The 57,671-nt window shown below is 66.5% G+C and carries 44 protein-coding genes and 1 tRNA gene (2 of these 45 only partly in view); 24 read left to right on the forward strand and 21 right to left on the reverse strand.

Features of this window, described 5'->3' with window-relative positions:
* From ASF65_RS01395 to ASF65_RS01435, 9 genes are all read left to right on the forward strand, one after another.
* Positions 1-22 (forward strand) — tRNA-Leu (locus tag ASF65_RS01395) (it extends 62 nt beyond the left edge of the window).
* A gap of 239 nt (positions 23-261) precedes the next feature.
* A complete protein-coding gene (locus ASF65_RS01400; protein WP_082505096.1) occupies positions 262-1,380 on the forward strand; it encodes an acyltransferase in 1,119 nt (372 codons plus the stop codon).
* Between the two features lie 331 nt (positions 1,381-1,711).
* Positions 1,712-3,070, forward strand: coding sequence for a trigger factor (gene tig / locus ASF65_RS01405; protein WP_055884985.1), 1,359 nt, complete (start codon positions 1,712-1,714; stop codon positions 3,068-3,070).
* Between the two features lie 191 nt (positions 3,071-3,261).
* On the forward strand, positions 3,262-5,682 hold the full coding sequence (locus ASF65_RS01410; protein ID WP_162239439.1) for a mechanosensitive ion channel domain-containing protein: 2,421 nt from the start codon (positions 3,262-3,264) through the stop codon (positions 5,680-5,682).
* A gap of 303 nt (positions 5,683-5,985) precedes the next feature.
* The gene (locus tag ASF65_RS01415) at positions 5,986-6,618 is read left to right on the forward strand and encodes an ATP-dependent Clp protease proteolytic subunit (RefSeq protein WP_055884034.1); all 633 of its coding nucleotides are present in this window, start codon (positions 5,986-5,988) and stop codon (positions 6,616-6,618) included.
* 231 nt (positions 6,619-6,849) lie between these two features.
* Positions 6,850-8,118, forward strand: a complete 1,269-nt coding sequence (clpX, locus tag ASF65_RS01420) for an ATP-dependent Clp protease ATP-binding subunit ClpX (protein ID WP_055884037.1) — start codon at positions 6,850-6,852, stop codon at positions 8,116-8,118.
* A 247-nt stretch (positions 8,119-8,365) separates the two neighbouring features.
* Positions 8,366-10,789, forward strand: a complete 2,424-nt coding sequence (gene lon, locus ASF65_RS01425) for an endopeptidase La (protein WP_055884039.1) — start codon at positions 8,366-8,368, stop codon at positions 10,787-10,789.
* 170 nt (positions 10,790-10,959) lie between these two features.
* Positions 10,960-11,280, forward strand: a complete 321-nt coding sequence (locus tag ASF65_RS01430) for an HU family DNA-binding protein (protein ID WP_055884041.1) — start codon at positions 10,960-10,962, stop codon at positions 11,278-11,280.
* 138 nt (positions 11,281-11,418) lie between these two features.
* Positions 11,419-12,564 carry an amidohydrolase gene (locus tag ASF65_RS01435; protein WP_055884044.1) on the forward strand — a complete coding sequence of 382 codons (1,146 nt, stop codon included), beginning with the start codon at positions 11,419-11,421 and terminating at the stop codon, positions 12,562-12,564.
* A gap of 23 nt (positions 12,565-12,587) precedes the next feature.
* Here ASF65_RS01435 and ASF65_RS01440 read toward each other — a convergent pair whose 3' ends face one another.
* Positions 12,588-13,628 carry an HWE histidine kinase domain-containing protein gene (locus tag ASF65_RS01440; protein WP_055884048.1) on the reverse strand — a complete coding sequence of 347 codons (1,041 nt, stop codon included), beginning with the start codon at positions 13,626-13,628 and terminating at the stop codon, positions 12,588-12,590.
* Between the two features lie 59 nt (positions 13,629-13,687).
* On the opposite strand from ASF65_RS01440, the gene ASF65_RS01445 reads away from it, so the two are divergent.
* On the forward strand, positions 13,688-14,071 hold the full coding sequence (locus ASF65_RS01445) for a BLUF domain-containing protein (protein ID WP_082505097.1): 384 nt from the start codon (positions 13,688-13,690) through the stop codon (positions 14,069-14,071).
* Positions 14,072-14,124: 53 nt separating this feature from the next.
* Here ASF65_RS01445 and ASF65_RS01450 read toward each other — a convergent pair whose 3' ends face one another.
* From ASF65_RS01450 to ASF65_RS01465, 4 genes are all read right to left on the reverse strand, one after another.
* Positions 14,125-14,871: a superoxide dismutase gene (locus ASF65_RS01450; protein ID WP_055884054.1), complete on the reverse strand. Its 747-nt coding sequence runs from the start codon at positions 14,869-14,871 to the stop codon at positions 14,125-14,127.
* A 95-nt stretch (positions 14,872-14,966) separates the two neighbouring features.
* Positions 14,967-15,476, reverse strand: a complete 510-nt coding sequence (locus ASF65_RS01455) for a copper chaperone PCu(A)C (RefSeq protein WP_055884057.1) — start codon at positions 15,474-15,476, stop codon at positions 14,967-14,969.
* A 76-nt stretch (positions 15,477-15,552) separates the two neighbouring features.
* Positions 15,553-16,917, reverse strand: a complete 1,365-nt coding sequence (locus ASF65_RS01460; protein WP_055884060.1) for a PepSY domain-containing protein — start codon at positions 16,915-16,917, stop codon at positions 15,553-15,555.
* 140 nt (positions 16,918-17,057) lie between these two features.
* Positions 17,058-17,411 (reverse strand): DUF2946 family protein, encoded by a 354-nt coding sequence (locus tag ASF65_RS01465; protein ID WP_055884063.1) that lies wholly within the window; start codon positions 17,409-17,411, stop codon positions 17,058-17,060.
* 304 nt (positions 17,412-17,715) lie between these two features.
* Here ASF65_RS01465 and zwf point away from each other — a divergent pair, with 304 nt between their 5' ends.
* Together zwf and ASF65_RS01475 are read left to right on the forward strand one after the other, a co-directional pair.
* The gene (gene zwf / locus ASF65_RS01470; protein ID WP_156369119.1) at positions 17,716-19,233 is read left to right on the forward strand and encodes a glucose-6-phosphate dehydrogenase; all 1,518 of its coding nucleotides are present in this window, start codon (positions 17,716-17,718) and stop codon (positions 19,231-19,233) included.
* Entirely contained in the window at positions 19,233-21,899 is a 2,667-nt protein-coding gene (locus ASF65_RS01475) for a hypothetical protein (protein WP_055884066.1), read from the forward strand. Before zwf ends, ASF65_RS01475 begins: the two co-directional genes overlap by 1 nt.
* A 166-nt stretch (positions 21,900-22,065) precedes the next feature.
* On the opposite strand, the gene ASF65_RS01480 is transcribed toward ASF65_RS01475, so the two are convergent.
* Positions 22,066-23,217, reverse strand: a complete 1,152-nt coding sequence (locus ASF65_RS01480) for a Xaa-Pro peptidase family protein (protein ID WP_055884069.1) — start codon at positions 23,215-23,217, stop codon at positions 22,066-22,068.
* A gap of 178 nt (positions 23,218-23,395) precedes the next feature.
* Between ASF65_RS01480 and ASF65_RS01485 the strand changes: the two genes are divergently transcribed.
* Positions 23,396-24,289: an EamA family transporter gene (locus tag ASF65_RS01485; RefSeq protein ID WP_055884071.1), complete on the forward strand. Its 894-nt coding sequence runs from the start codon at positions 23,396-23,398 to the stop codon at positions 24,287-24,289.
* A 229-nt stretch (positions 24,290-24,518) separates the two neighbouring features.
* A complete protein-coding gene (locus tag ASF65_RS01490) occupies positions 24,519-26,900 on the forward strand; it encodes an EAL domain-containing protein (protein WP_055884072.1) in 2,382 nt (793 codons plus the stop codon).
* 107 nt (positions 26,901-27,007) lie between these two features.
* Here the strand turns inward: ASF65_RS01490 and iolB are convergent, their stop codons facing one another.
* From iolB to ASF65_RS01510, 4 genes are all read right to left on the reverse strand, one after another.
* Entirely contained in the window at positions 27,008-27,820 is an 813-nt protein-coding gene (iolB, locus tag ASF65_RS01495) for a 5-deoxy-glucuronate isomerase (RefSeq protein ID WP_055884075.1), read from the reverse strand.
* A 14-nt stretch (positions 27,821-27,834) separates the two neighbouring features.
* On the reverse strand, positions 27,835-28,719 hold the full coding sequence (gene iolE / locus ASF65_RS01500) for a myo-inosose-2 dehydratase (RefSeq protein ID WP_055884079.1): 885 nt from the start codon (positions 28,717-28,719) through the stop codon (positions 27,835-27,837).
* 34 nt (positions 28,720-28,753) lie between these two features.
* Complete coding sequence (iolC, locus tag ASF65_RS01505) at positions 28,754-30,661, reverse strand: 5-dehydro-2-deoxygluconokinase (protein ID WP_055884081.1); 1,908 nt, start codon at positions 30,659-30,661, stop codon at positions 28,754-28,756.
* Between the two features lie 117 nt (positions 30,662-30,778).
* Positions 30,779-31,681 (reverse strand): MurR/RpiR family transcriptional regulator, encoded by a 903-nt coding sequence (locus tag ASF65_RS01510; RefSeq protein ID WP_055884084.1) that lies wholly within the window; start codon positions 31,679-31,681, stop codon positions 30,779-30,781.
* Positions 31,682-32,000: 319 nt separating this feature from the next.
* On the opposite strand from ASF65_RS01510, the gene iolD reads away from it, so the two are divergent.
* The gene (iolD, locus tag ASF65_RS01515; RefSeq protein ID WP_055884087.1) at positions 32,001-33,854 is read left to right on the forward strand and encodes a 3D-(3,5/4)-trihydroxycyclohexane-1,2-dione acylhydrolase (decyclizing); all 1,854 of its coding nucleotides are present in this window, start codon (positions 32,001-32,003) and stop codon (positions 33,852-33,854) included.
* Between the two features lie 57 nt (positions 33,855-33,911).
* Here iolD and ASF65_RS01520 read toward each other — a convergent pair whose 3' ends face one another.
* Positions 33,912-35,159 carry an MFS transporter gene (locus ASF65_RS01520; protein WP_055884091.1) on the reverse strand — a complete coding sequence of 416 codons (1,248 nt, stop codon included), beginning with the start codon at positions 35,157-35,159 and terminating at the stop codon, positions 33,912-33,914.
* 274 nt (positions 35,160-35,433) lie between these two features.
* Here ASF65_RS01520 and ASF65_RS01525 point away from each other — a divergent pair, with 274 nt between their 5' ends.
* Entirely contained in the window at positions 35,434-37,053 is a 1,620-nt protein-coding gene (locus ASF65_RS01525) for a GMC family oxidoreductase N-terminal domain-containing protein (protein ID WP_055884094.1), read from the forward strand.
* Between the two features lie 27 nt (positions 37,054-37,080).
* On the opposite strand, the gene ASF65_RS01530 is transcribed toward ASF65_RS01525, so the two are convergent.
* From ASF65_RS01530 to ASF65_RS01555, 6 genes are all read right to left on the reverse strand, one after another.
* A complete protein-coding gene (locus tag ASF65_RS01530; protein ID WP_055884988.1) occupies positions 37,081-38,025 on the reverse strand; it encodes a sugar kinase in 945 nt (314 codons plus the stop codon).
* Between the two features lie 40 nt (positions 38,026-38,065).
* A complete protein-coding gene (locus ASF65_RS01535; protein ID WP_055884098.1) occupies positions 38,066-39,091 on the reverse strand; it encodes an ABC transporter permease in 1,026 nt (341 codons plus the stop codon).
* Positions 39,088-40,659, reverse strand: coding sequence for a sugar ABC transporter ATP-binding protein (locus ASF65_RS01540; protein WP_055884101.1), 1,572 nt, complete (start codon positions 40,657-40,659; stop codon positions 39,088-39,090). The genes ASF65_RS01535 and ASF65_RS01540 overlap by 4 nt, the downstream gene beginning before the upstream one ends.
* A 76-nt stretch (positions 40,660-40,735) precedes the next feature.
* A complete protein-coding gene (locus ASF65_RS01545) occupies positions 40,736-41,734 on the reverse strand; it encodes a substrate-binding domain-containing protein (protein ID WP_055884104.1) in 999 nt (332 codons plus the stop codon).
* A 79-nt stretch (positions 41,735-41,813) separates the two neighbouring features.
* Entirely contained in the window at positions 41,814-42,797 is a 984-nt protein-coding gene (locus ASF65_RS01550) for an ABC transporter permease (RefSeq protein WP_055884108.1), read from the reverse strand.
* 358 nt (positions 42,798-43,155) lie between these two features.
* The gene (locus tag ASF65_RS01555; protein WP_055884110.1) at positions 43,156-44,778 is read right to left on the reverse strand and encodes an ABC-F family ATP-binding cassette domain-containing protein; all 1,623 of its coding nucleotides are present in this window, start codon (positions 44,776-44,778) and stop codon (positions 43,156-43,158) included.
* A gap of 282 nt (positions 44,779-45,060) precedes the next feature.
* Here ASF65_RS01555 and ASF65_RS01560 point away from each other — a divergent pair, with 282 nt between their 5' ends.
* Positions 45,061-46,263 carry a M20 family metallopeptidase gene (locus ASF65_RS01560; RefSeq protein ID WP_055884991.1) on the forward strand — a complete coding sequence of 401 codons (1,203 nt, stop codon included), beginning with the start codon at positions 45,061-45,063 and terminating at the stop codon, positions 46,261-46,263.
* Positions 46,264-46,356: 93 nt separating this feature from the next.
* Here the strand turns inward: ASF65_RS01560 and ASF65_RS01565 are convergent, their stop codons facing one another.
* The 4 genes from ASF65_RS01565 to ASF65_RS01580 form a co-directional block, all read right to left on the reverse strand.
* Positions 46,357-47,607, reverse strand: coding sequence for an MFS transporter (locus tag ASF65_RS01565; RefSeq protein WP_082505100.1), 1,251 nt, complete (start codon positions 47,605-47,607; stop codon positions 46,357-46,359).
* Between the two features lie 154 nt (positions 47,608-47,761).
* Positions 47,762-49,141 (reverse strand): aspartate aminotransferase family protein, encoded by a 1,380-nt coding sequence (locus ASF65_RS01570; RefSeq protein WP_055884116.1) that lies wholly within the window; start codon positions 49,139-49,141, stop codon positions 47,762-47,764.
* A 28-nt stretch (positions 49,142-49,169) separates the two neighbouring features.
* Positions 49,170-50,663: an NAD-dependent succinate-semialdehyde dehydrogenase gene (locus ASF65_RS01575; protein ID WP_055884119.1), complete on the reverse strand. Its 1,494-nt coding sequence runs from the start codon at positions 50,661-50,663 to the stop codon at positions 49,170-49,172.
* Positions 50,664-50,754: 91 nt separating this feature from the next.
* Complete coding sequence (locus ASF65_RS01580; RefSeq protein ID WP_055884122.1) at positions 50,755-51,273, reverse strand: Lrp/AsnC family transcriptional regulator; 519 nt, start codon at positions 51,271-51,273, stop codon at positions 50,755-50,757.
* A gap of 83 nt (positions 51,274-51,356) precedes the next feature.
* Between ASF65_RS01580 and ASF65_RS01585 the strand changes: the two genes are divergently transcribed.
* The 7 genes from ASF65_RS01585 to eutB all read left to right on the forward strand — a co-directional run.
* Complete coding sequence (locus ASF65_RS01585; protein WP_055884124.1) at positions 51,357-52,739, forward strand: PLP-dependent aminotransferase family protein; 1,383 nt, start codon at positions 51,357-51,359, stop codon at positions 52,737-52,739.
* 122 nt (positions 52,740-52,861) lie between these two features.
* Positions 52,862-53,647 carry an ectoine/hydroxyectoine ABC transporter ATP-binding protein EhuA gene (gene ehuA, locus ASF65_RS01590; protein WP_055884127.1) on the forward strand — a complete coding sequence of 262 codons (786 nt, stop codon included), beginning with the start codon at positions 52,862-52,864 and terminating at the stop codon, positions 53,645-53,647.
* A 26-nt stretch (positions 53,648-53,673) separates the two neighbouring features.
* A complete protein-coding gene (ehuB, locus tag ASF65_RS01595; RefSeq protein ID WP_055884129.1) occupies positions 53,674-54,519 on the forward strand; it encodes an ectoine/hydroxyectoine ABC transporter substrate-binding protein EhuB in 846 nt (281 codons plus the stop codon).
* Between the two features lie 62 nt (positions 54,520-54,581).
* Positions 54,582-55,241, forward strand: a complete 660-nt coding sequence (gene ehuC / locus ASF65_RS01600; protein ID WP_055884132.1) for an ectoine/hydroxyectoine ABC transporter permease subunit EhuC — start codon at positions 54,582-54,584, stop codon at positions 55,239-55,241.
* Entirely contained in the window at positions 55,241-55,936 is a 696-nt protein-coding gene (gene ehuD, locus ASF65_RS01605) for an ectoine/hydroxyectoine ABC transporter permease subunit EhuD (protein ID WP_055884136.1), read from the forward strand. The genes ehuC and ehuD overlap by 1 nt, the downstream gene beginning before the upstream one ends.
* Positions 55,933-56,706 (forward strand): ectoine utilization protein EutA, encoded by a 774-nt coding sequence (eutA, locus tag ASF65_RS01610; protein ID WP_055884138.1) that lies wholly within the window; start codon positions 55,933-55,935, stop codon positions 56,704-56,706. Before ehuD ends, eutA begins: the two co-directional genes overlap by 4 nt.
* 4 nt (positions 56,707-56,710) lie before the next feature.
* On the forward strand, positions 56,711-57,671 hold the 5' portion of the coding sequence (gene eutB, locus ASF65_RS01615; protein ID WP_055884141.1) for a hydroxyectoine utilization dehydratase EutB. 20 nt of this gene lie beyond the right edge of the window; 961 of the gene's 981 nt are visible here — the first part of the coding sequence; it begins with the start codon at positions 56,711-56,713; its stop codon lies off the right edge, out of view.

The raw sequence follows: 57,671 nt of genomic DNA on the forward strand, positions 1-57,671 counted from the left end.
TCGAGTCCCTCCACCCGCACCAAATCCGACCCACTTACCGTCGAGCCGTTAGACGAAATCGCTTTCAGTCTCGGTGGGTGAGGCATTGGCGGCGAAAGTTCGATGCAGACGCTTTCGCCTTCCGCGGTCCGCGAAGCGGGCTTCTCATCGGTCGGAAGTCGGCCTTCGGTCGTCCGAAGTTGGCTCGGCAACCGAGAACAGTGGACCCTCGCCGGCGAAGTGTGTCATCAGGCACCCTGAGTTGTTTCTGGGGGGCGGGAGATGGGGCAGCGTCGACATCTCGGAGCATTGACCGGGCTCCGGTTCTTCGCTGCTGCCGCGATCGTCATCCATCACATATCGGGTCGTCTGATGCCGAGCGACGCCTGGAACGAGGGTGGAAGCCTCGCCCAGGGTGTTTCGATCTTCTTCGTCCTTTCCGGGTTCATCCTGACCTATCAGTATCGGACGGTGTTGGGCTTCCGGGAAGCTGGGCAGTTCATCTATGCCCGTGCTGCCAAGGTTTTTCCTTCTCACCTCGCGGCGCTCGGGATCTGGTTCTTCGTCTTCGGCTACGAAGGCTCGATGGTGAACCTTTTGGCGAACCTCCTGCTGCTGCAGAGCTGGGTCCCGGTCGGCAGCACCTATTTCGCGTACAATAGCGTGAGTTGGAGCCTGTCGACGGAAATGGCGTTCTACGCAGCTTTCCCGGTTCTGCTCTACGGGCTCCGGTTGCAGAAGGCTGCTACCCTTGGATCGATGCTTCTGCTCGGGGCACTTTGCGTCTGGGCCGCGAACGCCACGAAGCTGCCGGGCTATGCTCCATCTTCGACGTCCGTAGACTATCTCGGGATCGTCATGGTGAACCCACTGGCTCGGCTCTTCGAGTTCACCTGTGGAATGATGGCATGCACGGTTTTCCTGTCGCGCGATCGCCGAACCACGAGGGGCCTCTGGTCCGCGACAGCCCTGGAGTTCCTCGCCGGTGCCCTCGTGCTGTTCAACCTGACGCTAGCGGGCGCCTTGCTCTTTCCGTATTTGCCCGAATGGGGGGCGGCCGGCTCGTTCTGGTTCGGCAACAGCCTTGCCCCGGCCGTCCCCGCGGCTTTGCTCATCTATATCCTGGCTCGCGGAGAAGGGGTGGTTTCGCGTGTGCTGGCGTCTCGACCTGTTCGATATCTCGGAGCCACATCGTTCGCTCTCTACCTTCTGCATCCGGTCATCGCGTATCTCGTCGAAACCAACGTTTACGGTTCATGGGCTCTTCCGGTGTTCGTCCTTGCATCGCTCGCCGCTTCGGCTTTGCTCCACGAGTGCGTGGAGTTGCCGGCGCAGCGGTTCCTTCGCGCTCGGCGCGTCCCGTCGCTCACCCCTGCCGTAGTTCCGGAGGGAAGAGCCTGAGCGTCTGAGGGCGCACACGGCGATCAGCCGGCTTTTGCCGTTTTCATGCGGCGAACCGGCATGGACGTGGCCGGCAGACGTCCACTGCGAGCCGATTTGACGAACCCGTTTTGCCATGGCTCGATGCCGCAAAGCATTTCCCATGCCCCTTGATCGACTAGGGTCGCTCAACTAAAAGGCCGGGATGGCCGGGTGGCGGGTGTTGCGTTCCGACAGCCCGCGGCGTTCAGGTCCGGATCTCCCGGCCCGCGCCTGCTCGGCGCCAACGAGATTCAATCAGGATCGGCGGCGGGTCTGAAGGGCCGCCGGTCGAGACCATGAAGGGTTGACGATGCAGGTTAGGGAAACCAAGGCCGAAGGCCTGAAGCGCGAGATCGAGATCGTCGTGCCGGCGTCCGATCTCGAAGCGCGTCTGCAGACTCGCCTCTACGAGATCAAGGATCAGGTCAAGATCAAGGGCTTCCGCCCCGGCAAGGTGCCGATGAGCCACATGCGCAAGTCGTATGGCCGCTCCGTCATGGCCGAGATCGTCAACCAGATCATCAACGAGACCCCGCGCTCGGTAATCGCGGAGCGCAACGAGCGCTCAGCGATGCAGCCCGAGATCCAGATGACCGAGGACGAGGGCGAGGCCGAGAAGGTCCTGCGCGGCGAGAGCGACTTCCGCTTCACCGTCGCCTACGAGACGCTGCCGACCTTCGACCTGAAGGAGACGGACGGCATCAAGATCGAGCGTCCGGTCGTCGAGATCGGCGACGAGGAAGTCGAGGATCAGGTCAAGCGCATCGCCGAGAGCGCCCGCACCTTCCAGCCGAAGGACGGCGCCGCCGAGAACGGCGACCGCGTCACGATGGATTTCGTCGGCAAGGTCGACGGCGAGGCGTTCCAGGGCGGTTCGGCCGAGGACTCCAACCTCGTGCTCGGCTCGGGCCAGTTCATCCCGGGCTTCGAGGACCAGCTCGTCGGCGTGAAGGCCGGTGAGGAGAAGACGGTCAACGTCAAGTTCCCGGAGGACTACGGTGCCGCCCATCTCGCGGGCAAGGACGCCGAGTTCGCGGTGACGGTGAAGGCCGTGGCGGCGCCCGACGCGATGGAACTCGACGACGAGCTCGCCAAGAAGCTGGGCCTCGAGTCGATCGCCCGCCTGCGCGAGATCGTTCGCGGCCAGATCGAAAGCCAGTTCGGTCAGGCGACCCGGCAGAAGGTGAAGCGTCAGCTCCTCGACCAGCTCGACGCCGAGTATTCGTTCGAGCTGCCCGAGAAGCTCGTCGAGGCCGAGTTCAACAACATCTGGAACCAGGTGTCGCGCGAGCTCGAGCAGAGCGGCAAGAGCTTCGAGGACGAGGACACGACCGAGGAGAAGGCGCGCGCGGAGTATCGCAAGCTCGCCGAGCGCCGCGTCCGTCTCGGTCTGGTCCTGTCGGAGATCGGCGAGAAGGCCGGCGTGACGGTGTCGGACGAGGAGCTGCAGCGCGCGGTCATCGACCAGGTGCGCCAGTACCCGGGTCAGGAGCAGCAGGTCTACGACTACTTCCGCAAGACGCCGGAAGCGATCCAGAGCCTGCGCGCCCCGATCTACGAGGAGAAGGTCGTCGACCACCTCCTCGCGACCGTGGCCGTGACGGACAAGACCGTCACCAAGGACGAGCTGATGAAGGACGACGAGGAAGAGCTGTCCTCGGCCGCCTGATCACGGCTTCATAAGTTCGTATCGAGAAGGCCGCCCTCAGGGGCGGCCTTTTTCGTTTGGGACGGTCGCAGGATTTCGCGACCTGCCATGGCTTCGTCGCATCCGGACTCTAGTTCGGGACCTCGAACCGCCCGGGCGCAGGCTTTCATCCGGCCCGGCGAAGACCCATGCCCGCCACGGACCGGAGCTCCATGATCCGACACACCGGTGCTCGAGCGCTGCTTCTCGCGTTCGGCCTTCTCGTCGCCTCGACGATTCTTCCTCAGCCGCTGCGAGCGCAGACCACGAACCTTCTTCCCAAGCTGCCGACGGCGACCAGTGGGACGGAGACATCGGCGGGAGCGCCGTCCGACGATCAGCGCAAGGACCTCGACGAGCTGATCCGCATCCTCGAGACCGAAGCGACGCGCAACAGGTTGATCGAGACGCTGAAGGCCAGCGCCTACCAGCCCTCGACCGAGACCTCCTCGACCGAGACGCCGATCCTGACCGGGGAGGGCGATCTCTCCGAATCCGTGCCGGCCCACCTTGCCTCCTACACCCGTTCCACCGTGGCGGCGCTTCAGGAGGGCACCACGGAGGTCGCCGGTCTCGTCGCCCAGGCCGGCGCGTTCCTTTCGGGAGCGCAGGCGATCAATCTGCCCCGCGTCTGGCAGGCCATCCTGCCGGTCTCGACCATCGCGATCGCGACGCTCCTGGCTCTCGCGCTGGTGTCGTTGCCGCGTCGCCGTCTGGTGCACTGGCTCGGATCGAAGGCGAAGCCCAAATCGCCGGTCCTGAGGCTGTCGCTCGCGGCCGGCGCGATGCTCGCCGACGCGCTGACGGTGATCCTGGCTGCGGCCGCAGGCCATGCGACCTCGCTCGTTCTGTCCGGCGGTCCGCCCGACATCAACGAAGCGCTGTTTCTCAATGCCTTCGCCTTGACCGAATTGATCAAGGTCGGGCTCGCGGCCTTCGTCGCTCCTCACAATCCGCCTCTTCGGTTGACCCCCTTCAGCGACGGGCAGGCGCGCTACTGGTATCGTCGGCTCGCTCTGGTGATCACGCTTCTCGGCTACACGTTCCTCTTCGTTGCGCCGGTGGTGCAGTCGATCTCGAGCATCGCGGCCGGCAATGCCGTCCGCTTCCTCGTCGTGACGGTGGCCTACCTCGTGATGCTGTGGCTCGTGCTGGCCAACCGGGAACGCGTGAAGCTGCGGCTGCAGCGAGCGTATCGCGAGGGCGCGCGCAACCCGCAGGCGCGCGTTCATCACCTTCTCGGCCACCTCTGGTGGCTGCTGGCGGCGTCCTTCGTGACAGCCCTCTTCGCTCTTTGGATCAGCAGTCCGCGCAACGGGTTTCAATTCATGCTCGGCGCCTCGCTGGTTTCGATCGCTGCGATGGCGGTCGGAGGGTTGGTCGTCACGATCCTGACGCGGTTCATCGTTCGGGGCATCCGCGTGTCGGCGGCCACCAGCGAGCGGTTCCCGCTTCTGGAGCGCCGGATCAACGGCTTCATTCCCAAGCTTCTCCTGATCCTGCGGATCATCGTCATCGCCGTCGTGATCGGGGTCATCCTTCACGCCTGGTCGATCATCGATCTCCAGTCCTTCGCGTCGAGCGATGTCGGCCGGCGATTGACGAGCGCCCTGATCGGGGCCCTCGTGATCCTGACCGTCGGTTTCGGCATCCATCTCGTCTTCTCGTCCTGGGTGGAATACCGGCTCAACCCGAACTTCGGCTCGGTGCCGACGGCTCGCGAGCGCACTCTCCTGTCGCTGTTCAAGAATGCTCTGACGATCGCGCTGGCGTTGATCGTGCTGATGCTGGTGCTCTCGCAGATCGGCATCAACATCGCGCCGCTCTTGGCAGGTGCCGGCGTCGTCGGCCTCGCGGTCGGTTTCGGCGCGCAGAAGCTTGTCCAAGACATCATCACCGGGGCGTTCATCCAGATCGAGAACGCCCTGAACGAGGGCGACGTCGTGCAGCTCGGTTCGGTATCGGGGGTCGTCGAGAAGCTGACGATCCGCTCGGTGAGCCTGCGCTCGCTCGACGGCACCTATCACCTGATTCCCTTCTCGTCGGTCGATCAGGTCGCCAACATGACGAAGGACTTCTCGAACTTCGTGGCGGACGTCTCGGTCGCCTATCGGGAGAAGGTCGGGGAGGTGAAGGCGGTGATGCTGGACGCGTTCCAGCGCGTGCGCGAAACGCCCGAGGGAACGAGCATCATCGCGGATTTCGAGATGCTCGGCGTCGAGACGCTCGGCGACAACGCGGTCGTCGTGCGCGGGCGGGTGAGAACGCTGCCGGGCAAGCAATGGGGGATCGGACGCCTCTACAAGGAGGTCATCAAGGAGATGATGGACGAGCGCGGCATCGAGATTCCCTTCCCGCAGACCACCGTCTGGTTCGGCGAGACGAAGTCGCACGAGGCGCCGCCGCTGCGCGTGGCCGGCATCGGAACGGAAGCGGCCGCAGAAGGCACGAACGCCGCGGAAGCTGGCGCGCCTGCCGCGACGAAGGCGACGGATCGCTCCAGCCTGAGAACGGTCACTCGAAATCCGGACGGCACGATCATACCGCCCGACCCCAAGGATCCCGACGAGGACGATGGCGACCCGTCGCGCTGAGGGCCCGTCCGGAAAGTCCCGGCGGAGCATCGAAGAGGCGTTTTCGTCGCCCATGAGGCGCCGAACGCAGTCGAGGCCGGCGGCATCGGCATGGACCGGGAACGGAAAAGGTGGCGGAGAGCACCGACGAGCCGAGCCGGCTTACCTTTCGGACGAGCTCCCAGAGCCTGGCTCGCGCGGGGCTGCCACCCGAAAAGGGCACCTTCTTGCGCAGGCCGCCCCACGCGCCCTATCTAGGCAAGCGGAATACCGAGCCTGATTCGACCGACACGGCGTCGGCCAGCCCCTTCACGAGAGACCACCATGAAGCATCCCGTCGAGACCATGATGAACCTTGTTCCGATGGTCGTCGAGCAGACGAACCGGGGCGAGCGGGCCTATGACATCTTCTCCCGGCTCCTGAAGGAGCGCGTGATCTTCATCACGGGCCCGATCGAGGACGGCATGGCGACGCTCGTCTGCGCGCAGCTGCTCTTCCTCGAGGCCGAGAACCCGAAGAAGGAGATCGCGCTTTACATTAACTCGCCGGGCGGCGTGGTGACGTCGGGCATGGCGATCTACGACACGATGCAGTTCATCAAGCCGGCCGTCTCGACGCTCTGCATCGGGCAGGCTGCGTCGATGGGCTCGCTTCTGCTCTGCGCCGGTCACAAGGACATGCGCTTTGCGACCCCGAACGCGAGAATTATGGTGCACCAGCCGTCGGGCGGCTTCTCCGGACAGGCGTCGGACATCGAGCGTCACGCGCTCGACATCATCAAGCTGAAGCGTCGCCTCAACGAGGTCTATGTCCAGCACACCGGCCAGGACTACGAGACCATTGAACGCACGCTCGACCGTGACCATTTCATGACGGCGGACGAGGCCAAGGATTTCGGCTTGATCGACAAGGTGCACTCGACCCGCGAGGCGGTCGAGGCGGCCATCTCGTCCTGATGCCTTGCGGACGCAACCGTCCTTGAAGTCGCCACGAGGCGGGCTTAGCCTCTCTTAAGCGTCGATCAAGGATAGCGTCGCTAGACTGTCACGGATGCGAGAGGGCCCGAGGCCGGAACCGCGTCCGCGGCGGGCGGTTGCTTTGTTCGCGGTGCAGCATAGGATGAGTCACGGGTCACTCGACCTATCTCCGGACCTCCACGTCCGAGGTACGGAACGGAAGGAAGAACGATGAGCAAAGTGAGCGGCGGCGACAGCAAGAACACGCTCTACTGCTCTTTCTGCGGAAAGAGCCAACACGAAGTCCGCAAGCTGATCGCCGGGCCGACGGTCTTCATCTGCGACGAGTGCGTCGAGCTCTGCATGGACATCATCCGGGAGGAGAACAAGTCCTCCATGGTGAAGTCCCGCGAGGGCGTTCCGACCCCGCAGGAGATCATCAAGGTCCTCGACGACTATGTCATCGGCCAGTCCTTCGCCAAGAAGGTCCTGTCGGTCGCGGTCCACAACCATTACAAGCGCCTCGCGCACGCGTCCAAGAACAACGACGTCGAGCTGGCGAAGTCCAACATCCTGCTGATCGGTCCGACCGGCTGCGGCAAGACGCTGCTCGCCCAAACGCTCGCCCGCATTCTCGACGTGCCCTTCACCATGTCGGACGCCACGACGCTGACCGAGGCCGGTTACGTCGGCGAGGACGTCGAGAACATCATTCTGAAGCTCCTGCAGTCGGCCGACTACAATGTCGAGCGCGCGCAGCGCGGCATCGTCTACATCGACGAGATCGACAAGATCAGCCGCAAGTCCGACAATCCGTCGATCACGCGCGACGTGTCGGGCGAGGGCGTGCAGCAGGCGCTTCTGAAGATCATGGAAGGCACGGTTGCGTCCGTACCTCCGCAGGGTGGACGCAAGCATCCGCAGCAGGAGTTCCTGCAGGTGGATACGGCGAACATCCTCTTCATCTGCGGCGGCGCTTTCGCCGGCCTCGATCGGATCATCTCGGACCGCGGCCGCAAGACTTCGATCGGTTTCGGCGCCAATGTCGAGAGCCCGGAGGATCGCCGCACCGGCGAGCTCTTCCGCAAGGTCGAGCCCGAGGATCTCCTGAAGTTCGGTCTGATCCCCGAGTTCGTAGGTCGTCTGCCGGTCCTGGCGACGCTCGAGGACCTCGACGAGCCGGCGCTGGTTCAGATCCTGGTCGAGCCGAAGAACGCTCTCGTCAAGCAGTACCAGCGCCTGTTCGAGATGGAGAACGTGGAGCTCTCCTTCCACGACGACGCGCTGAAGGCGATCGCCCGCAAGGCGATCGAGCGCAAGACCGGCGCCCGGGGCCTTCGCTCCATTATGGAGTCGATGCTGCTGGACACGATGTTCGATCTGCCGACGCTGGAAGGCGTGCAGGAAGTGGTGATCTCGGAAGAGGTCATCGATGGCAACGCGCGGCCGCTCTACATCTACTCGGACCGCAAGGACGAGAAAGAGACCGCGAGTGCCTGACGCACGCTCCAACCGGACCGTCTGAGCCTATCAAGCCCGCTCCGGAGCGCCGGGGCGGGCTTAACTTTTGTAAGAGGCGGTTCGCCGACCGCACCGTTCACCATTGAACCGCCTGCGGCCGGGTGCCACGGGTTGAACGGAGGGAGAACGGCGACCACATTGCAGTTGCGAGAAGGCCTTTCGATCCGGCGCCATTTGGGCCGATGCGAAAGGGCCTCCAGCGGCCTAGGCCGCAGAAAGGACAAGCATGTCAGACCCGACGTTCACAGCCGACGCGCCTGCCGAGGCCGGTCAGTATCCGGTCCTGCCGCTCCGCGACATCGTGGTGTTCCCGCATATGATCGTCCCCCTCTTCGTGGGGCGCGAGAAGTCCATCCGCGCGCTCGAGGAGGTCATGGGCGCCGACAAGCAGATTCTCTTGGCGACGCAGAAGAACGCGGGCGACGAGGATCCCGCTCCCGAGGCGATCTACGATCTGGGAACCCTCGCGAACGTCCTCCAGCTTCTCAAGCTTCCGGACGGCACTGTGAAGGTGCTGGTCGAGGGCGTATCGCGCGCGAAGATCTCGGGCTTTACCGATCGCACCGACTGGCACGAGGCGCACGCCACGATCGTTCCCGAGGTCGAGGATGACGCGGTCGAGGTCGAGGCGCTGGCTCGTTCGGTGATCTCGGAGTTCGAGAACTACGTCAAGCTGAACAAGAAGATCTCGCCCGAGGTCGTCGGTGCGGCCGGCCAGATCGACGACTACTCCAAGCTCGCCGATACGGTCGCCTCGCATCTTGCGATCAAGATCCCCGAGAAGCAGGAAATGCTCGGGATCGTCAGCGTTCAGGAGCGCCTCGAGCGCGCCCTCAGCTTCATGGAGTCCGAAATCTCGGTTCTCCAGGTGGAGAAGCGCATCCGCTCGCGCGTCAAGCGCCAGATGGAGAAGACGCAGCGCGAGTACTACCTGAACGAGCAGATGAAGGCGATCCAGAAGGAGCTCGGCGACGGCGAGGAAGGCCGCGACGAGCTTGCCGAGATCGAGGAGCGCATCAAGAAGACGAAGCTCTCCAAGGAAGGCAAGGAGAAGGCCTCGGCCGAGCTGAAGAAGCTGCGGCAGATGAGCCCGATGTCCGCCGAAGCGACCGTCGTGCGCAACTATCTCGACTGGCTGCTCGGCCTGCCGTGGGGCAAGGCCTCGAAGGTTCGCATCGACCTCAAGAAGGCCGAGGAGATCCTTGAGGAGGAGCACTACGGCCTCGATAAGGTCAAGGAGCGCATCGTCGAGTATCTGGCCGTGCAGAGCCGTCAGGCGAAACTCAAGGGTCCGATCCTGTGCCTCGTCGGCCCTCCGGGCGTCGGCAAGACCTCGCTCGCCAAGTCGATCGCGCGTGCGACCGGACGCGAGTATGTCCGCATGGCGCTCGGCGGCGTGCGCGACGAGGCCGAGATCCGCGGTCATCGCCGCACTTATATCGGCTCCATGCCCGGCAAGGTGATCCAGTCGCTGAAGAAGGCCAAGCGGAACAACCCGCTCTTCCTGCTCGACGAGATCGACAAGATGGGCCAGGACTTCCGCGGCGATCCATCGTCGGCTTTGCTTGAGGTGCTTGATCCGGAGCAGAACGCGACGTTCATGGATCACTATCTCGAGGTCGAGTACGACCTCTCGTCGACGATGTTCGTGACGACGGCCAATACGCTCAACATCCCCGGTCCGCTGATGGACCGCATGGAGTTGATCCGCATCGCCGGGTACACGGAGGACGAGAAGATCGAGATTGCCAAGCGGCACCTCTTGCCGAAGGCGATCAAGGACCACGCGCTGCAGCCGCACGAGTTCTCCGTCGGCGAGGACGCGTTGCGCGAGATCGCCCGTCGTTACACCCGCGAGGCCGGCGTGCGCTCCTACGAGCGCGAGCTGTCCAAGCTGGCACGCAAGGCGGTGACGCGGATCCTGAAGGGCGAAGTGACGTCGGTCGAGGTCACGGCCGCCAATCTCGCTGATTACCTCGGCGTGCCTCGCTATCGCTACGGCGAGGCGGAAGCTGAGGACCAGGTCGGCGTGGTAACGGGTCTTGCCTGGACCGAGGTCGGCGGCGAACTGCTGACGATCGAAGGCGTCATGATGCCCGGCAAGGGCAAGATGACGGTGACGGGCAACCTGAAGGACGTGATGAAGGAGTCGATCTCCGCCGCTGCGTCCTACGTCCGCAGCAGGGCGATCGAGTACGGCATCGAGCCGCCGCTCTTCGACAAGCGGGACATCCACGTCCACGTGCCGGAGGGTGCGACGCCGAAGGACGGTCCGTCCGCCGGCATTGCGATGGCCACCGCCATCATCTCGGTGATGACGGGCATCCCGGTCCGCCGCGACATCGCCATGACGGGCGAGGTTACGCTGCGCGGCAGGGTGCTGCCGATCGGCGGGTTGAAGGAAAAGCTCCTGGCCGCTCTTCGCGGAGGAATGACGAAGGTTCTGATCCCGGCCGAAAACGCCAAGGATCTCGCCGACATTCCGGACAACGTGAAGAACAATCTGGAGATCGTTCCGGTCTCGCGGATGGGCGAGGTGCTGCAGCACGCGCTGTTGCGCACGCCGCAGCCGATCGAGTGGACCGAGGAAGATGCCGCGGCTCACCTCGCCAAGCAGAAGGACGATTCGCAGGGCGCCGTCGCGCACTGAGACGTCCATTGAGGTCAAAAACGATCAGAATGCCGCCCTCCGGGCGGCATTTTTCGTTCAAGGCCCTTGTTTTGGTGGGTTTGGCACCATCTCGACCTTGAAGGCCGACCATCTTTTCCGCAGTGTATCTCACCGAGTCGGTGCGACTAATTCAACGCTGGAGACTGTGTATGAACAAGAACGAACTCGTCGCCGCGGTGGCGGACAAGTCCAAGCTTTCGAAGCAGGATGCCACCACTGCCGTCGACGCCGTCTTCGACGCGCTTCAGGATGCCATGGCGAAGGGCGACGATGTTCGTCTCGTCGGCTTCGGCACGTTCTCCGTCTCCCACCGTGCAGCCTCGAAGGGCCGCAACCCGTCGACGGGCGCCGAGGTCGATATCCCGGCGCGCAACGTCGCCAAGTTCACGCCGGGCAAGGGTCTGAAGGACGCGGTGAACGTCGAGGCCGCTCCGAAGGCGAAGGCGCCCAAGACCGCCAAGGCCAAGTAAGAAAAGATCAGCGGCGGGACGGTCCGGTACCGTCCCGCCGCCCTCGCGTCGCGGTACGTCGATACAGCGATTTTCGACGCGTGGGCATCCGCGCCGTTTCCCAACCACTGTTGATCGTCCATTCGAGCGAGTTGTCCGATGCCGGCAAGCGATCCCCATTTGACGGAGATCGTAGCGCTTCGCCATCTCCTGCACGCCCACCCCGAAGTCTCGAATGCCGAGGCCTGGACGGCTGGGGTCATTGCCGAACGTCTGCAGGCTTGCGGTCCGGATGAGATGTTCACGGGCCTCGGCGGGCATGGCGTCGCTGCCATGTGGCGTGGCCGGGCGCATGGACCGACGGTCCTTCTCCGCTCCGAACTGGACGCGCTGCCGATCGCAGAGATCGGAAATTCCCCTCACCGATCCCGTAATGCAGGTGTCGGCCATCTCTGCGGCCATGACGGCCATAGCGCGATCCTGATGTTGCTGGCTCACCGGCTGGCCGAGCGCGGGCCGGAACGAGGACGCGTCGTCCTCCTCTTCCAGCCTGCCGAAGAAACCGGGGAGGGCGCCGCGCGCGTCATCGACGACCCGCGCTTTGCAGACCTGACGCCCGACTACGCGCTCTCCCTGCACAATCTCCCGGGACTGCCCTTCGGCGAAGTCGCGCTGCGCGAGGGGCCCGTCAATTGCGCTTCGCGCGGCATGCGGATCGTGTTGACGGGCCGCACCGCCCATGCGTCGATGCCGTGGGATGGAATTTCGCCAGCGACGGCATTGGCCGAACTGATCGAAGCCCTGCCGCAGTTGAGCCAAGGCCGCGAACTCGACGAGGCGTTCCGTCTGGCGACGGTGACACACGCGCGGCTGGGGGAAGCGGCCTTCGGGATCGCGCCAGGGCATGCCGAAGTGTGGACGACGCTGCGGACCCTTCGCGACGGCAGCATGGAAGCTCTCCGACACGAGGCCGAAGCACTGGCGCATCGCACCGCTTCGAAACACGGGCTCGAGCTGGCAGTCACCTACGACGACGTGTTCCGGCACTGCGAGAACCACCCGGAGGCGGTGCGCATGCTTCAGGCGGCCTTGGATGCGGAGGGTGTCAAGCACTCGCCGGGCCTGCCGATGTTCCCGTCGGAAGACTTCGGGCGGTTCGGCGACCATGCCCGCTCGGCAATGTTCTTCCTGGGTGCCGGGGTGGATCATCCCCGCCTCCACAACCCCGACTACGACTTCCCCGATGCGCTGATCCCGATCGGTGCGGGCGTTTTCGAGCGAGCGGTGCGCGATCTACTCGGTTGAAGGGATGGCCGTCGCGGGCGCCCTTATGGAAAGGTCCAACTCGTCGCTTCGCGGCCGAGAGGCTGGAGCGGGGCACGCAGGCGGAAGGTGAAACCTTCCGGCTTGAACTCGATCGTCGCTGTGCCGGCAAATTCCGCGGCCAGCACGCGTTCCACGATGCGGGTTCCGTAACCGGTGCGCGTCGGCTGCGAGACCGGCGGCCCACCGTGCTCGTACCAGCCGAAGTCGAGATGATCGTCGTCGACCGACCAGCGGATCTCGACGGTGCCTTCCCGGTTCGACAGGCTTCCATGCTGCAGGGCGTTTTCCGCCATTTCATGTACAGCGAGCGAGAGCATGGTCGCAATGCGCGGCTTGAGGCGGACCTCGGGCCCTTCCACCGTCAGTCGGTCGCCGACGCTGGCATGCAGCGGTTCGAGGGCTCCCTTCACGACGTCGCTGAGAAGGGCACTGGCCCAAGCTTCGGCGGTCAGCACGTCGTGGCTGCGCGCCAGCGCCTGAATGCGCCCCGACACCGCCGAGGCGACGTTCGACGGAACCTTCGCATCGCGCAGCGTCTGAAGCACCACGCTCTGCACGGTCGCCAGCGTGTTTTTTACACGATGATCCAGTTCGCGGTTGAGGAGGAACCGATGCTCCTCCGCCCGCTTACGATCCGTCACGTCGAACTGCGACGCGAAAAAATACGCGAGTTCGCCGTCCTGGAAGACGGGCGAAACGAGAAGCGCGTTCCAGAACGTCGTCCCGTCCTTGCGATAGTTGAGGAGGTCGATCTCGATCGACTGCCGCGCGTCGATCGCGTCCCGAAGGCGACCGACGTCGTCCTGATTGGTCGCGGGACCCTGAAGGAAACGGCAGTTGCGACCGATGATCTCGTCGCGGTCGTAGCCCGTCAACCGGAGGAAGGCGTCGTTGCAGAAGACGATCGGATTGTCGTCTTCGCGCGGGTTCGTGATGATCATCGGCATGCGCGTCACGCGCACGGCAGAGGCGAATGGATCGGCACTGAGGCCGCTGCTGATTTCCAGCTCCCGACCGATCCGCCGGCGTTCCTGCTCGCTCATGGTCGCCTGCGCCCGCTCAACCAGTGTTGCGGGCGAGATCCGCCGCGATCTGCCCGTCCATGCGATTGCTTGCGTGGTTCAGCGGCGGATGGCAATGGTCCAAGGGCTCGGAGGCCCCAATGTTTCTGCGTTTAGTCTACGTATCCAATCTTTCCGACGACGTGTCGCACGAAAACCTCGACGCCATCGTCGAGCGGTCGCGCGCGCGCAACGAGCGGACCGGGGTGACGGGTATACTGGCGGTGGACGACCGGAGGGTCCTGCAGATCCTCGAAGGACCGCCCGATGCCGTTCAAGGGTTGTACGAGCGAATTCTCAACGACAGACGACACCATGAGGTCGTCGAGATCGATAGGCGCATCGTCGACGCCCGGCACTTCGGAAGCTGGGGCATGGTGCGCCGAAGCATGGTCGACGTGGTCATGCTGGCCATGACGCTCTGACCGCAGGAGGACGGGCGCGCGACGTCTCGCGCCCGCCCGTGTCGTGAGGTCCTTCAGCCGGCGATTGCCTTGGCGTAGTGCTCCGAGACCTTCGTCCAGTTCACCGCATCCCACCACGCGGAGAGGTAGTCGACCCGGCGGTTGTTGTAGGTGAGATAATAGGCGTGTTCCCACACGTCGTTGCCGAGTACCGGCGTGCCGCGCTTTTCCGCGACGTCCATCAGCGGATTGTCCTGGTTCGGCGTCGATGTGACGGCGAGCTTCTTGTCGCCGTCGACGATCAGCCAGGCCCAGCCGGAGCCGAACCGGCTGGTGCCGGCCGTCTGGAATGCCTTCTTGAACTCCTCCATCGATCCGAAGGATTCGTTGATCGCCGCCGTCAGTTCGGCCGACGGCTCGCCGCGCTGACCTTCCGGCGCCATGATCTGCCAGAAGAACGTGTGGTTCCAGTGGCCGCCCGCGTTGTTGCGGATCGCGGCCGGACGTTGCCCGGCGTTCGCGACAAGCTCCTCCAGCGGAACATCGGCGATCGAGGGGTCGGTCTTGGCCGCGTTGTTCAGAGCCGTGATGAACGCCTGATGGTGCTTGGAGTGGTGGAGCTCCATCGTCTTGGCATCGATGATCGGCGCCAGTGCATCGTAGGAATAGCCAAGCTCAGGCAGCTTGAACGGTTCGCTCTGCGCGGCGTCTGCGGATGCGGCGGGGGCTGCCTGCTGCGCCTGCGCCGGCTGGATGGGAGCCAGCACCGTGGCGGTCAGCGCGAGCGCGCCGAGGCACGAGGGAATGAGGAGGCGACGCATGAAGGGGCTCCGTTTCGGACGATCGGTCCAACCGGAACGACGCCCCTCCGGCGGCGTTTCAAAAACAAGTCGTGATCGGACGTCGCGGTCACGCCTTACGGCGTGTGGGCGGCGTGCTCGCCCTTGGCGCCCATCGCGTCCACCTTCATCTGCACCTCGACCGTCCCGGCCTTCTCGAAGGAGAGCTCCAGCGGGATCATCTGCCCTTCGCGAAAAGGCTCCTTCACACCGACCAGCATCAGATGCAGGCCGCCGGGCGCCAGTTTCGCCTCTTCGCCTGGTGGCAGCGCAAGGCCGCCGTCGACCTTGCGCATCGTCATCACGCCGTCCGTGATCGACATGTCGTGCACCTCGACGGCCGTGGCGACCGGCGACGTGATGGATGTCAGGCGATCGGCACCCTTGCCCTCGTTCTTGAGAACGAGGTAGCCGACGCCTGTCTTGGCGCCGGGGGGCATGGCGCGGCTCCACGGGTGGTCGATCTCGATCGAGCCCGCCTTGTATTCATGTGCCGAGGCGAGGGACGAACCGAGCGATGGCCCGGCAAGTGCGGCGGCGACCGACAGAAGCGCCAAGCGCCGGAAGATGGAAGTTGGATGGACCATGGATCGGTTCTCAATGTTGAATGGGCGGGAGGGCGGACCGGACTTTTCCCGAGCCGAAGTCCGCCGCGGATTTCGATCAGGCTGGTAGGGGGCGAGCGAGCCGACGCACGAGGAAATCGATCGCAAGCATGACGACGAGCGAGGCGCCGACGAGGGGGAAGAGGATGCCGCCGATCGCCAGACAAACCAGCAGCCCGCGTAGCACGCGTCGATCCTTCGGCATCGGCGGAACACCCATCGACCGGGACGGCCGGCGCTTCCACCACATCACGCCCGCCGAAACGGCCAAGACGACGTTGCCGACGCAGACCAGGAGAAGCACGATCTGGTTGGCAAGGCCGAACTGTTGTCCGAGATGGACACTGATCCCCCATTCCAGTGCGCGGCCGAGCGGGCCGTAATCCGCGTAGCCCATGTCGATCAGCGGTTTGCCGGTGTACTGATCGAGATGCACGACGCGCTGTTCGGCGGCATCGTCCGGGTAGACCGACCCGGTGTAGACGCCGGTAGCGGTGGTCGGAATGTTGAGCGCGAAGCCGTGGTGGAGCCCGAGCGTCTCGAACTGGCCGACAGCCGCGTCGAGGCCGATCGGCGCCTGCGGGGCGGGAGCCGACGTGGGGACGGTGGCCTGTTCCATCGACCAGCTGGTCGGCCCGCTCTGGCTGAGCTTGACCCCGGACATGGGAACGTCGGTGCGTACGCCGGACGGATAGCCGAAGTTCGAGCCGTTCGCCCACTGGTTCACCTGTCCGCCCCAGACCTGCGACCACGGCATGCCGGTCACGGCGAGGAAGACGAGAAAGCCGCCGACGGCGATCCCCGTGACGGCATGCGTGTCGCGCCAGAAGACCCGGCGGGCCGGGGTGCCCCGCACCGAGACGACGCCCCCGTTCTGCCCGCGCGGCCACCAGAGAAAGATGCCCGTGGCGACGAGGAGGATCGACCAGCCCGCCGCGATCTCGACGGCTCCGCGCGCGACGGGTCCGAAGAACTTGAGGCTATGGAGCTGGCGGATGGTCCACATGATCGTGCCGCGATCGGGCAAGGCGCCCAGAACCGAGGCATCGTAAGGATTGACGTAAACGGCGAGGCGTTCGCCAGCGTCCGTCCGCACCGTGATCTCCGCCGAGGTGCCGGCGTCGACCGGATCGGTGTACTTGACCGCGGTGCCAGGATGGGCGGCGAGGGCGGCCGCGACCATCTCAGACGGACTGGTGGGCGTCGCGCCCTCCGCGGCGTCAACCCGTTTCACGTCCGCATGGACGATCGCGTCGATCTCGTCGCGGAAAAGATAGAGGCCACCCGTGATCGAAAGGCTCACGAGAAATGGAAGGACGAACAGCCCGGCGTAGAAGTGCCAACGCCAGACGGCGCGATAGAGATCGACCGACGAGGCGGCGCGCGCGGCGCGTCCCGGGCGATCGAGAATGAGATCCGACATGGATGAAGGTCCGGCAGCGAGGAAGCGATCGCATGACCTTCGGGCCATGCGCGAGCCGTCGACATCGCCCGACCCCTGACGCATCGGGTCAGGCAGGTGGCGGGCTCGCAATGGCCGACGTCTCGAGGCGAGGGGCCGTCTCAGGCCGTCGCCGGTGGTCCTCGTGTGGTTCTCGGTGTGTCCGGCACCGAGGCGAGCACGTCCGCAAAGCTGCGGAACCGCGCGGGCTGAGCCGGCTCGAAGGCATCCGTCGGAGCGGTTGGCGTGACGGACGGCGCGACCCATCCGGCGAACATGGCGCAGCCGAGCGTGCAACAGGCCGCCGCCTTCGAGTGATCGTTCGACGAATCGCCGTCGTCGCCGTGGCCGATATCGGCGCTGGCGAGGCAGAGGACATTGCCGAACTGGTCGCGGCGCATGGAATCGGCACTGGCACCCTCGGACAGCGCGAGAAGACCGCCGTGGACGACGAAGAGCAGCGCGACGACGCGCACGACCCATCCCGTCCAGCTTCTGCGACTCCACGACACCGTTGGATCGTCCCCCCGAGGTTCTGCCCGTTTCGATAGCACGGGCCTTTCGCGTGCGATACGTGGACGAATGGTCCGAGGCGCAGGTCGCGTTCCGCCGTCGTTCCGCGATTTCGGGGCCCCGATCGGCGTGGCGACACACAGAAACTGATGCGTCCGCCGTTTACAGGCGGCTAACGGCTCCCACCTCCCTTCAGCCGGACGCGGCGATATGCGACGTGTCGCTGCGTAGCGCCCCATGCCTCGTTTGTTTCGCCGGGAACCCGCCATGACAGCCCCCACCGTTGCGCCTGCCTGCACGCTCGTTCTCTTCGGTGCCGCCGGAGATCTGGTGAAGCGGCTCCTGATTCCGTCGATCTACGACCTCATGGTCTCGGGCGTTCTCGACCCAGCCTTCCGGATCATCGGCGTCGACCGCGCGGAACTCGGCGACGAGGCGTGGCGCCGGAGCCTGAACGACGCCCTGCACCAGATGGTGGCGGACCCGGCGGCCGAGTTCAACGCGGGTTCGATCCGCGAGGACGTGTGGCAGGACCTCGGCGGGCGGCTCACCTACCAGCGCGGCGACATCACGCTGGACGAGACCTATCAAGCGTTGGCCGGCCGGATCGCGGGCAGCGCGATCTTTTACTGCGCGGTGGCCGGACGCTTCTTCGGGCCGATCGCCGACGGGCTCGGCAAGGCCGGCCTCTTGCAGGAAACCCCGACAGCCTTTCGCCGGCTGGTGGTCGAGAAGCCGTTCGGCGACGATCTCGCCTCGGCCCGCGCGCTCGACGACAAGATCCTCGGATGGGCCAAGGAGCCGCAGATCTACCGGATCGACCATTTCCTAGGCAAGGAAACGGTGCAGGCGATCCTGGCGCTGCGGTTCGCCAACCGCATCTTCGAGCCGCTCTGGTCGAACGCGCATCTCGATCACGTGCAGATCACGGCGGCCGAAGTGCTGGGCGTCGAGGGGCGCGGCAGCTTCTACGAGCGGGCAGGCGCCCTTCGCGACATGGTGCCCAACCACCTGTTTCAGATCCTCGCCATGGTGGCGATGGAGCCGCCGAAGGATCTCGGTGAACAGGCCGTGCGCGATGCCAAGGGCGAAGTTCTGGCGGCGGTCCAGCCGGTGAAGCCGGGGGATATGGTGCGCGGCCAATACGCCGCCGGCACCGTCAACGGCACACCGCGCGTCGCCTACCGTGAGGAGCCGGGCGTCGATCCGCACAGCCGCACGGAAACCTATGCCGCCATCCGGCTCGCCATCGCCACGCCGCGATGGACCGGCGTGCCCTTCTACCTGCGCACCGGCAAGCGCCTCGCGGCGCATCGCACGGAGATCGTGCTGCAGTTCAAGCCGTCCGCGCATCCGATCTTCGGCGAACCGCACGACGCGAATCGGCTGACGCTCCATATCGACGGCGACAAGGGCCTGCGCACGGACTTCCAGATCAAGGCGCCGGGTCCCGGCATGGCTCTGGCGCCGGTCGCGGAGACCTTCAGGCACGACGACTTCTTCGAGCATGTCCCGAACATCGGCTACGAGTCGCTTCTCTACGCCTGCATGATGGGCGATGCGTCTCTGTTCCAGCGGGCGGATGCCATCGAGGCGCCGTGGCGTTCGGTGGAGCCTGTGCTGGAAGCCTGGAAGACGGGCGAGCCGGACCTCTATGCGGCCGGCAGCGCCGGACCGGCGTCGGCCGATGCGCTCCTCTCGCGCGATGGCCGTGCCTGGGCCAGCCTCCAACCCGAGCCCGATGGGCGAGCGGGCCGACGGATGGCCGACGGGGCCGCCGCCTGATGAACGAACCCAAGCGCTCGCCACTGCTGGCGACCGTCGAGGGGCAGCGTCTCGATGGCCCCGACGCGGCGGCGTGGCGCGTGTGGGGACCGTATCTCGCCGAGCGCCAATGGGGCACGGTGCGGGAGGACTACAGCGCCGACGGCGATGCTTGGTCCTATCTGCCGCACGACCACGCACGGTCCCGTGCCTACCGGTGGGGCGAGGACGGGATCGCGGGCTTCTGCGATGCGGACCAGATCTGGTGCCTGTCGCTCGGGTTGTGGAATGGCGCGGATCCCATTCTCAAGGAGCGTCTGTTCGGTCTGACGAATGCGGAGGGCAATCACGGCGAGGACGTCAAGGAACTCTGGTGGCATCTCGATGCCGTCCCGAGCCACGCCTGGCAGTCCATGCTGTATCGCTATCCGCAGGCGCGGTTCCCCTACGAGGATCTCGTCGCCGAAAACGCCCGGCGGCGCGGATCGCCGGCTGCGGAGTACGAGCTGGCGGACACCGGCGTCCTTGCCGGCAATCGGTTCTTCGACGTGCAGGTGGACTACGCGAAGGCGTCTCCGAACGACGTCCTGATGCGCGTCACCGTCATCAATCGTGGGCCGGACAGCGCGGTCCTCCACGTCCTGCCGCAACTCGTCGCGCGGAACACCTGGAGTTGGAGGCCGGCCTCGACGAAACCGCAGATCGCACCGGCCGGCTGCGATGCGGTGACGGCGTCGCATCCGAAGTGGCCGGACATGCGCTTCTCGGCCCTTCAGCCGACAACGTGGCTATTCTGCGAGAACGAGACGAACGCGGCGCGGTTCGGTGGGCCGGCGGGCGGCGGCCCGTTCAAGGATGCCATCAACAACCACATCGTCGGCGCGGGGTGCGTCGCGCTGCCGGGCGAGGGCACGAAAGCGGCAGCCCATTCCGTTCACGAGATCCCCGCCGGCGGGCGGATCGTCCTGCGATACTGCTTCGCGCCGGCGGCGGCCGGCCTCGTCGGTCCGGCCGAGTTCGATACCATCCTGGCGACGCGCCGTGACGAGGCGGACGCGTTCTACGACGCGCTGCAGGCCGGCATGGCGGACCGCGACGTGAGGCTGGTCCAGCGGCGAGCGCTCGCCGGCCTCCTCTGGTCCAAGCAGGTCTATCGCTACGACGTGAAGCGCTGGCTGGATGGTGACGCAGCGCAGGCTCCCCCGCCCGCGTCACGCCTCAGGGGCCGCAACGTCGACTGGACGCATCTCGACGCGGCCGACGTCATCCTCATGCCGGACACGTGGGAGTATCCGTGGTTCGCATCCTGGGATCTGGCGTTCCATGCCATGGCCGCGGCGATCGTCGATCCTGCGCTCGCCAAGCAGCAACTCCTTCTCTTGACCCGCGACTGGTACATGCATCCGAACGGCCAGCTCCCGGCCTACGAATGGAACTTCGGTGACGCCAATCCGCCCATCCAGGCGTTCGCCGCCCTGCGGGTCTATCGCATGGACGCCGCGTTCAACGGAGCGCCGGATCGCGACTTCCTGGAGCGGCTGTTCCACAAGTTGATGGTGAACTTCACCTTCTGGGTGAACCGGAAGGACTCGCAAGGGCGCAACCTCTTTCAGGGCGGCTTCCTCGGCCTCGACAATATCGGCGTCTTCGATCGCTCCGCCCCGATCCCCGGCGGCGGCACCCTCGAGCAGGCCGATGCCACCGCCTGGATGGCGATGTACGCGCTGAACCTCATGCGCATGGCGCTGGAACTCGCGGAGGCCGATGCGGTCTACGAAGACATCGCGTCGAAGTTCTTCGAGCACTTCCTGATCATCGCCTCCGCCATGACGCATGTCGGCGCATCGGAAGCCGATAAGGCACAGCCCGGCGGACGGGGGTTGTGGGACGAGGAGGACGGCTTCTTCTACGACGCCCTGATCCTGCCGGACGGAACGGAGGCGACGCTTCGCGTGCGCTCGCTGGTGGGGCTCATCCCGCTCTGCGCGGTGGAGGTGCTCGACGCCGGGCTGGCGGAGCGGCATCCCGATTTCGCCCGGCGCCTCGACTGGATGCTCCGGCATCGCCCCGACCTCACCATGCAGGTGTCGCGCTTCGCCGAGCCGGGAAAGGACGAACGCTACCTCCTGTCGCTCCTGCGGCGCCAGCGCATGGCGCGGCTGATGAACCGGCTCTTGGACGAGGGCGAGTTCCTGTCGCCCTACGGCATTCGCTCCCTGTCGAAGGTACACGAGGCGCAACCCTTCGCGATGGAGCGCGACGGAGCGCAGTTCGAGGTTCGATACGAGCCGGGCGCTTCGGCCTCCGGCATCTTCGGCGGCAACTCGAACTGGCGGGGACCGGTCTGGATGCCGCTCAACCTCATGATCGTGGAGGCGATCCGCGAGTTCGAGCGGTTCTACGGCGACGGTTTCGTCCAGGAGTGCCCGTCCGGCTCGGGGCGAACGGCGACGCTGACGGAGGTCGCCGACGATCTCGCGGCTCGCATCTGCGCTCTCTTCGCCCGGCAGGCGGACGGGACGCGCCCGGCGCTCGGCGGCCCGGCGCCGCGAGGGGGAGCGGACGACGTCGAGCTGATCGTCCTCAACGAGTTCTTCCACGGCGACACCGGCCTCGGCCTCGGCGCCTCGCACCAGACCGGCTGGACGGCACTCGTTGCGCTGCTTCTACAGCCGGCGTCGACCTGAATCCGAGCCGATGGGCCCTCGATTTCTCGCTTACTGAACGAGGTGAGGGCGATCGCACGGAGGGCAGGGGCTCGCTCGATGACTGGAGACCGTGTCCGTGTCCAACGATCATCCGCGGCGCCCGACCGAGACGACGCCCATGGCGTCCCTGCCGAACGTCACCGCTTCAGCGTCGCGCCGACGGGCTGTCATCCGGCGCGGTGAACCATTCCGGGCCCGCGTCGGTCATGAAGACATGGTCCTCGAGCCGCACGCCGAACCGATTGGGCATCACGATCATCGGCTCGACCGAGAAGCACATGCCGGGCTCGAGCCGGGTCTCGTTGTTCCGGACGATGTAGGGCGCCTCGTGGATCTCGAGGCCGAGCCCATGGCCCGCCCGGTGCGGCAGGCCGGGAAGCCGGTAGTCCGGACCGAGGCCATGGCGGGCGAGAACGTCGCGCGCCGCGCGATCGAGGGACGAGCAGGTCGCCCCGATGCGTGCCGCCTCGAACACCGCGTCCTGGGCTTCCCGCTCGATCCGCCAGATCCGCTCGACGTCCGGTGCCGGCTCGTCGAGGACATAGGTGCGCGTGAGATCGGAATGATAGCCGTCGAGGCGGCACCCCGTATCGACGAGGATCACGTCGCCGTCGCCCAACGTTTGTTCGCCGTCGGCACCGTGCGGAAGCGCCGTCGCCGCGCCGAACGAGACAATGGCGAAGGTCGAGCCGTCGTCGGCGCCGAGGCGGCGGTGCTCCGCGTCGATGAAGGCGACGACCTCGGAGGCGGTCACGCCGGGTCGCATGTCAGCGCGGACGCGTTCATGGATGCCGAGCGTCAGGCCCATCGCATGGCGGATGATGGCGATCTCGGCCCCAGACTTTCGCATGCGGAGCTGGGAGACGAGCGGGCCCCCGTCGCGCAACCGATGCGTGCCGAACACGGCCACCAGCCGATGATACTGAAACAGCGGGATCTGCTCGTCGAGTGCGAGAACGGCGCCGGGCCGCAGCAGCGAAGCGACGAGGCGCATCGGCTCCTCTTCCTCCTGCCAGGCGACGATCTCGCCGGGGAGGCGGGGCAGGGTCTCGACGCGCGAGCACTCGAAGCCCGGCACGACGTAGCGAAGACTGTCACGCGTCACCAGCGCGCCGCAGAACCGCTCGCTGCCGTGCCAGACGAGCCCCGTGAAATAGCGCAGGCTTTCGGTCGAGCCGAGAAGGAGGGCGTCGATGCCGGCTTCGTCGAGAAGCGCGCGCAACCGCTCGAGGCGCTCCTGTCGCTCGTCGTTTCCGATGCAAGGAACCGGATGTTGCCAAGCGGCTTGGACGGCCATCGTGCGCTCCTTGAAAGAAAGTGAATTTCGCGGCTGACATGCCGCGACTGTCGGCGACTTGCAAGGTACGGATCACGCCGCTGGCGACAGCGCTTGCCACCTGGAACTCCATCAGTCAGGAAAGCATACGGACGGGACTCGGAACGATGTCTCCACGGATTTCGGGAGGCGTCTCGTCATGGCGGACCCACAACCTCGCCTTGCCGCCAGTCTTGCGCTTCTCCTGCTTCTCGCGACGCTTTGGGGCGCGTCCTACACGTTCATCAAGATCGCGGTGGAGACCATCCCGCCGGTGACGCTGATCGCGACACGCACGCTGATCGCGGGATCGGTGCTTTGGGCGGTGCTGCGTCTGCGCGGCCTTCGCCTGCCGATGGATCGGCGCAATCTCGGCCGCTTCTTCGTGCAGGCTTGCCTGAACTCCGTGGTCCCGTTCGTGCTCGTCGCGTGGGGAACGCAGTTCGTGGATGCAGGGTTGGCAACGATCCTCAACTCGCTGACACCGGTTTTCGCGTTCCTCATCAACTGGGGCATCACGCGCCACGAGGTGGTGACGGGCCGCAAGGCGTTCGGCGTCGCCGCCGGCCTCTTCGGCATCTGCCTCGTCGTCGGACCGTCGGCGCTGCAGGGCGCGAACCAGCAGCTCGTCGCGCAAGTCGCGATCATCGTCGCCGCGATGGCTTACGGCGCCGCGGTCACCTTCGGGCGGACGTTTCGCGATCTTGATCCGATGATGCCGGCGTCCGGATCGCTCCTGTTCGGCGCGGCGATCCTGATTCCGGTGAGCCTTGTCGTGGATCGGCCATGGACGCTCGCACCTTCGACGGCGTCGATCATGGCGCTGATCGCGCTCTCGCTCTTCTCCACCGCACTGGCCTTCACCCTCTACTTCTACCTGCTGAAACGCATCGGCTCGGTCGGGGTGACGGCACAAGCCTATCTGCGCGTGCCGATCGGCGTCGGGATCGGCATGATCGTCCTGCACGAGATGCCTCAGCCGACAGCCTGGTTCGGCCTCGCGCTCGTGATCGTCAGCGTGGTGGCGATGACCTTGCCGAAACGTCGGGCCTGAACGTCGGCGCTTCTCGGCTGAGCGGATACCGGACTGCCTGCGACGCTCTGCCGCCGGTCGCCTCTCGCGACATGCGTGGAAAAGCCGACTTTCGCGCCGTCGCGGTCCACGCAAGCCGCTTCAAGGTCAAGTTCCTTCAACACTTACTGCGTAGATTCTAAGCAGGGCGAGTCTTGCACACGCCCAAGTTATTTAGCTGCAACCACATGCTATACTGGCGAGCTTAGCCATGATGACGGTTTTGAATTGTATCGTTGTCGAGCACAACCTCTGGCTTGTGCTGATGGCGGCCGTCATCTGCGCGGCGGGGTCTTGGGCCATGGTCCGGCTCTTCCAGAGGGCGGCCGACTCGCGATCGACCGAACGTTATGCCTGGGTCGTGCTGACGGCCTTCATCACGGGCGCGTCGATCTGGTGCACGCACTTCGTCGCCATGCTCGGCTATGAGCCGGGCTTGGCCGTGGGCTTCGATCCGGTTCTCACCATCGTGTCGATGCTCGCCGCCATGGTGGGATCGGCCGTCGGCTTCACGATTGCCACCAGCCGGCGGCGCGGTTCGGCCGCGCTTGGCGGTGCCGTCGTCGGCCTCTCGATCGTCGTGATGCACTACACCGGGATGCTGGCCTATCGCGTCCAGGGCATCGTCGAATGGAAGTCGGGATTTCTTCTCGCGTCCGTCGTCATTTCCTGCGTGCTGGCGGCGGCCTCCCTGCAGGTCATTATGCACGGGTGGCGGGAGACCATCCGGCCCTTCGCCGGCGCGGCTCTCTTCTTCCTGTCCATCATCGGGCTTCACTTCACGGGCATGACGGCCTTTCAGGTCACCCCGATGCTGATCGACGGCTCGTTCTCCAACCCCGAGGCCCTGAAGGCTCTTGCCTTCGCGGTCACCTGCGTGGGCCTCGCGATCGTCTCGGCGGGGTTTGCGAGCGGCTTCATCGACAACAGGGCAAGGGCGACGGCGGCCGACGCGTTGGCCAACATGTCGAACGGCCTGACCATGATCTCGCCGACGGGGCACGTCACGCTGGTCAACGAGCGGGTGCGCTCGCTCTTCCGCCTCGGCGAGAACGACCTGCGGCTCGGCATGACGCTGGAAGCGTATGTGGGCGTCATCGGCGCAAGGGTCGGTTGGGATGCCGAACGCACGCGGCGCGTCGTCGAGAACCATGTGTCTTGGATCCGGGATGGAGGCGTGAAGCGGCTGGAACACCACTTCGAGGATGGGCTCGTCCTCCATGTCTGCTGCCAGCCCGTCGGGCGGGGCGGCGCGATTCTCACCTACGAGGATGTGACGGAGGCGCGAAACGGACAGAAGACGATCGCGCACATGGCGTTCCATGACGCGCTGACTGGACTGAAGAACCGTCGGATGTTCGCCCAGTCGATCGACGAGATGCTGGTATTGGGCTCCCTGACCATGCTGATGGTCGACCTCGACCGCTTCAAGGACGTCAACGATCGTCTAGGTCATGCCGCTGGTGACCTGGTGCTTCGGGAGGTCGCGACACGCATCGAAGCTCTCCTTGAGCCTGAGGAACAGGCCTTTCGCCTCGGCGGCGACGAACTGGCCGTCCTCAGCGCATCCGGCGAAGAGCGCGGCCAACGACTGGCGGCGGACCTCGTCGCCTCGCTAGCGCTGCCGATCGACGCCGGCGCCCATGTGGTTTCCATCGGCGGCAGCGTCGGCATTGCTGCCGCGCGCGACCGCGACGATGCTTCTACCGTCCAGCGCAAAGCCGACCTTGCTCTCTACGCCGCCAAGAATGCAGGCAGGGGGCGGTTCGAAGTCTATCGCGACGGCATGCTGGAAGAGGAAGCGCGACGTCGCGACTTCGAGCAGGACCTGTCGGATGCCATCGCGTCGAACCAGCTCGAACTCTGGTATCAGCCGCTGTTCAGCTTGCCGGAGCGGAGATTGAAGGGTTTCGAGGCGCTGATCCGCTGGCGGCACCCGGAGCGCGGGCTCGTCAGCCCCGCCGAGTTCATTCCCGTGGCCGAGGCCTGCGGCCTGATTTCCACGATCGGGGCCTGGGTCATCGACGAAGCCTGCCGTCAGGCCGCGCGCTGGCCGGCCGAGCTCTACATGTCGATCAACGTCTCGGCCGTGCAGCTCCGCTCCGCGGTGTTGGCGTCACAGATCGATCAGGCCCTTCGCAAGTACTCGCTGCCGGCGTCGCGCGTCGAACTCGAAATCACCGAGACGGCCATCGTTGAGAACAGTGAGCATCTCGCGGTCGTCCTGGCGGGCCTGCGAGCCATCGGCGTTCGGATCGCGATGGACGACTTCGGCACGGGCTACTCTTCGCTGGCTCATCTGCGCGAGTTCAAGGTCGATCGCATCAAGATCGACCGCAGCTTCATCGCCGCGTCAACGAACGATGCAGGATCTGCGGCCATCGTGCGCGCGGTCGTCTCGATGGCGCGCGAGCTCAGCATCGACACCACGGCCGAGGGGATCGAGGAGGAGGGGCAGCTTGCCAGCCTCCAGGCGCTGGGATGCGGGACGGCGCAGGGATTCCTGCTCGGCCGCCCTCTGATGATCGGCGCGGCGGACGAACTGGCGTGGTCGTCCGGAGGCATTGGCTCGACGACGATCGCGGTCGCCTGAGCCGCCCGAGGAACGAACCGACAGGACGATCGAAAGGGGCGCTCGTGGGCGCCCCTTTCGATTTGCCGGCGATGTTAAAGGTTACAGCGTCGTGTCGCCACCGACCGTCACGCCTTCAGCAGCCACTCGTGTTCCGGTGCGTTGTGGAACCGCCAGAGGCGCTTCGGCCCCGCCATCACGTTGAGGTAGTACAGGTCGTAGCCGTGGATCGTCGCGCAGGGGTGATAGCCCTTCGGGACGAGCGTGGTGTCGCCGTCTTCGACCGCCATTGCCTCGTCGATCTCCCGACGCCCGGACGCGTCGGCATCGGTGTAGACGCGCTGGAAGGCGAAGCCCTGCGGCGGGTTGATGCGGTGATAGTAGGTTTCCTCGAGCGAAGACTGCTGCGGAAGGTCATCCTCGTCGTGGCGATGCGGCGGGTAGCTCGACGTGTTGCCGGCCGGCGTGATGACCTCGACCACCAGCAGCCCGTCCGCCTCCGCAGTCTCCGGCAGGATGTTGGTAACGTGCCGGACGTTGGAGCCCTTGCCGCGCACTTCCTGGCCGTTGTCGTCCTCGGCGATCAGGCGAGGAGGGCGAGCACCCGCCGTGCCCGGCGCCGTACAGACGGCCAGCTCGACCTCGGTTTCCGCGGTGGCCGTCCAGTCCATTCCCGCCGGCACGTAGACCGACGACGGCTTGCCGTCGAAGGGCGACATGCGGCGGCCGACCGAGCCGAACTGCGTGTCGCCCGCACCGATTGCCGCCTTGCCCGAGACGAGGACGAGGCAGGCTTCGCGATCCGGCTCGCCGCCCGTGACCGTGTCGCCGGGCTTCAGCTTGTGAAGCGCGAAGCCGACATAGGTCCACCCGGCGCTTTCCGGCGTCACGTCGACGACCAGGCCCGTCGTGCCGCTCGGCTTCACGAGAAGTTTCGACATCGCTCTCGCCCCTTTCAGCGCTTCGATCCGGCTTCCGAGAGGAAGCGGACGAGGTTGTCGTGGCCCATCTTCACATAGGTTGCAGGATGCGCCTTCTCGGGGTCCTGTTCGGCCTCGATGACGACCCAGCCGGCGTAATCCGGCAGTGCCTTCAGGACGGACACGTAGTCGACCGATCCGTCGCCCGGCACGGTGTAGACGCCGGCGAGAACCGAGGTCAGGAAGCTCCAGTCTTCGGCGCCGGCCTGCCGCGCCACGTCCAGGCGAACGTCCTTGGCGTGGAAATGGACGATGCGATCGCGGTAGCGACGGGCCAGGTCCACCGGATCGGCACCGGCCCAGGTCGCGTGACCGGTATCGAGGAGCAAGGTGAAGGCGTCGCCCGTCCCGGCCATGAGACGGTCGATCTCTTCGCCGGTCTGGATCACCGTTCCCATGTGGTGATGGTAGGCGATCTTGAGACCTTCATCGCGCAGAAGCTCGGCGAAGCGCGTCATCCGCGGCAGCAGCGTCGCCCACTGCTCCTCGTCTAGGACAGGACGCGCGCTGAGAGGCGCGGCCTCGTTTCCATGAACCGTGCCGGTGCATTCGCACACGATGAAGATGTCCGTCCCGGCACCCTTCACCAGCGCGATGTGATCCTTTGCGGCGGCGAACTCGGCGTCCGCGTCGCGCTCGAGCAGGAAGGTCGAGTACCAGCCGCCGACGAACACCATGCCGTACTCGGCGAGCTTCGCCTTCAGTCCGTCGGGATCCTTCGGAAACTTGTGCCCGAGCTCCATGCCTTCGATACCGATGGCGCTCGCCTCGGACAGGCACTGTTCGAGGCTGATATGGCCGCCGATGTCCTGCCGGTCGTCGTTGCTCCAGCAGATCGGGTTTGCGCCGATACGGATCATTGTCGTTCTCTCCCGATGGATCGGATCGTGTGGCTCAGGCGGCAGAGGCCGGTCGTGCGGACTGCCAGGACGCGACGAGGGCCTGGAACCTCTCCGCCATGTCGGCAATCGCCGTCTCGTCGTCGATCTCGCCCTTCAGCCAGCGGCGTGCGGCGTCGCCGAAGATCGTGCGCCCAACGGCGAATCCCTTGACCATCGGCGCATCGGCCACCGCTCTGAAGGCTTCGAACAGTTCGGCCTCCGGCGCGTCGAGGCCGAGGAGCACGATCCCGCGGCAGTACGGATCGTTCTGCGCGATCGCTTCCTCGATTTGCTTCCAGGCGGCCGCGTTGCGTTGCGGCTCGAGCTTCCACCAGTCCGGCCTGATGCCGAGATCGTAAAGGCGGCGAACGACGCTCGCCACCGTATCGTCTTCGAGGGGTCCGTGCTTGCCGGCGATGATCTCCACCAGGAACTCGCGGCCGACCGTGCGGGCCGCGTCGGCGAGGCGCAGAAGCTCGCGCTCCTGGCGCCGCTTGAGTTCCGGAGCATCGTCCGGATGGTAGAAGCAAAGGCACTTCACGACCTGGTTGACCGGCCACTCCTGCAGATGGCTGCCGAGGTCCGGCATCTGGTCGAAATCGAGCGGCCGCGAGCCGGGCTCTTCCACCGGCCGACCGATCCAGAAGCCCTTGGCATTCGCCTTGTAGAGCGCCTTCTGCCCATAGGTGCCGTCGAGCAGCATGCCGAAGCCCGGCCGGCCGCCGGCCACGCGCGAGGCCGCCTCCACCGTCAGGACCTTGAAGTCGTCGATGCGCTCGCGCGGCGCGCCCGCCGCATCGGCCATCTCCTCCAGCTGCATGCGGTGGTCGCAGGCCAGCGCGACGAGCTGGTCCGGGGCGGGGCGACGCGTGGTCGCCCAGTGGATGTGGTTGAGATCTTCGTCCTTGCGCAGGCGACGCTTGATCGTGTCCTTCGCGAGGAAGGCATCGAGTTCGGCGATCGTCGGATATTCCGGCGAACAGAGGAGGCGCGAGACGGCGAACGCGCCGCAGGCATTGGCCATCGTCGCGCATTCCGCGTGGCTCTTGTCGCGCAGCCACCCCGCCAGGAGGCCGGACATGAACGCGTCGCCGGCGCCCAGCACGTTAAAGACCTCGATCGGAAAGCCGCGGCCGGCGATCCCGTCGTCGAGGCTCTCGACCGGTCCGTCGAAGATGATGCAGCCCATCGCGCCGCGCTTCAGCACGAGCGTGGCATCCGATACGGCGCGGATGGCCTGGAGCGCACCCAACGGATCGCCGACACCGCCCGCGATCATCATTTCCTCCTCCGTGCCGACCACGAGGTCGCAATCGGGAAGGATCGTCTGGAGCTTCTTTGACACCGCGTCCGAGGCAACATAGCGCTCGAACCCGGCGGCGTGTCCGCCGAGACCCCAGAGGTTCGGCCGGTAATCGACGTCGAAGACGACCTTCGCGCCGTTCGCCTTGGCCAGACGGATCGCCTTGCGTTGCGCCGCCTCGGTGTTGGGCTTGGAAAAATGCGTTCCGGTGACCACGATCGACGCCGTGGAAGCGATCAGCTCCTCGCTGACATCGCCTTCGTCGAGCGCCATGTCGGCGCAGTCCGACCGGTAGAAGATCATGGGCGAGACGCCTTCGTCCTCGACCGCGAGGAGCACCAGCGCCGTGAGCCGATCCGGGTCGACCGTCACGCCTTTCGTTTCGACGCCCTCGCGCGCCAGCTGCTCGCGGACGAAGCCGCCCATCTGCTCGGCGCCGACGCGGGTGAGAAGTGCCGACTTCAGCCCGAGCCGGGCCGTGCCGATCGCGATATTGGCCGGGCAGCCGCCCACGGACTTCGCGAAGGTCGCGATATCTTCGAGACGCGAGCCGATCTGCTGGCCGTAGAGGTCCACCGAACAACGGCCGATGGTGACGACATCGAGCGATTTGGACAAAGTCCCTCCTTGCCGAGAAGCGGCCTTATGGGAAATCGGCTGGCATCGCCGACGATTGCTCGTGCGTTACAGCCCGCCAAACTTGAAGCACGAAATCCATTTTGTGTCCATTTGGAATTATTGTTCCGTATCAGGTGCGAGGTCGCTGTCGAGGGGGCCGCTCGTAGCCCCGTTCCGCCGACGGTCCGCGACACCCAGCGCCAGCGTCATGGCGAGCGCCATGCTGGCTGACAGCGACCGAAACCCCTGGAAATCGGTTTCGACCACCTCGAACCAGATCCGCGACTCGGAGGCGAGGGGACTGAACGGCGAATCCGTGATGACCACCAACGGCACGCCGGCCTCCGCCAGGTCGTCTGTATGAGCGATCGTGGCCGGCGAGTAGGGCGTAAAGGAGATCGCCAGCGCCGCGTCGCGTGGCGTCGCGAAGGAGATCGTCTCGGCATCCGTCCCCAGGGCCGAGCCGATGAGGATGTTGCGGATGCCGAGCTTGCCGAGGGCGTAGCTGAGGTACGACGTGATGGGGAACGAGCGCCGCTGCGCGACGAGGTAGATCGTCTCCGCATCCGCCAGGAGCCGTGTCGCCTGCTCGACACGCTGGATGTCGATCCGTCCATGGAGCTGGCCGATCGACTGCGTCGCGCTCTTGCACAGGCCGTCGAGCAACGCCGCCGCCTTCGACGCGGTGCCCCCGGTTGAGCGCAGCGACATCATGCGCTCGTCGTAGTTCGAGACCTGACTGAGCAGCCGCTCGCGAAAGACCGCCTGAAGGTCCGTGAATCCGGTGAACCCGAGCGCCTGTCCGAACCGGATCAGCGCCGAGGGCTGAACGCCGGCATCTTCCGCGATCTTGGCGACGGTTCCGAGGGCGACATCGTCGGGATGGGCCAGGGCGTAGGCCGCCACCTGTTGCAGCCGGCGCGGCAGCTTGAGCGATCCGCTGGCCAGCCGGTCGCGCAGTTCGGCGAAATTTGCCGGGCTGGTCAGTGCGGTGGGTTCGGTCTCGATCGAGCGGGGCATTCAGGTGGCCTTTCCTGATCCTGAACGCGTGCGGCCGCCAGGGGAGTGTGCCACACTACGCCATGGTGGGCGCGTTGACACAACCCGGCTGCGCGGAATACGTATTCTTGAACACGCAGCCATGGCCCATAAATTCTATTTCTGACGCGTTGTTTTTGGCTACCCGTCAAGGGGGTGGCACGCGTCCGAGCGTAGCGACCGGGGTTGCAGGAAGACATCGAAAGGCCTCCTTCGGGAGCGGATCGAAGCGTCCCCGACATTGGGGGATGCCTTGGATCTCATTCTTTGATGACCGGGGCAGCGTGGGAGGACGCGAGAGATGACGGCGAAGACGATCCGACTGACGACCTCCCAAGCCCTCGTGCGCTTCATGATGGCTCAGAAGACGGTCATCGACGGCGAGGTGCTGCCGATCTTCGCCGGGTGCTGGGCGATCTTCGGCCACGGCAACGTCGCGGGCATGGGCGAGGCCCTACAGGCGGTCAAGGACGACTTCCCGACCTACCGCGCCCACAACGAGCAGGGCATGGCCCATGCGGCGATCGCCTTCGCCAAGGCGAGTTTCCGCCGCCGTTTCATGGCCTGCACGACCTCGATCGGCCCGGGTGCGCTCAATCTCGTGACGGCTGCGGGCGTCGCCCATGTCAATCGACTGCCGGTGCTTTTCCTGCCGGGCGACGTGTTCGCGAGCCGACTGCCGGACCCCGTCCTCCAGCAGATCGAGGATTTCGGCGACGGCAGCGTGTCGGCATCCGACTGCTTCCGGCCGGTCTCGCGCTATTTCGACCGCATCCAGCGTCCCGAGCAGCTGATTCCCGCGCTCCAGCGCACGATGCAGGTGTTGACCGACCCCGTCGATTGCGGCCCCGTCACGTTGTCGCTGTGTCAGGACGTCCAGGCGGAAGCCTACGACTTCCCCGAGGCGCTGTTCGCCGAGAAGGTCTGGTCGCCGCGTCGGCCCCGTCCGGACGAGGATGAGCTCGCTCATGCCGTGGCGCTGCTGCGCGCGGCGAAGAAGCCGATGATCATCGCCGGCGGCGGCGTTCTGTATTCCGAGGCGACGGACGAGCTGGCCGCCTTCGCCGAGCGGCATGGCATTCCGATCGCGGTGACGCAGGCCGGGAAGTCGGCGATCAACGAGCGGAGCGATCTGTCTCTCGGATCGGTCGGCGTCACCGGCACGAGCGCCGCCAATGCCTTCGCGGCGGATTCCGATGTCGTGCTGGCGGTCGGCACGCGGCTGCAGGATTTCACCACCGGCTCGTGGGCGCTCTTCCGCGCCGAAGACCTGAAGATCGTCGGCCTCAACGTCGCGACCTACGATGCGGTGAAGCATGGCGGCATCCCGCTGGTCGCCGATGCGAAGGTCGGCCTGTCCGAGCTCTCGCGCGAGCTGGGCGACTGGCGCGCCGCGGGACAGGAAGCGCGCGCCGCCGAAGAGCGCGCCAGGTGGTTCGATGCGGCTGGCAAGGCGCTGGCGGCGTCCAAGGCCGAACTTCCGTCGGATGCCCAGGTGATCGGCGCCGTCGCGCGGGCGCGCGGTACGGACGATACGATCGTCCTGTGCGCGGCCGGTGGTCTGCCGGGCGAACTGCACAAGCTCTGGGCGCCGACGAAGCCGGGCGGCTACCATATGGAATACGGCTTCTCGTGCATGGGATACGAGATTGCCGGCGGTCTCGGCGCGAAGATGGCGCGGCCCGACAAGGACGTCGTCGTGATGGTGGGCGACGGCTCATACATGATGATGAACTCGGAACTTGCGACCTCGGTGATGCTCGGCCAGAAGCTCACCGTCGTGCTTCTCGATAACCGCGGCTACGGTTGCATCAACCGCCTGCAGATGGCCTGCGGCGGCGCGAACTTCAACAATCTCCTGCAGGACTGCCGGCAAGAGGTTGTCCCAAATATCGATTTCGTGGCGCATGCTCGGGCGATGGGGGCCGAGGCCGAGAAGGTCGCTTCGATCGCCGATCTCGAGGCGGCTCTGGAGCGCACGAAGACGAACACGCGCACGACGGTGATCGTGGTGGACACACATCCGCTGATCACCACGGAGGCCGGGGGGCACTGGTGGGACGTCGCCGTGCCCGAAACCTCCGAGCGGTCCGAGGTGTCCGACGCCCGCGCGCGCTACGAGGAGAAGCGCGCGTTCCAGCGCGCTCTCAACTGACGAGCGCAAGGCGCCGCGCGGTGTGATCCCCACACGGGAGAGCGCGCTGCTACACCCTCAGCGATCGAGCGCCATATCGGCTCGCGGATCGAGGGCGACGGATGCCGGAGTCTGCATCCGTTCGAGCGGCACCGGCTGAAATTCCGGACGCTGGCTGGTGGGATCGGCCGAGCGAAGGAAGAGGCGCAGGAGCGTCGAGACGAGCAGCGTCAGGTGCGCGCCGCCGGTTGCGATGAAGATGCCGCCGGGACCATAGCTTTCGATCAGCCAGGCAGCCAGCAGCGGGCCGCCCATCGTTCCGAACCCGTAGAGAACCAGAAGCCCGCCCGAAATCTTCACGAAGTCGCTGGGGTCTGCGATGTCGTTGGCGTGGGCGACGGCGAGCGAGTAGGTTGGATAGATAACGCCGCCGATGACGACGGCGATCGCAAAGAGGCTGTATGCCCCGCCCGACCAGAGCGTCAGCGCCGAGAGCGCGGTGCCGACGCCGATCGCGCCCGACAGGGCCAGCACGTAGCGGCGGTCCATCCGGTCCGACAGGCGTCCGAGCGGCACCTGGAACACCGCGCCGCCGGCCATCGTGGCGACCAGCAGGGTCGAGATCTCGGCGGTCGAAAGGCCGATGTCCTGGCCCAGCACCGGCGCCATGTTCACCCAGGCGCCGGAGAGGATGCCGGAGATGAAGACGCCGGCGACTGCGGCCGGAGAGCTGCGGTAGAGGCTGCGAAGGTCGAGCCGCACCTGGGTCAGCGGCTTCGGGCTCGGCGCCCGCGACAGGGCGTTCGGGATGACCGCGAGCGCGAAGAAGATCGCACACAGCATGAAGACGGCCGGCAGGGCGGGATCGGCCAGAGGCATGGCGAACTGCCCGGCCATCATCGCGACCATCGAAACCACCATGTAGATCGAGAAGACGCGCCCGCGCGTCTCGTTGGTGACGCGCTCGTTGAGCCAGCTTTCGATGACCATGTAGGAGCCGGCGAGCGCGAAGCCTGCGACGCCGCGCACCGCGATCCACGCCACCGGCTGGATCGCCATCCCATGCAGCAGGATCGCGATCGCGAGCAGCGAGGCGAGGGCGGAGAAGGTTCGAACATGGCCGGCCGAGCGAACGATCGCCGGCATGGCGACGCAGCCCAGCGTGAAGCCGATCGCGTAGCTCGTGCCCATCAGGCCGATCTCGTAGGGGCTCCAGCCTTCCAGCGCTGCGCGCACGGGGAGGAGGATGCCCTGAAGGCCCGCTCCGACCATCAGAAAGAAGGTCGACAGAAGCAGCGATACGATCGGCAGGAGGTTGTTGCGCATCGAACTTTCCGCGTGAGGCGGCGGACCGTTGTCCGGCTTCACGCGCTCATACAAGCGGGATTTGAAGGTTTTGTGCCCGAGACGAAGGTCCGGCGAAAAACTACGCTGCGTGATCCGCCGCGTCGCCAGCCGAAGCGCAACCCGGCCGGGTTGCAGGGCTGGCTCGGCGGGGCCAAACTACCGGCTGAGCCGGGCAGCCCGACGTTGGGCCAAGCGCCATACGATCCCACGATGAACGGCTCGGAGGCGCGCCCGTGCGCCGGAGTGACCGACGATGAAGACCCCATCCGGCGACGCGCGACTGGACCTCGGCCGCTACAGCCACATCGTGGTCGGTGCGGGGTCGGCCGGCTGCGTCCTCGCCAACCGGCTGAGCGCCGATCCGACGAACACCGTGCTTCTGCTCGAAGCCGGTGGCTCCGACCGCTACCACTGGATCCATATCCCGGTCGGCTACCTCCACTGCATGGGCAACCCCCGCACCGACTGGGGCTATGCGACGGAGGAGGAGGCGGGACTGAACGGGCGCAAGCTCGCCTATCCCCGCGGCCGCGTCATGGGCGGCTGCTCGTCCATCAACGGCATGATCTACATGCGGGGCCAAGCCGCCGACTACGACGGCTGGCGCCAGCTCGGCAATGTCGGCTGGGGCTGGGACGACGTCCTGCCGCTGTTTCGCCGCTCGGAGAACCACCACGCGCTGGACGGTCCGTTCCACAGCCAGGCCGGCGAATTGCGCGTCGAGAAGCAGCGTCTGTCCTGGCCGATCCTCGACGCGATCCGCGAGGCCGCCGAAGAGATCGGCGTGCCGCAGATCGACGATTTCAACGCCGGCGACAATCTCGGCTCATCCTATTTCGAAGTAACGCAGAAGGCGGGCCTGCGCTTCAATGCCGTGCGCGCCTTCCTTGGGCCTATCCGCCACCGGAAGAACCTTCGCGTCCTGACGAAGGCGCAGGCCGAGCGCATCCGCATTGAGGAGGGGCGGGCCGTCGGCCTCGACCTGTGGCTGGACGGTCGACCCGCCACGGCGCACGGCGACGTGGTGCTTTCCGCCGGAGCGATCGGCACGCCGCAGCTTCTGCAACTGTCCGGCATCGGCCCGGGCGATCTCCTGCGCCGGCACGGGATCGAGGTGGTGCTCGACCGACCAGGGGTCGGCGCCAACCTGCAGGACCATCTCCAGATCCGCACCGCCTTCCGCATCGAGGGCGCCCGCACCCTGAACGAATGGCAGGCGACGCTCTTCGGCAAGGCGCAGATCGGGTTGCAATATGCGTTGAAGCGCTCTGGGCCGATGGCGATGGCGCCGAGCCAGCTCGGCATCTTCATGAAGTCCGATCCGCGGTTCGAGACCGCCAACATCGAATTTCACGTCCAGCCGCTGTCCCTCGACCGCTTCGGCGAGCCGCTGCATTCGTTTCCAGCGATCACCGTCTCAGTGTGCAACCTTCGCCCGGAGTCGCGCGGGCACGTTCGCATCACGAGCGCCGACCCGAGCGCCCACCCGGCGATCGCGCCGAACTACCTGTCGACGGCAGGCGATCGCGAGGTCGCGGCCGCCTCGATCCGCGCCGCGCGCCGCCTGATGGCGACGAAGCGCCTCGCCCGTCACCGGCCGGAGGAGTTCAAGCCGGGGGCCCATCTCCAGACCGACGAGGAACTGGCGCAGGCCGCCGGCGACATCGCCACGACGATCTTCCACCCCGTCGGCACGGCCCGCATGGGCGTCGATGCCGAGGCCGTGGTCGATCCGCAGTTGCGTTTGCGTGGCATCGACGGCCTGCGCGTCGCCGACTGCTCGATCATGCCGACCATCATCTCCGGCAACACCCACGCGCCGGCCGTGATGATCGCCGAAAAGGCCGCCGAGATGATGCGCACGGCGCGCTGAGGGCGGGGCGGATCGTTCTCTGGCGCGTCAGTTCCGACGCGCCGTTTCGTTCATGAAGGCCAGTGTGTCGTCGAACGAGCGGATGCCGGCATCAGACCCGAGGCCGGTCGCGACGAGGGCCGCGGAGGCCTGCGCGAAGGCGAGGCCGGTGGGGACGTCCATCTTGTGATGAAGCGCGGTGATGAACCCTGCGTCGAAGGCATCGCCGCAGCCGGTCGTGTCGACGACGTCGATCGCGTAGGCCGGCTGGTGAACCGTCTCGCCCGATGCCGAGACGAAGCAAGCCCCTTCGCCGCCAAGCGTGAACACGCACTGCCGCACGCCTCGGTCGAGGAAGAAGGCGGCGGCATCCCGCACCTCCGTCGCGCCGGAGATTTCGCGGGCTTCCTCGATCGAGGGCATGAAGTAATCGATATGCGGCAGAAGTGGCTCGATCAGCCCGAGCGTCTGGGGCCCGGCGCCAAGCAAGTCGAACGTCACGGTGCGACCGCGCCGCTTGGCCTCGGCCAGTAGCCGGCGGCTCGGCTCGCCGTCGAGCTTGGCCAGAAGCCCGGTGCCCCCCAGATGGACGATCGGCGGCGCCAGAACAGCGTCGAGCGCGGCGTCCGCAACCTCGAAATGGTCCGATGCGCCGCGCGCGTGCAGCGCCGGGCGGCTCCCGTCGCGGCGGATGTTCAGGATCGTCGCCGACGTCGGGACGCCGGACAACTGCTGCATCGCGGCCGTGTCGACGCCAAAACGCCGCAGCGTCGCCAGCACGAAGTCGGCCTTCTCGTCATCCCCTACCGCACCCACCGCCAGGCAGTTGAGGCCGAGCTTGGCGAGGTCGACGACGGTCCCTCCCGCGGTGCCGGCGACCGTCAGCCGGATCTCGTCGATGAAGTCCACCTGACCACCGGGCGGGATCGCGTCGACCGGACGCCCGAGAACGTCGAGGATGTAGAGACCGATCACGGAGACGTCGTGCGACATGACGGAGCCTTGAGAGAAGGACGGAAGATGGCGGGGCATTTCAGCCGCGCTGGCCGAGCGCGAAGATCGTGCCGGCCAGAAGGATGAACCCGCCGACGATGGCGAGTTGCAGCGTGCTGGGGATGCCGACGAAGATGAGGACGTTGCTCACCAGCGTGATCAGGAACACGCCGAGGAGGGTGCCGACGACGCTACCCGATCCGCCCGTGATGCGCGCGCCGCCGAGCACGACGGCCGCGATCACGTCGATTTCCATCCCCGCGAGATCGAAAGGGTTGGCCAGCCGGTTCGACGCGACATGGACGACGCCGGCAATGCCCGCCAGAAGGCCGGCATAGGCGAAGACGAAGACGCGGACCCGGAACAGGCTGATGCCGAGTCGTTCCGCGATGGCCGGATTGCCGCCGACCGCGAAGATCGCGCGGCCCATCAGCGTCCGCTCGAGGACGAGCCACGTCGCGACCGCGGCCACGAGCAGCACGAGGACGGTTGCCGGCAGGATCGAGATCGCCCCGCCCGACGCGGTGTGGGTGTAGAGCGACGCGCGGCCGAAGGCGTCCATCGCCGTCGGAATGTTCATGAAGAGCGCGGTCCCGACGAAGGTCAGGAGGAAGCTGCGGACGATGTACTGCGTGCCGATCGTCACGATCAGCGAGGGGGCCCGCAGCGTATGGACGAGAACGCCGTTGGCCGCGCCGAGCAGCGCGCCGCCGGCCGCCGCCAGAACGAAGAAGAGGGCGAGCGGCATGCCCGGAAAATGGTTCGTCGCCAGCATCGTCAGCGCGTACATCATAAGCGCGGCGATCGCGGTGAAGGACACGTCGATGCCGCCCGCCGCAAGAACCACCAGCACGCCCATCGCGAAGAGACCGCGGACGACCGAGGCGCGCAGGACGTCGAACAGGTTGTTGACCTGCAGGAAGTCGGGGTTCGCGATCGTCACCGCGAGGCAGGTGAGGATCACGAGGACGAGCGTGAACAGCTCCGGCCGGCGCACCATGCGCTCCCAGACGCGCGAATGCCACGCGGCCCCGTTGACGGGCGGGCTCGAAGCGATGTCGGTCATGGGCGGATGCCTTCTTCGGCCGAGGCGAGCGAGCGGTAGATCGTGTCTTCCGTCCAGGCATCGACGGGGCGCTCGGCCACGATGGCGCCTTGCCGCATCACGGCGATCCGGTCGCAGTTCTGCAGGAGTTCCGGCAGGTCGTCGCTGATGATGATGACCGCCATGCCGCGGTCGGCGAGCGTCTGGATGATGCGGAAGATCGTGTCCTTCGATCCGACGTCGACGCCGACGGTCGGCCCGTGCAGGATCAGAAGCCGCGGCTCGATCGTCAGCCAGCGGCCGATCAGGACGCGCTGCTGGTTGCCGCCGGAGAGCGACTGCACGGGAAGGCCGACATGGGGCGTGGCGATCTGCAGGTCGGCGACCGTCGCCTCCGCGAGCTTCCGCGCGCGGCGACCGCTGATGATGCCGAGCGCACCCCGCAGCCGATCGAGCACGGGGAGGGTGATGTTGTCCTCGATCGACTTTTCGAGAAACAGACCCTCCGTCAGCCGGTCCTCGGGCACGTAGCCGATCCCAGCCTCGATCGCTTCGGCGGGCGTGCGCAGTTCGACGACCTCGCCGCCGAGGCGAATCCGGCCGCTGTCGGCGGGACGGACGCCGGCCAGCGCCAGGGCGAGTTCGTTGCGGCCGGAGTCGGTCAGGCCGGTGAAACCGAGAATTTCGCCCCGGCGGAGCGAGAAGCTGACATCCCGAAAGGCTTCGGCGCCGAGAGCCTCGACGTCTAAGAGCATTTCCCCGAGCTTCGGCTCGGCGCGGTACCGCGCTTCGCTGATCTCGCGGCCGGTCATCCAGTGCGTGAACTCGGCCTTGGAGTGGGTGGCGACGTCGAGTTCGGCCACCTTGCGACCGTCGCGCATGATGATGGCACGCCCGCCGATCGCCTTGCACTCCTCGAGCTTGTGCGTGACGAAGAGGACGGCCACGCCGCCGGCGCGCAGTCGCTCCACCACCCGAAGAAGGTTGTCCACTTCCTGGCGAGTGAGCGCCGTGGTCGGTTCGTCCATGATGACGAGACGCGCGTCCGCGGCGATCGCGCGCGCGATCGCGACGAGCTGGCGGATGGCGAGCGGCAGGGTGTCGGTGCGGCGGGACAGGAAGTCCCTGTCGGTGGGCAGCTGCACCTTGGCCAAGGCGGCGCGCGCGGTCTCGCGCAGGGCACCTATGTCAAGGCGGCGGGCGAGGTGACCGTTGGCGGCCACGAGCTGACCCGTGAAGGCCACGTTTTCGGCGACGGAGAGATTGGGAAGGAGGGAGAGGTCCTGATAGACGGTCTCGATCCCGGCCCGCAACGCGCCGATCGGCCCGATGTCGCCCGCCCGTTCGCCGGTCGGTTGACCATCGACGAGGATCTGTCCTTCGTCGGCGGCCTGAGCGCCGGAGATGATCTTGATCAGCGTGGACTTGCCGCAGCCGTTCTCGCCCATCAGGTGGTAGACGCGTCCGGCCTCGATCACGAGGTCCACCGCCTTCAGAGCGTGGACGCCGCCGAACGATTTGCGCACGCCCCGGATTTCCAGAAGCGGCGGGGCGGCGTCGGCCACCGGCGGCGCTGATGCGACGGACATGAGACAATCCCGATGCAGGTGGGCTGGCTCCGGGGTCGTCGAACCCCGGAGCGGTCGATTGCGGCGGACGCGCGGCTTAGAACGGGTAGTTCTTGTAGGACGCCTTATCGACGTCGACCCAGGCTTGGCCCTGGACGATCACGCCCTTGCCGGGACCCTTCTTGACCGACACCTTGTTGTATCCCGGAACGCCGAGATCCATGCCGTCGGTGACCTCCTTGCCGTCGAGCACCATGTTGGCGACGACGTTCATCACGTAGCCCGCGTCCTTCGGGTCCCAGAAGAAGATCTGATCGACGGCGCCGGTGTCGAGATAGGGGCCGGTATCCTTCGGCAGGCCGAGACCGTAGACGCAGGTCTTGTCCTGAAGGCCGGCTTCCTCGACCGCGCGACCGATGCCGATGACGTCGATCGCGGACGAGCCCTGGAACCCCTTGATGTCGGGGTAGCGGCGGAGGATTTCCTTGGCCTTCTCGTAGGCCTTGTTGGCGTCGTTGAACGACTCGTTCTTCGCCGCGACGAGTTCCATGCCCGGGTACTTCTTGGCGTTCTCCGCGCCGGCATCGACCCACTGGTTATGCGTCAGGCTGCCGAGCGAGCCGACGAAGCTCGTCCACTTGCCGGACTGGCCCATGCAGGCCGCGAGCTTCTCGTTGATGCGCTCTCCGAACGCCTTGTTGTCGAAGGCCTCGATGTCGACCGCCGTGTTCACGAGGCTGTCGCCCTCGTGGGTGATGACCTTGATGCCGCGCTGCTCGGCACGGCGCAGGACGCCTTCCAGCGCCGACGGGTCCATCGGGACGACGGCGATCGCGGCGACCTTCTTGGCGACGAGATCCTCGATGATGCGGCCCTGCAAGGCCGCGTCGGCCTTGGCCGGGCCGACCTGGCTGGCGGCAACGTTCGGGTGCTCGGCGCCGTAGGCGTCGACGCCCTGGTTCATGCGGGTGAACCAGTTCTCGCCCGTCACCTTCACGACGGTGACGATGGACGGCTTGTCCTGCGCCCCGGCCGCGCCGGCGCAAAGGGTCAGGCCGAGTGCCGTGCAGGCGGCGAGCTTAGACAGTGTGGTCATGCGGGTCCTCCCATCAGATGTGAATTCAAGCTTGTCCCCGGGCTCTCTCCCGCCGGGAACAACACCGGGTTCCGGCTGGTCAGCGGCTCGGCCGCAACCAGATGCCGAAGTCGAACCTGGCGAAGGCCAGGAGAGCGAGGAGCAGGACGCCCCAGGCGAGGTCTCGGAAGAAGTTCGAGATGTCCATGAAATTGAAGAGGCTCGATAGGATCTGCAGGGCCGTCGCCGCGAGCAGAACGCAGCCGACCTTGCCGTAGCCTCCCTCGGGCTTCACCCCGCCCATGACCGCGATCAGGATCGCGATCAAGACGTAGGAGCCGCCGTAGTCCCACTTCACCGAGGCGTTTCGGGCCGCGATCACGACGCCCGCGATGGCCGAAAGGATGCCGCTCGCCGTGTAGGTCAGCACGATCATCCGGCGTTCGGCGATGCCGCCGTACCGCGCGGCCTTCGGGTTGCTTCCCAGAAGCATCAACCGGACGCCGAAGGGCGTGAACCGCAACACGAAGGCGATGATCGCGGCGACGACCAGAAACAGCGCGAAGCAGATCGGAATGCCGAGGATCGGCGAGTTGCCGAAGTCGTCGAGCGGTGGGATGTAGCCGAGGCTGAGGGCCGAACCGTTGGTGAGGTAGACCGCGATGCCGGTGAACAGGAGCTGGGTCCCGAGGGTGGCGATCAGCGGCGTCAGCCGGCCGTAGGCGATGACCAGACCATTGGCGAGGCCGCCAAGTAGCCCGATGCCCAGCGCGAGACCGGCGAAGGTCCAGGAGAACAGTTCGGGCGCCGCGTCCGGCAGCACAAGGAGCTTCGCCAGCATCAGCGCGCCGATGCCGGACAGGTTGGCGAGGGCGATGCCCGACAGGTCGATGCCGCCGTTGCCCGAGGTCATCGCTAGCATCACCCCGAAGGCGAGGAGGCCGAGCTCCGGCACCTGAGCTGCCATCGACTGGAGATTGTAGCTGTCGATGAACGCAGCGCCCGCCAGCACCGCACCAGCCGTCAGGAGCACGACGTTCAGGAGGCCGAGAAAGACGCTCTGCCGATCGAAACCAAGCAACAAATCGCCCCTCCCGGACAACCGACTGTCGAAATGCGCTCCGCTCGGCGACGAGTCGGGCTCCTCCGCATTCCATTGTTTGACATCTGTCACCAGCAAATGGCGAATGTCAATTCAGGGCGCAAACGCCTGTAATTGGTTGGCGGAAAAGCTTCGTTCGGAGGTTCCAAGGCGGTGACGCGCAGGACGTGGTTACGGGACCGGCGGGCGCAGGGCTTCGCTATCGCAGGAAGCACTTGCTTCTGCGATCCGTCCTCGGCGCATCGGTTGAAAACAGCAGCCCAAGGGAGGCTGTCGCCTCCATCGTTCCTCATCCGTGGGGCTTCGAACTATCCCGGGAGAACGCAGGCGGGCGCGGGGATCAGTTCCGCAGGCCCGGCGCTTCCTGGCCCGTGCGCTCGACATATTCGGAATAGCCGCCACCGTAGAGGTGCGGGCCCTCCGGGGTCAGTTCCAGCACGCGGTTGGACAGCGCCGCCAGGAAATGGCGGTCGTGGCTGACGAAGAGCATGGCGCCCTCGAAGCGCGACAGCGCCTCGACCAGCATTTGCTTGGTGGCGATGTCGAGGTGGTTGGTGGGCTCGTCGAGAACGAGGAAATTCGGCGGATCGAAGAGCATCTTCGCCATCACCAGCCGCGCCTTCTCGCCGCCCGAGAGAACCCGGCATCGCTTCTCGACGTCGTCGCCGGTGAAGCCGAAGCAGCCGGCGAGCGCGCGCAGCGGTGCCTGCCCGGCCTGCGGGAAGTCGTCTTCCAGCGACTGGAGAACGGTGCGATCGCCGTCGAGCACCTCCATCGCATGCTGGGCGAAATAGCCCATCTTCACGCTCGGTCCCCGCGTCACCGATCCCGCGTCCGGCTCGGATGCGCCGGCGATGAGCTTCAGAAGCGTCGACTTGCCGGCCCCGTTTACGCCCATGACGCACCAGCGCTCGCGCCGGCGCACCTGGAAATCGAGGGCCTCGTAGATCGTGCGGTCGCCGTAGCGCTTGTGAACGCCCTTCACCGTCGCGACATCCTCGCCGGACCGCGGGGCCGGCAGGAAGTCGAAGCGGACGGTCTGCTGGCGCTTGGGCGGCTCGACGCGCTCGATCTTGTCGAGCTTCTTCACGCGGCTCTGCACCTGCGCGGCGTGGCTGGCGCGCGCCTTGAAGCGTTCGATGAAGGCGACCTCCTTCGCCAGCATGGCCTGCTGGCGCTCGAACTGCGCCTGCTGCTGCACCTCCGCGATCGCGCGCTGCTGGCGGTAGAACTCGTAGTCCCCGGTGTAGGAGGTCAGCGCGCCGCCGTCGATCTCGATGATCTTGGTCACGATGCGGTTCATGAACTCGCGGTCGTGCGATGTCATGAGGACGGCACCGTCGAAGCCCTTGAGGAAACTCTCCAGCCAGATCAGGCTCTCGATATCCAGATGGTTCGACGGCTCGTCGAGGAGCATGATGTCGGGCTTCATCAGAAGGATCTTGGCGAGCGCCACGCGCATCTTCCAGCCGCCCGAGAGCTTGCCGACATCGCCGTCCATCATCGACTGGCTGAAGCCGAGACCGTCGAGCACCTCGCGGGCGCGTCCGTCGAGCGCATAGCCGTCGAGTTCGTCGTAGCGCCCCTGGACTTCGCCGTATCGGGTGATGATTTCGTCCATCTCGTCGGCGCGATCGGGATCGGCCATGGCGGTCTCCAACTCCGCCATCTCGGCGGCGAGCGTGCTGACCGGCCCGACGCCGTCCATCACCTCGACCACCGCGCTCCGGCCTGCCATGTCGCCGACGTCCTGGCTGAAGTAGCCGATGGTGACGCCGCGATCGACCGAGACCTGGCCCTCGTCCGGCAGTTCTTGCCCGGTGATCATGCGGAAGAGTGTCGTCTTGCCGGCACCGTTGGGGCCAACGAGGCCGATTTTCTCGCCGCGCTGAAGGGCCGCCGACGCTTCGATGAAGACGATCTGCTTGCCGTTCTGCTTGCCGATGCTCTCGAGGCGGATCATGCGAAATTTCCAGACGGGCGTAAGAGGAATGCCGCCTCAAACCATCCCGACCCCGGACGCGCAAGAGGCGAGGGCGGATATCGCGGAGGTATCGACCCATCGGACCGGGCAGACGAATCACTCGAAACCGGAGCGCCGCCCTCCCAATGCCGATCGCGACCGACGTCGCAGGTCGGCTTGCCGCATGAGATGGGCTGCCGTCACGGCTGGAGGCGGAGAGAGATTGTTCGACCCGTGCCATCAAGGGGCCTATAGGAACGGCGCGAGAGAATGGGAGCCGCGATGACCCTGCCCAACAGCCCAGGCGCGAAGATCGAAGCCATCATCCGCGCGGCCGAGCCCGATCTCGTCGCCATTCGGCGCGACCTCCATGCCCATCCCGAGATCGGGTTCGCGGTCGAGCGAACCGCGGGCGTCGTTGCCGACCGCCTGCGGGCGATCGGCCTCCAGCCGCAGGAGGGCGTGGGGCGGACGGGCGTGACCGCGCGGATCGACACGGGCCGGCCGGGTCCGCATCTTCTCCTGCGCGCCGACATGGACGCGCTGCCCATCGTCGAGGCGACAGGCCTTCCGTTCGCCAGCCAGGAGGAGGGCAAGATGCACGCGTGCGGGCATGACCTCCACACTGCGACGCTTCTCGGGGCGGCCGAAGCGCTTCATCGGCTGCGGGACGAATTTGCGGGCACCATCACCCTGATGTTCCAGCCCGCCGAGGAAACGCCCGACAGCGGCGCGGCGGCGATGATCGCCGACGGCGTTCTTGATGGCGTCGACATGGCCATCGGTTTTCACAACTATCCCGAAGACGAGGTCGGCTGCTTCACGTTCGTTCCGGGTCTCGCGAACGGCTCGGCGGACGACTTCGAGATCGAGATCCGCGGCCAGTCCGGCCACGCGGCCCGGCCTCAGGCCGCCTGCGACCCGATCGTGGCGGCCGCGACGCTGGTGCTTCAGCTTCAGACCATCGTCTCGCGCGAGGTCGACCCGATGCACCCCGCCGTGCTGACCGTCGGTGCGATCGAGGGTGGCCAGACGCACAACATCATTCCGGACTCCTGCCGTCTCATGGGCACGGTCCGCACCCAGCATCGCGAGAACCGCGACCTGATCGAAGCCGCCATCGAGCGCCTCTGCGAAGGCATCGAGCGTTCGATGCGGGTGACGTGCCGCTTCGAGATGGCGCGCGGCGTGCCCTCGCTGACCAACGATCCGAAGCTGATCAAGGCCGCCGCGGAGGCGATCGGCGACCACTACGGTCGCCCCATCGAGCCGCGTCCGGCCTCGCTCGGCGCCGAGGACTTCGCGCTGATCGGCGAGCGCGTGCCGGCCTTCCAGCTCGGCATCGGATCTGCCACGCCGGGGCGCGATGATCGCCTGCACAACTCCGACTACCAGCCGGACGAGCGCTCGATCGCCATCGGCGCCGTCGGTCTTTCGCTGACGGCGCTCCGGCTCCTGGCGCCGCGGTCGCAAGAAGCGGCCTGACCGGACGGCCAGCCGGCCGACGTCGGATCGTTCGCGCGTCGCCCGCAGCTTCAGTTTGCCGGGGGGCCGCTTGCTGCTTCGGCACGTCCGGTCTCAACGCGAAGTGGCTGGTTCTGGCGGGACGATCTGGTGACGGAAGGCGAGGAAGAGGGCGAGGGCGATGAAGGCCACGCCGCCACCCACGAGGTGCGACAGCCCGTAGCCGCCCTTCGTCACCAGCCAACCCGCCACGACGTTGGAAAGCGACGCACCGACCCCCTGGACCGTCATGACCGCCGCGAACCCGACATTGAAGCGTCCGCTGCCTTTGAGGATGCGCTCGACGGCGACGGGCGTGACGATGCCGAGAAGACCCGCCCCGATGCCGTCCAGCGCCTGGATCGGATAGATCGTCCAGAAGCCGTCCAGTGTCCCGGCGATGAAGCCGCGCAGCGGCAGGGCCAGAAGGCCGATCAGGAAGACCGTCGAGAGGCCGATGCGCCGGATGAGGAACGGGGTGACGGCCGCGACGCCGATCATCGCAAGCTGCGCGACGCCGGTGATGATCGCAGTCGTCCGGAACGGCGTTCCCAGATCGATCGCGAACTGTTGCGCGATCAGTCGGCCCATCGGCGCGTTGCCGAAGTGGAAGATGAGAAGGATCAGCGCGAGAAGGATGAGCCCCCGGCTCTTGAGAAGGACGCCAAAACCCGACGCGTCCTCCTTCGTCGCATTTTCATCGAGGCCTCGGGCCACCTTGTGGTCGATCCGGTTCGGATCGATCGATGCGACGGCGGCCAGCGCGCCGAAGGCGGTCGCCACCAGGAGCCAGACGATACCCTGCTGTCCGAAGACCGTGACGATCAGGAACACGCCGAAGAGCGAAGCGAAGTTGCCGGCATGGTTCCAGAACTCGTTGCGCGCGATCTGAGCCGAGAACATCCGCTCACCCACGAGACCGAGCGTGAGCCCCGCGAGCGCCGGGCCGACCACCGCACCGACGACGGCGGTCAGGATCTGCCCGCCCCAGACGAAAGGAGCGCTCGGCACGAGGAGGGTGACGAGCGCTGCCGCGGTGACCACGACGACGGGGATGGCGATGAGGGCCCGTTTCCAAGTCGAACCATCGACGAGCGCCCCGCACAGCGGGGTCGCCAGAAGGCCGATCAGGCCGCCGATCGTGGCAATCCAGCCGAGGGTGAGGGTGGACCATCCCTGCGAGGCGAGGAACGCGTCGAGGAACGGACCGAGACCGTCTCGCGCATCGGCGAGGAAGAAGTTCAGAACGGCAAGACCGACCAGCGATCGGTCCGAGACAAGGCGAGGGTTCCCGGTCGGGGACCCCGCTGCAGTTGCTACCGTCATCACGACCCCTTCACGCGCGATTGATTAGCCGCCAATGAATGTCGCGTGAGGTGTCTGAGTTCCGAATGATCTGAAGGAACGCCGGCCGCTTGGGTTCGTCGCCGGCGGTCTCACCTATCGGCGCGCGGTCTGCGACTTCGCAGCCGGAGACGATCTACAACTCCGCCATCACTGCTCTGACCGCGTCGGCGGTCTTCTCCACGATCGTGTCGGCCTCCTCGGTGGTGAGGCAGAAAGGCGGCGCGAAGCCGAGGATGTCGCCCTCCGGCATGGCACGCGCGATCACGCCGCGCTCCAGAAGCGCCGCCGAGACGCGTGGCCCGACTTTCGCGGAAGGGTCGAAGAACCGCCGGTCGTCGCGGTCGGCGACGAACTCGACCGCGGCGAGCAGCCCTTCGCCTCTCACCTCGCCGACGTTGCGATGGTCTGCGAGCGCGTCCGAAAGGTTCGATCGAAGACGCGCGCCGACCTCGCGGACGTTCGCCAGCAGATCGAGCTGATCGATGAGTTCGAGATTGGCCACCCCGGCGGCGGCACACAGCGGGTGGGCCGAGTAGGTCCAACCGTGGCCGATGGGCCCGAGTTCGTCGGATCCCTGCACGAGGACGTTCCAGAGCGTCTCCGAGACGATCGTCCCGGACAGGGGCGCGTAGGCGGAGGTCAGGCCTTTGGCGATGGTGATGAGGTCCGGCTTCATGCCGTAGTGGTCGGAGCCGAACATCGTGCCGAGGCGTCCGAAGCCCGTGACGACCTCGTCGGCGATCAGCATCACGTCGTAGCGCGCGAGCACCGCCTGGATCTTCTCCCAGTACCCGGCCGGCGGGGGCACGATGCCTCCCGTACCGAGCACCGGCTCGCCGATCATCGCGGCGACCGTCTCGGGACCCTCGGCAAGGATGGTCTCTTCCAGCCGGTCGGCGCAGAACTGGGAGAACTGCTCCTCGCTCATGGAGCGGTCGGGACGTCGGAAGTAGTACGGCGCTTCCGTATGGAGGATCGGGGCACGCGGCAGGTCGAACGCGTTGTGGAAGAGCTTCAGGCCGGTCAGCGACCCGGTCATGATGCCCGAGCCGTGATAGCCGCGCCAGCGCGAGATGATCTTCTTCTTCTCCGGCCGGCCGAGGATGTTGTTGGCGTACCAGACGAGCTTGATGTTGGTTTCGTTGGCGTCCGAGCCGGACAGGCCGAAGTAGACGCGGCTCATGCCCGCCGGGGCCCGGTCGACGATCATCTTGGCCAGCCGGATCGAAGGCTCCGAACCGTGCCCGACATAGGCATGGTAGTAGGGGAGCTTGCGGGCCTGATCGGCGATGGCCTCCGCGATCTCCTCGCGGCCGTAGCCGACATTGACGCAGTAGAGGCCGGCAAAGGCGTCGAGGCTTTCGCGCCCGTTGTGATCGACGATGGTGCAGCCCTTCGCCCCGGTGATGACGCGCGTCGGCGTCTCGCCGCGCGCATGCATGCCCATGTGGGTCGAAGGGTGGAAGAAGTGGTCGCGGTCGAAGGCGTTGAGGTCGTTGGAATGGTCGAGCATCGCGGCTCTCCTTGAAGGGGGAAGGGGGTCAGCCGCGGTCGAGGCAGACGTAATGAATGTCCGTGAAGGCTTCGAGGCCATGGCGCGAGCCCTCGCGCCCAAGGCCCGACTGTTTGGTGCCGCCGAACGGGATCGGGGCGCCGGTGATCTTCACCCGGTTCACGGCGATCATGCCGTAGTCGAGCGCGGCGCTCACGCGTGACGCGCGGGCCCCGTCGCGCGTGACGAGATAGGCGACGAGGCCGTATTCGGTGTCGTTGGCGCGGGCGACGACCTCCGCTTCCGTGTCGAACGGTGCGAGCGCCGCCACCGGCCCGAAGGTCTCCTCGCGCATGATCGCGGCATCGGGCGGCACGTCGGCCAGAACCGTCGGCAGGAAGAAGAGCGGACCCGCCGGATGGCGTCCGCCGCCGCACAGGAGACGCGCGCCCTTCGCCAGCGCGTCGGCAACGTGCGCCTCGCACTTGGCGATGGCCCGCTCGTGCATCAGCGGTCCGATTTCCGCCCCCTCGCAGAGCCCCGGTGCCACGGTGAGCGCTTTCGCCCGCTCCGTGAAGGCGGCCGCGAAGACGTCGCAGGCCGGACGCTCGACGAAGATGCGGTTGGCGGCGAGGCAATCCTGGCCGGACGTCGCGAACTTCGCGGCGATGGCGATCTCGACGGCCTTCAACGGGTCGGCGTCGGCGAAGACGAGCAGGGGCGCGTGGCCGCCGAGTTCCATGACGAGGCGTTTGACCGTCGGCGCACATTGGGCGGCGATCAGTCGGCCGACCTCGGTCGACCCGGTAAAGCTCAAGGCTCGCACGCGCGGATCTTCGCACAGTCGGCCGACGATGGTGGAGGCGTCACCCGTCACCACGTTGAACACGCCGGGCGCGAAGCCGGCACGGCTGGCAAGTTCGGCGAGTGCCAGCGCGGACAGGGGCGTATGGGCAGAGGGGTGGGCGACGGTCGTGCAGCCGGCGGCGAGCGCCGCAGCCGCCTTGCGTGTCAGCATCGCGGACGGGAAGTTCCACGGCGTGACGAGCCCGGCGACCCCGACCGGTCGGCGAGTGAGGCGCATGTCCGCGCCCGGCAAATGCGACGCCACGCCCTCGATGCTCACGCGCTTGGCTTCTTCCGCATAGAAGGCGACGAAGGACGCGGCGTAGTCGATCTCGCCTCGCGCCTCGGCGAGCGGCTTGCCCTGTTCGAGGGTCATCAGCAGGGCAAGGTCCTCCCGCGCGGCGACGATCGCCGCGTGCCAGCGCATCAGGATGGCGGAGCGCTCCTGCGGCAGCAGCCCGGCCCAGGCGGGAAAGGCGGCATGCGCGGCGTCGACGGCCCGGGTGGTGTCGTCGGCCCCGAGCGACGCGACGTCGGCAAGGTGTCTTCCGTCCGCGGGAGCGGTGACGCTGAAGCGTTGCCGTGCGGCGCCCTCGATCCAGCGCCCACCGACGAAGGCCTCCTGTCGCGGGAGACGGGGATCGGCGAGGCGGCCGAGCGCCTCTCCGGTGATGGTGCGTGCCAGATGGGCGTTCATCGCGGGCCTCCCTCGGATGCGCTCCGAGCCTATGGCGAGGCTGCCGGAGGATCGGTCCGAAGGAGGTAGGCTGAGGAGAAGGCCCCTCTTTTTACGAAGCCGGCTGTGGAGACTTCCTCTCGGCCGCCGATCCCCCAGCGGCGAAGAGGTCTGCCGGCGGATCGATCCCGTCCTTGACGATTTTGGTCACGACATAGGTGAAATATCGCTGGATCCCGATCTCGCGCTCGAGCCACCCGTCGACCAGCCGCTGGTAGGCTTCGACATCTCTCGCCACGACTTTCAGGACGTAATCGACCCCGCCGCCCGTCGACCAGCAGGAGACGACCTCGGGTTCCCCGCGGATGGCGCGCTCGAACCGGTCGAAGTCCGCCTGCCGATGGCCGCCGAGCGTGATCTCGACGATCACCGTGGTGATCGGGGACACCAGCCGCCAATCGATCCGAGCGTGATAGCCGGCCACGATCCCCGCCTTCTCCATCCGTTTCAATCGCATCCAGCATGGCGTCGCGGACAGGCCGACGCGCTCGGCCAGCGCGGTCTTGGCGATCCGACCCTCGCGCTGGATCTCGGCCAGGATTCTGACGTCCGTTGCATCGAGCTGGTGCATGGGGTCCCGAAAAGTAGGCGTTGCGGACGCTGGCGGCGAAGCGTCCTCTTGTCGAATGTCATGATTTCAGGAAACGTGCATTCATGACAATGTGGTTCATCGATCAGGCCGCCCTGAAGCGTCCCGTCTACCTGTCGCTGGCCGATCAGATCAACCGGGCCATCACCGACGGACGGCTGGCGCATGGCACGCGGCTTCCGCCGCACCGGGTGCTCGCCGACAGCTTGCGCGTGTCCGTCCAGACCGTCAGTCGCGCCTATGAAGAGCTGATCCGCCGCGGGCTCCTGTCCGGCGAGACGGGGCGCGGCTCCTTCGTGCGGCGCGAGGAGCCGGTCGGGCAACTCCCCTACATCCCCGAGCGGCTGGGCGAGGTGATCGACCTTTCGATCCTGAAGCCGGTCTGCGAGACGATGCATCTCGACCGGATGAAGGCGGCGCTGGCCGACCTGTCGGTCGAGTTGCCCCCGAGCGTCGCCCTGTCGTTTCGCCCGAACGTCATCTTCCCGCGTCACCGCGCGGTGGCCGCGGACTGGCTGCGGCAGTGCGGTCTCGACGTGCCGCCGCAGAACATCTGCCTGACGAACGGTGCGACCGCCGGCATGACGATCGCCCTGATGAGCGTGGCGCAGACCGGCGGCGTCGTCGCGACCGAGGCGATCGGCCACCACACGCTGACGCCGCTCGCCGCCTATCTCGGCCTGAAGCTCGCCGCCGTCGAGATCGACGATGATGGAATCGTGCCGGAAGCGCTCGATGCTCTGTGCCGAACCGAGGGTGTGCGAGCCGTCTTCGTGCAGCCCTCCGGCATCAATCCGACGGCCGTCGTGATGAGCGCTGAGCGACGCGAGGCGATTGCGGCCGTGGCGCGACGCCATGATCTGGCGATCATCGAAAACGACGGGCTCGGTCCCTTGGTCGAGGATCGCCCTCCGCCCCTGGCTGCCTTCGCGCCCGAGCGAACCCTCTACGTGACGAGCTTCACCAAGATCGTCATGCCGGGCCTTCGCACCGGCTATCTCGCCGTGCCCGACCGGATGCTGGCGGCCGTGACCAACCGCCACCTCGTGACCAACTGGATCGCGACGCCCTTGATCGCCGAAATTGCGACGCGATGGGTGGCGGACGGGACGGCGATCGAACTCGTGCGCTGGCAACGGGGCGCCCTGCGACGGCGCCAGGCGGTGGCGGCCGAGATGCTGACCGGTATCCCTTATCGATCCCATGCCCAGGCGCTCCATGCCTGGATCCCGCTGGAGAGCCGGACGGCGGAAGACCTCTTCGTGGCGCAGGCCCGGCTGCGAGGCGTCGCCGTGGCGCCCGGGCGTTCGTTTCAGACCGGCGCCTGCGAGCAGCCGGCGGTTCGTATCTCGCTCGGCTCGACGACCGAGGAGGAACTCCGCGCCGGCCTGCGCATCATGACCAACCTCATCCACAGCGATCCGGAGCCGTTGCTGCTCGCGATCTAGGCACGATTTGCTCGGGTGACCGGCACGGGCCGAAAAATTGTCATGAGATTATTTTCCAAATTGACATGATTTAGCGCGCTCGTCATCGTCGGGGTGTCAGACGGAACCCAGAAGGGGACGCCGTGCCCGCACCGATCATCCAACTGCAGGACGTGTCCAAGTGCTTCGGTGAGCTGACGGTGCTCGACAAGCTCTCGTTCGAGGTCGCGCCGGGCGAGAAACTGGCCCTGATCGGTCCGTCGGGTTCGGGAAAGACCACGATCCTGCGCCTCCTGATGACGCTGGAGACGCCGTCAGACGGACTGGTCCTGGTCGACGGCGAGCCGCTATTCCATCAGCGAAAGGGCGGCAGGCTGGTGCCGGCGGACGAGCGGCATCTCCACCGGATGCGCGGCAAGATCGGCATGGTCTTCCAGCACTTCAACCTGTTTCCGCACAAGTCCGTCTGCGAGAACGTCTGCCTCGCACCGGTTCTGACGCAAGGGGCCAAGCCCGCGGACGCCAAGCGCCACGCAATGGAGCTCCTCGACATGGTGGGCCTGTCGGCGAAGGCCGATGCCATGCCCGCGCAGCTTTCCGGCGGCCAGAAGCAGCGGGTGGCGATCGCCCGCGCGCTGGCCCTCAGCCCGAAGATCATGCTGTTCGACGAGGTCACCTCGGCGCTCGATCCCGAGCTGGTCGAGGAGGTGCTGAACGTCATGCACATGCTCGCCCGCGAGACCGACATGACCATGCTGCTCGTCACCCACGAGATGGGCTTTGCCCACGACTTCGCCGATCGCGTCCTGTTCTTCGACCGGGGCCGGATCGTCGAGGAGGGCGCGCCGCGAGACATCTTCAAGAACCCCCGGCAGGAGCGAACGCAGGCTTTCCTGCGCAAGGTCGTCGCAGCCGGTCATCGCGTCTGAAACCACGTCACAAGAGGGAACATTCCATGCGCTTCGATCGCCTCGCCCGTCCCCTGCTGCTCGGCGCATCGCTGAGTCTCGCCCTCGGTGCCGCCTCGGCTTCGGCTGCCGACCTGGAGGCGTTGAAGGAACAGGGCTTCGCCCGCATCGCCATCGGCAACGAGCCGCCCTTTACCGCGGTCAAGGCCGACGGCACGGTGTCGGGTGCCGCGCCCGACGTCGCGCGTGCCGTCTTCAAGCGGCTGGGCGTTCCCGATGTCGTCGCCTCGATCTCCGAGTATGGCGCAATGATCCCCGGCCTTCAGGCTCGTCGTTTCGACGCGGTCACCGCTGGTCTCTTCATGAAGCCGGAGCGCTGCAGCGCGGTCAGCTACTCTGAGCCGATCCTGTGCGATGCCGAGGCCTTCGCGCTGAAGGCCGGCAATCCGCTGAAGCTGACGAGCTACAAGGACGTCGCCGACAATCCGAACGCCAAGATCGGCGCACCGGGCGGCGGCACCGAGGAGCGACTGGCGCTCGAAGCCGGCGTGCCGCGCGACCGTGTCATCGTGGTGCCCGATACGCAGAGCGGCATCACCATGCTTCAGCAGGGCCGCATCGACGTCTACTCGCTTCCTGTCCTGTCGATCAACGCGGCGGTGAAGACGGCGAACGATCCGCAGATCGAGGTCGTGGCTCCGGTGAAGGGTGCGCCGGTCTATTGCGACGGCGCTGCCTTCCGCAAGCAGGACACGGCGCTGCGCGACGCCTTCGACAAGGAACTGGCCGCGATCAAGGCGTCCGGCGAGTTCGCAAAGATCATCGAGCCCTACGGCTTCTCGGCGGCCGCCGCGATGTCGACCACGCGCGAGAAGCTGTGCGCCGCGCAGTGAGCTGACGAACGGACGGGCGGCGGGGCAGGGGCTCCGCCGCCGCCGATGGCGGCAAGGCGATCATGGATATCTGGCTCGGCTATCTCAGGCTCATCCTCGACGGTGCCCTCGTCACGGTGCAACTCACCGTCTACGGCTGCGCCTTCGCGCTGGTCATGGCGTTTCTCGCCGGGCTCGGACGGGCGTCCGCCATCGCACCGGTGAAGTGGCTGTCGGTCGCCTATATCGAGTTCTTCCGCGGCACCTCGATCTTCGTCCAGCTGTTCTGGGCCTACTACGTCCTGCCGCTGATGGGGTTGGAACTCTCGCCCATGCAGGCGGGCGTCCTGGCGCTCGGCCTCAACGTCGGCGCCTACGGCGCGGAGGTCGTGCGCAGTGCCGTGCAGGCGATCGGACGCGAGCAGCGCGAGGCCTGCGTCGCCCTCAACCTCACGCGCGCCCAGTCTCTGCGTCACGTGATCCTGCCGCAGGCGGTCGTGATCATGCTGCCGACGTTCGGCAACAACGCGATCGAGCTCCTCAAGGCGACGGCGATCGTCTCCCTCGTGTCGCTCGCCGACATGACCTTCCAGGCGCAGGTCGTGCGCTCGCAGACGGGATCGACGGCCTTTCCGTTCCTGACGATTCTCGTCCTCTACTTCCTGATGTCGTCGGTCATCACGCTTTTCGTGCGCGCGATGGAACGCCGCATGTCTCGCGGCTTCGAAGGGACTCGCGCCTGATGGAGTGGGACTGGGAGTTCGTCAGGCAGATCCTGCCGCAGCTCATCGACGGGGCAAGGATCACGATCCTCGCGACCGTGCTCGGCTTCGCCTTCGCCGCCCTGTTCGGCCTGCTGATCGCCATCCTCAGGCGTTCGCAGAATCGCGCTCTGTCGTGGCCGACAGCGGCTTTCGCCGAGTTCGTGCGCGGCACGCCGCTTCTCGTGCAGCTCTACTTTCTCTTCTACATTCTGCCCGACCTCGGGCTGACCCTGTCGCCGCTGACGGCCGGCGTGATCGGCCTCGGCATCCACTACGGAACGTACACGGCCGAGGTGTACCGCGCCGGCATCGACAACGTCGCGCGCGGTCAGTGGGAAGCGGCCAAGGCCTGCAATCTCACCGCCGCTCAGACTTGGCGGCACATCGTTCTGCCGCAGGCAATCAAGCCCATGGTTCCGGCTCTCGCCAACTACTTCATCGCCATGTTCAAGGAGACGCCGCTCCTGTCGGCCATCACCGTCCTCGAATTGATGAACCAGGCGCGTTCCATTGCGAACTACAACTACCGCTACATCGAGCCGATCACGATGGTGGGCGCGTTCTTCCTCGTCATCAGCCTCGTTTCCGTCGTCGTCATCCGCCTGATGCAGCGACACTGGGGTCGGCTCAGCCGCATCGGCTCAGCCCGGCGCGACAGCGTGATGCCGTCATGATTCCGTCGCTCCTGTCCCTGCCGCTCGTGTTCGACGCGCGGGCGATCGAGAAGCGGATCGGGCTGATCCTGCTCTCGACCGACCATTCGACGGAAGCGGACTTCGCTCGCCTCGTCGCCGGGCCGCGGATCGGCCTGTTCGCGACACGCGTCGAATATGCCAACCCGGTGACGCCCGAGAATCTGCGTCGCATGGAGCCCCGCCTTGGGGCCGCGGCGGCGCTGCTTCTGCCGGACGAACCGCTGGATGCTATTCTCTTCTCATGTACCTCCGCCTCCGTCGCAATCGGTGATGCGGCGGTGGAGGCGGCGATCGCGGCCGCCAAGCCCGGCGTGCCCATCGTGACGCCGCCGGGCGCGGCGGTTCGTGCCCTCGCGCAATTCGGGGCGCGGCGCATCAGTCTCCTGACGCCCTACACGGTCGAGACGACGGCCGGTATGGCCGACTACTTCGAAGCCCGCGGCTTCGACCTCGCCTCCGTCACCTGCCTGGGGCTCGAGGACGACCGCGAAATGGCCCGGATCGCTCCGGCCTCGCTCGTCGAAGCGGCGGTCGCGGCGACCGATCCTCAGGCCGAAGCGCTCTTCGTATCCTGCACTGCCCTACGCTCGGCCCTGATCGCCGCGGACGTCGAGGCGCGGATCGGCCGGCCTGTCGTCACCAGCAACCAGGCCACCGCCTGGGCCTGCCTCGGTCTTTGCGGCGTCGCGCCGGCGACGGGGCTGAACGCCGGTCGCCTGTTCGACCTGCCCTTTCGACCGGGGGCCTGATCCGATGTCCGTCATGCCCCTTGCCGAGATCCAGCTGGCCGCCTCGCGAATCCGTCCGGCCGTGGTGCGAACAGCGCTCGAACCCTCGCCGAGCCTTTCGCGCCTTGCGGGCGTGCCGGTTCATCTGAAGATGGAGCATCGCCAGCGTACCGGCGCCTTCAAGCTGCGTGGGGCGGCCAACGCCATCCTCTCGCTGCCGCCGGGCACGCGGGGCGTCGTTGCGGCCTCGACCGGCAATCATGGACGCGCGCTCGCCCATGCCGCGCGCGCGGCGGGCCTCGCCTGCACCATCTGCCTGTCGCGTCTCGTGCCCGCCAACAAGATCGTAGCCATCGAAGCTCTCGGCGCCCGCGTCCACATACAAGGTGCCGGTCAGGACGACGCGCAGCGCGAGGCGGATCGCCTGGCTGCCGAGGAAGGGTTCGTCGGCGTTCCCCCCTTCGATCATCCCGCCATCGTCGCGGGACAGGGGACGATCGGGCTCGAGATCGTCGAGGATCTGCCGGATGTCGAAACCGTCCTCGTGCCCTTGTCGGGCGGCGGACTGATGGCCGGCGTGGCCGCGGCGGTGAAGGCGCTCTCGCCACGGACCCGGATCGTCGGCGTCTCCATGGAGCGCGGGGCCGCGATGGCCGCGAGCCTCCAGGCGGGTCGCCCGATCGAGGTGGAGGAACGTTCGACGCTGGCCGACTCCCTCGGCGGCGGCATCGGCCTTTCCAACCGCTGGACCTTCGAGGCAACCCGGCAACTGGTGGACGAGGTGGTGCTGGTGACCGAGGCCGAGATCGCCGCCGGCATCCGCCAAATCTACCGGGAAGAACGGGAGGTCGTGGAGGGAGCGGCGGCCGTCGGGGTCTCCGCACTTCTGTCCGGCCGTGTCCGGCCTCTGGGAGCGACCGTCGCGCTTCTGTCCGGTCGTAACATCGACCCGACCCTTCATCTTCGGGTCCTGAACGGTGCGGATT

The organism is Aureimonas sp. Leaf324 (assembly GCF_001423245.1).
GTDB lineage: Bacteria > Pseudomonadota > Alphaproteobacteria > Rhizobiales > Rhizobiaceae > Aureimonas.

What these genes read in the sequence shown, in the direction of transcription:
- ASF65_RS01400 (WP_082505096.1), top strand. Translation starts at nt 262, where the DNA reads ATGGGGCAGCGTCGACATCTCGGAGCATTGACCGGGCTCCGGTTCTTC.
- tig (WP_055884985.1), top strand. Translation starts at nt 1,712, where the DNA reads ATGCAGGTTAGGGAAACCAAGGCCGAAGGCCTGAAGCGCGAGATCGAG.
- ASF65_RS01410 (WP_162239439.1), top strand. Translation starts at nt 3,262, where the DNA reads ATGATCCGACACACCGGTGCTCGAGCGCTGCTTCTCGCGTTCGGCCTT.
- ASF65_RS01415 (WP_055884034.1), top strand. Translation starts at nt 5,986, where the DNA reads ATGAAGCATCCCGTCGAGACCATGATGAACCTTGTTCCGATGGTCGTC.
- clpX (WP_055884037.1), top strand. Translation starts at nt 6,850, where the DNA reads ATGAGCAAAGTGAGCGGCGGCGACAGCAAGAACACGCTCTACTGCTCT.
- lon (WP_055884039.1), top strand. Translation starts at nt 8,366, where the DNA reads ATGTCAGACCCGACGTTCACAGCCGACGCGCCTGCCGAGGCCGGTCAG.
- ASF65_RS01430 (WP_055884041.1), top strand. Translation starts at nt 10,960, where the DNA reads ATGAACAAGAACGAACTCGTCGCCGCGGTGGCGGACAAGTCCAAGCTT.
- ASF65_RS01435 (WP_055884044.1), top strand. Translation starts at nt 11,419, where the DNA reads ATGCCGGCAAGCGATCCCCATTTGACGGAGATCGTAGCGCTTCGCCAT.
- ASF65_RS01440 (WP_055884048.1), bottom strand. Translation starts at nt 13,628, where the DNA reads ATGAGCGAGCAGGAACGCCGGCGGATCGGTCGGGAGCTGGAAATCAGC.
- ASF65_RS01445 (WP_082505097.1), top strand. Translation starts at nt 13,688, where the DNA reads ATGCGATTGCTTGCGTGGTTCAGCGGCGGATGGCAATGGTCCAAGGGC.
- ASF65_RS01450 (WP_055884054.1), bottom strand. Translation starts at nt 14,871, where the DNA reads ATGCGTCGCCTCCTCATTCCCTCGTGCCTCGGCGCGCTCGCGCTGACC.
- ASF65_RS01455 (WP_055884057.1), bottom strand. Translation starts at nt 15,476, where the DNA reads ATGGTCCATCCAACTTCCATCTTCCGGCGCTTGGCGCTTCTGTCGGTC.
- ASF65_RS01460 (WP_055884060.1), bottom strand. Translation starts at nt 16,917, where the DNA reads ATGTCGGATCTCATTCTCGATCGCCCGGGACGCGCCGCGCGCGCCGCC.
- zwf (WP_156369119.1), top strand. Translation starts at nt 17,716, where the DNA reads ATGACAGCCCCCACCGTTGCGCCTGCCTGCACGCTCGTTCTCTTCGGT.
- ASF65_RS01475 (WP_055884066.1), top strand. Translation starts at nt 19,233, where the DNA reads ATGAACGAACCCAAGCGCTCGCCACTGCTGGCGACCGTCGAGGGGCAG.
- ASF65_RS01480 (WP_055884069.1), bottom strand. Translation starts at nt 23,217, where the DNA reads ATGGCCGTCCAAGCCGCTTGGCAACATCCGGTTCCTTGCATCGGAAAC.
- ASF65_RS01485 (WP_055884071.1), top strand. Translation starts at nt 23,396, where the DNA reads ATGGCGGACCCACAACCTCGCCTTGCCGCCAGTCTTGCGCTTCTCCTG.
- ASF65_RS01490 (WP_055884072.1), top strand. Translation starts at nt 24,519, where the DNA reads ATGATGACGGTTTTGAATTGTATCGTTGTCGAGCACAACCTCTGGCTT.
- iolB (WP_055884075.1), bottom strand. Translation starts at nt 27,820, where the DNA reads ATGTCGAAACTTCTCGTGAAGCCGAGCGGCACGACGGGCCTGGTCGTC.
- iolE (WP_055884079.1), bottom strand. Translation starts at nt 28,719, where the DNA reads ATGATCCGTATCGGCGCAAACCCGATCTGCTGGAGCAACGACGACCGG.
- ASF65_RS01510 (WP_055884084.1), bottom strand. Translation starts at nt 31,681, where the DNA reads ATGCCCCGCTCGATCGAGACCGAACCCACCGCACTGACCAGCCCGGCA.
- iolD (WP_055884087.1), top strand. Translation starts at nt 32,001, where the DNA reads ATGACGGCGAAGACGATCCGACTGACGACCTCCCAAGCCCTCGTGCGC.
- ASF65_RS01520 (WP_055884091.1), bottom strand. Translation starts at nt 35,159, where the DNA reads ATGCGCAACAACCTCCTGCCGATCGTATCGCTGCTTCTGTCGACCTTC.
- ASF65_RS01525 (WP_055884094.1), top strand. Translation starts at nt 35,434, where the DNA reads ATGAAGACCCCATCCGGCGACGCGCGACTGGACCTCGGCCGCTACAGC.
- ASF65_RS01530 (WP_055884988.1), bottom strand. Translation starts at nt 38,025, where the DNA reads ATGTCGCACGACGTCTCCGTGATCGGTCTCTACATCCTCGACGTTCTC.
- ASF65_RS01535 (WP_055884098.1), bottom strand. Translation starts at nt 39,091, where the DNA reads ATGACCGACATCGCTTCGAGCCCGCCCGTCAACGGGGCCGCGTGGCAT.
- ASF65_RS01540 (WP_055884101.1), bottom strand. Translation starts at nt 40,659, where the DNA reads ATGTCCGTCGCATCAGCGCCGCCGGTGGCCGACGCCGCCCCGCCGCTT.
- ASF65_RS01545 (WP_055884104.1), bottom strand. Translation starts at nt 41,734, where the DNA reads ATGACCACACTGTCTAAGCTCGCCGCCTGCACGGCACTCGGCCTGACC.
- ASF65_RS01555 (WP_055884110.1), bottom strand. Translation starts at nt 44,778, where the DNA reads ATGATCCGCCTCGAGAGCATCGGCAAGCAGAACGGCAAGCAGATCGTC.
- ASF65_RS01560 (WP_055884991.1), top strand. Translation starts at nt 45,061, where the DNA reads ATGACCCTGCCCAACAGCCCAGGCGCGAAGATCGAAGCCATCATCCGC.
- ASF65_RS01565 (WP_082505100.1), bottom strand. Translation starts at nt 47,607, where the DNA reads ATGACGGTAGCAACTGCAGCGGGGTCCCCGACCGGGAACCCTCGCCTT.
- ASF65_RS01570 (WP_055884116.1), bottom strand. Translation starts at nt 49,141, where the DNA reads ATGCTCGACCATTCCAACGACCTCAACGCCTTCGACCGCGACCACTTC.
- ASF65_RS01575 (WP_055884119.1), bottom strand. Translation starts at nt 50,663, where the DNA reads ATGAACGCCCATCTGGCACGCACCATCACCGGAGAGGCGCTCGGCCGC.
- ASF65_RS01580 (WP_055884122.1), bottom strand. Translation starts at nt 51,273, where the DNA reads ATGCACCAGCTCGATGCAACGGACGTCAGAATCCTGGCCGAGATCCAG.
- ASF65_RS01585 (WP_055884124.1), top strand. Translation starts at nt 51,357, where the DNA reads ATGACAATGTGGTTCATCGATCAGGCCGCCCTGAAGCGTCCCGTCTAC.
- ehuB (WP_055884129.1), top strand. Translation starts at nt 53,674, where the DNA reads ATGCGCTTCGATCGCCTCGCCCGTCCCCTGCTGCTCGGCGCATCGCTG.
- ehuC (WP_055884132.1), top strand. Translation starts at nt 54,582, where the DNA reads ATGGATATCTGGCTCGGCTATCTCAGGCTCATCCTCGACGGTGCCCTC.
- ehuD (WP_055884136.1), top strand. Translation starts at nt 55,241, where the DNA reads ATGGAGTGGGACTGGGAGTTCGTCAGGCAGATCCTGCCGCAGCTCATC.
- eutA (WP_055884138.1), top strand. Translation starts at nt 55,933, where the DNA reads ATGATTCCGTCGCTCCTGTCCCTGCCGCTCGTGTTCGACGCGCGGGCG.